Below are 50,827 nucleotides of genomic sequence, written 5' to 3'. Positions count from 1 at the left end.
TTTTACAATAGTGTTATAATAGATAAAAAAATAAACATATAGTATTCGTATATGCTTGAAGATATGGTTCAAGTGTCTCTACTAGGAAACCGTAAATGTCCTAACTACGAAGATTTAATTATTGCCATGTATTTAACTTTGGCTTTATTGCGTAGATTTGAGGGATAATCTTTTTAAGGAATACTATAAAATAATCAAAGTAATAAAGGGGATAATTATATGGAAAAGTTAAAAGAAAAGATAATAAATGAAGGAAGAGTTAGAGAAGGGAATATACTTAAAGTTGACTGTTTTCTAAATCATCAAATGGATATAAAGTTTTTAAATGAAGTTGGACAAGAATTTAGAGAAAGATTTAATGGGCAAAAGATAGATAAAATTCTTACAATTGAAGCTTCTGGAATTGGAATAGCTGCTATAGCATCTCAATATTTTGACTTTGCACCGGTAGTTTTTGCAAAGAAAACTGAAAGTTTAAACTTAGATAAAGAAGTATATGAATCGGAGGTTCATTCATTTACTAAAAAAAGAACTTACAAAGTTAGAGTAGGTAAACAATTTTTAAGTGAAGGTGAGAATGTACTAATAATAGATGACTTTTTAGCAATGGGTTGTGCAGCTAAGGGAATGATTGATATAGTTAAGCAATCAGGTGCAAATTTAGTTGGAATTGGAATAGTTATTGAAAAAGGTTTCCAAGAAGGAAGAAGTGTTTTAGAAGGCATGGGAGCTAGAGTTGAATCTTTAGCTATAATTGATAGGTTTGAAGATAATAAAGTAGTATTTAAGTAATAGAAAATTGATAATTAAGAATAGATGATTATTTATAAGACTTAGCTTAAGCTATGTCTTATTTTTAAGTGAAGGAACTATTAGAAATATAGTGCCTATAATAATGAGTAAGATAGGGGCTAAAAATAGGACTCAATTAAGTAGCATAATTAATGAGTATGATTAAAAGATATAAAATAAGGAATCTCAAACAAATATTTGAGATTCCCCAATAATTCTTTAATTACTTATTAAGATAGTATTCCATAACATTTCTAACTTTAGGAACAGTTACATGACTATGTCCCCTATCTTTAACATCTTCTATAATCATGGCTAATGAAATCTTAGCTGTATCTGGATCAACAGATACAAACCATCCATTTTCAGTTCCATTAACATCATCTTGAGATTTTTTTATTTCAGCAGTACCTGTTTTACCAGCTACCCTATGTCCTGGAACAACACCATCAGAGATGGTAGCACCAGAATCATTAATTAATGCGGTGAAGGAATTTATTAATGCTGGTAAATCATCTTTTAATATAGCGCTTTGCTTCCAAATATTTGATTCAGAGTTTTCACTTATTACTAATCTAGGCTGCATTATATCTCCATTATTGGCTAGGGCACTATAAGATAAAGCCACATTTAAAGGAGTTACCATTATTTCTCCTTGTCCATATCCTGTATCTGCTAATAGTATTTCTCTACCTAAATCACCATCATTAGAAATTTGTGACTCTTCCATAGGATATTCAAATTTTAGTTCTTCTCCAATACCAAATTTTTTAATTCCTTGAATAAATTTATTATTCCCCAATTCTAGAGCGACTTGACCAAAATAAATATTATCTGAATGATTAACAGCATCCTTTAGATTTACAGGACTGACAGGGTCAGTTACTCGAGTGATTTTAAAATCTCCCCAAGAGCTATCTTTCTGCCAAGATAGTCCTTTAATATCTCTTGTAGCGTTCGAATCAATAATTTTATTTTCTAACCCAATTGAAGACGTTAAAAGTTTCATAGTTGATCCAGGAGAATATGTTTTATTAAACCTATTTATTTCATCAGCATTATTTGTTTCTTCCCATTTTGACTTTTGAGTTTTAGTTACATAGGTTGTAAATACATTTGAATCAAAGGAAGGGGCACTTACCATAGCTAATACTTCTCCAGTTTTAGGGTTAACAGCTGTAGCAGCTCCTTTTTCTCCATTCATTTCACTGTATATTTTACTTTGAAGTGCTGAATCTATAGAGAGTTTAATATCATTTCCATCTTCTCCATCTTTTTTAGCAATAGTTATTTTTTCTTCGCCTCGTTCTATATAAATTTCAGCAGAATCTTTTCCCCTTAGAGTGTCTTCGTATACTTGCTCTAATCCAGCTTTACCTATAAGGCTTGTATCATTATATCCATTGTCTTTGTTATTTTCTAATTCTTCAGCAGTTATACTTCCAATATAGCCAATTAATCGTCCAAAGGCTTCACCACCAGTATATATTCTTCCGGCTTTTTCTTTTATAAGAATTCCGTCCTCAGCTCTACCTCTAAGCGAATTTAACTTCGAATCTGTTGGTAATATATCTACTAATGGAATAAAGTGTTCAGGATTTGTATTTGCATCAAGTTTGGTTTTTATGTTTTCTTCACTAATATCTAAAGTAGTGGCTATTTCAGCTATTTTAGCATCAATATTTGATAAATTAAATTTTGCTGGATAAATTCCTACAGTGTTTAAAATACCATCATTAGCTAATAAATTAGCATCTTTATCTAATATACTACCTCTCTTTGATGGAATTACATTAACTCTTACTTTATCGTCTTTAGTCATTTGAGGGAAGATTAAGCTTTCATCCCATTTAATCTTAAATTCTTTATCTTCTTTTATAATATTTAATTTATAATCTGAAATATTAACATCACCAGCAATTGTATTCATACTTAGCTTAAAAGGAATCGTAATAGTATCATCTTCTTTTACTTTATCGCCATTAATTTCTATTAATAGATTATTAGCTTCTATAGCAGAAAAGATATTAGTATATCTTGTTGTAAAATCTTCTTCTGAAATAATTGCCTTTGAATCATTAGTTAACATTTGATACATGCCAGTATAATCATTTTGTGTCCACTTTTGGGAAAATGTTTCAAAAGCTTTTTCAGCCTTATTTAATTTAGAACAACCACTAATTAATAGCATAAATGATAATAATAAAGATATTAAAATTAATTTTTTATTTTTCATTTTAAATTATCTAACCTCCTAAAGTTATTATATATTTAATAATTCGAATAACCAAAACTAATAAGGCTTGGTTAAAAAATTCAATTTTAATTGTGTAGAAGAGCCTTATATAAATTATATCATTAATTAATTGTTTACATATTATAAATGATATAAAATTTTTAAAATTCAAAAATAAGTTTAAAAAACAAAAAAGCGCCGAAGCGCTTTATAAATAAATGGGGGATGGGACCTGTATTAAACAGGTTTTGTATCTACATTAGTATTATTTACAAAAATAAAGTTTTTATACAATAAATTAAAACAATTCTTAAAATAAAAAAATTTTTCAAACAAATAATAATTATTATCCATTGAATAGATTTTATAATAGTGTTATTATGATAAAAAGATATTTTAGATGAGGTGATTAAATGAAAGTATCATATAGAAGTTTTACTTGTTCACAAGGAGACATTAAAGTAATTTATTTATTTGAAGATAATCTTACTTTTTCAAAGGAAGAAGTAAATAAGCATATTGTTTTAGCTAATGGCAGAAATTTATTTAATGGAAAAAAAGGTGATTTATATACATTCACATTAGATGTAAATGAAACAATTCAAACTATTATATTGTTAGGTTTAGGTAAAGAAGAAGATTTAACAGTTGATACAATTAGAAAGGTAACTGCTAAAGCAATAAGAAAAGCAAATGAATTAAAAGTTAGTACAGTGTTCTTGAGATTACCAAAAACAGAAGTGCTACAAATAGAAGAAATGGTAAAAAATGCGACAATAGCAGCACAATTAGCTGGATATAAATTTGATAGATATAAAACAAATTCAAAGGAAGAAAATGATTTAACAGTTTCAATCGCAAGATGTGGACTAAAGGAAGCAACTCCAGAAATAGTATCAGCTATAGAAGAAGGAAATGAAGTTGCAAAGGGAATAATATTAGCAAGGGATTTAGTTAACGAACCTGCAAATGTTCTTTATCCAGAAACTTTAGCAGAAGAAGCAGTTAAAGCTGGAAAACAAAATGGATTTGAAGTAGAAGTTCATGGTGTTGAAAAGATAAAAGAACTAAAAATGGAAGCTTTTTATAGTGTAGCAAAGGCTTCAGAAAAAGAACCTAAACTTATAGTGATGAGATATTTCGGTAATCCAGAACAAAAAGGAGAAATATTAGGTCTTGTAGGAAAAGGCTTAACATATGATTCAGGTGGATATTCAATTAAGCCTACATCAGGAATGGTTGATATGAAATCAGATATGGGTGGAGCAGCTTCAGTTATAGGAGCAATGTCTATAATTGCTAATAGACAATTAAAAGTTAATGTTGTAGCAGTTGTGGCAGCTTGTGAAAATATGATTTCTGGAGGAGCTTATAAGCCAGGTGATATAATAGGAAGTATGGCAGGTAAGACTATAGAAATAAGAAACACAGATGCTGAAGGAAGATTAACTTTAGTGGATGCAGTTAATTATGTTATAGAAAAGGAAAATGCCAATGAAGTTATTGATTTAGCAACTTTAACAGGAGCAGCTTTAGTAGCTCTTGGAGATACAACAACAGCAGTTGTTACAAATAATGATAAGTTCTATGGAGAGCTTAAAGAAGCCTCAGCTTATACTGGAGAAAAGTTCTGGCAATTACCATCATTTGATGAATATAAGGAAATGGTAAAATCAGAAATAGCTGATTTAAATAATAGTCCAGGAAGAAATGCAGGGACTATTACAGCAGGATTATTTATAGGAGAGTTTGTTCAAAATAAACCATGGTTACATTTAGATATAGCTGGAACAGCTTGGGCAGACAAGAAAACTGATTTAACTGTTAAAGGTGGAACAGGTGCTCCGGTTCATACATTATATGAATTAGTTAAGAGAAGAAGTAAATAAAAAATTATTTTAGTTAATAAGAAGAGGGTATGTATATATTATTATGCATACCCTCAAAATTTATAAGATTATTAATATAGTGTGTTTACAATTACTATTATATCAATAAATATCTATAATAAATATACAGTTATTTATATAAGTGTTATAATTATGAATAAATATAATAAGGGAAGTGAGCAGTTTATAAAAGTATTAGGTTATTTTTATAAAATTATTTGAAGTTCAAAATTACAAAATATAAAGGGAGGAAATGAAATGATAACAAGAGAAGAAGCATGGAAATTGCTTACAGAATATAATAAGGAAGAATTCCATATCCAGCATGCTTTAACAGTTGAAGGTGCTATGAGATATTTTGCAATAAAGTTAGGATATGAAGAAGAATCTGATTTTTGGGCTAATGTAGGATTACTGCATGATTTAGATTTCGAAATGTATCCAGAAGAACATTGCAGTAAAACACAAGAAATTATGAGAGAGTGTGGAATTGATGAAAGATTAATTAGAGCTGTAGCCAGCCATGGATATGGTCTTTGTTCAAAGCCACAACCTAAACCTGAACATCAAATGGAAAAAGTTTTATTTGCAGTTGATGAACTTACAGGATTAATTGGTGCTGCTGCAAGAATGAGACCATCTAAAAGTGTTATGGATATGGAAATTTCAAGTATTAAAAAGAAGTTTAAGGACAAAAAGTTTGCAGCTGGATGTTCTCGTGATGTAATTAAGCAAGGGGCAGAGAGTTTAGGATGGGAGCTTGATAAGTTATTTGAAGAAACGATACTAGCTATGCGTTCTTGTGAAGAAGATATTAATAATAAAATGGTAGTATATAAAGAATCTAAGTAATGACTAATAGTCTATATAATGACATATATTATTAAGGCAAATAAGACCAAAATTATTACTGAAACTTACTCTAACTAAATTAGATTTAAAATAAATTTATTAATATGAAAATACTTATTTAACACTAAAGCATAAATTAATACTAAGCCTATTTAGAAAGAGAGTACTAAGCCATGAAAAGTGAAAGTGATACTAGAAGTTTAATTAAAGATGTATATAATCATGAATATACAGTAAATGATTTAGTTAATAAGGGATTAATACATGATAATGATAATTGGAAAGAGCTAAGAAAAGAAAGAATTAATGAGATAAAAAATATTTATAAAAAAGATGAACTAGCATTATTTTTAGGTGCTGGTATATCAAAAGATGCAGGCATAGGTGATTGGAATGATTTAATGTCTGACTTATTGATACTTATGATAATGAAGGAGTTAGAGCAAAAAAATATTAAAATAACTTCTCAGGAGGCAGACTTTATAATCAAGCAAATTAAAGAGGTAAATAATAAATCACCATTGCTTCAATCAGCATTTATAAAAGCTACATTGGGAGATTCTTTTGAAGAAAGTTTAGCTAACTTATTATATAAAAATATAAGCGGAGATAATGGAAACTCAAAATTATTAGATAGCATTTCAAAATTATGTTTAAAAAGAAGGGCTGGGGTAGGAGTTAAAGCTATTGTCACATATAATTTTGATGATTTATTAGAAGACAATTTTGATAAATATAACATTCAGTATCATTCCCTATATAGTGAACTGGATTATACGACCTCAGATAAATTAGGGATTTATCATGTGCATGGTTTTTTGCCACGTCACCCAAGTCAATATGAAAAGCTATATGAGAGCTTATTAGTATTCTCAGAAGATAGATATCATAGTTTATATAATGATCCTTATTCATGGACCAATATAACACAACTAAATTTTCTTAGAGAAAACACTACATTAATGATAGGATTATCATTAACAGATCCTAATTTAAGAAGAATTTTATCCATAGCTAATAGAAAGAATAAGATGAAAAAACATTATGCAATCATGAGAAGAAAAAACTTTAAATATGATTCAAATGATATAAATATAAATAATGATATCTTAAAAAAAGTAAATATTATAAATAATGATTTACACGAAAAATCCTTTGAACAGTTAGGAATAAATATTATATGGGTAGAGGATTATAATGATATTTCTAATATAATAGAAGATATTATAGCTAAATAAAAACAAAATAATAAAATAAAAGTTTAACAACAACCCTTTCAAACAATTTACTAAAAATACAATTTATGGTAAAATTATTTTTAATAAATAAATTGTTCGAGATTTTTAAGGAGATGTTGATGTATATACTAATTTGGGCACTTGTATATACGGAGTCAGTAGTGCAACCGACCTTGATTAAATTAAGGTCGGTTTTTTTATTTTAAAAAATAATTATGGAAGGGGTCTTTTATGAACAGAGAAAAACAGAAAGCTAAGCCAAGGAAAAAATTATTTAATTTTATAGCATTTATTGCTATGCTATTTCAATTCTTCTCGATCATTCCTACATTATCCGCGAATGCTACAGATATTACAGGGAAATTTAATTTTATAACTGAAGTAAGTTTAACAGATGAAAATGGAAAGCCAATAAATGATTCATCAAATCCTATAAGTAAAAATGCAGAGGTTAAATTGACCTATAAGTTTGCTATACCAAATGAAGAAGTAGTAAAAAAGGGTGATACCTATGTGATGCAAATACCTAAGGAAATCCAAATAATAGGTACACTAAATTTCCCTATCAATCTTGAAAATGGAGAAACTATTGCAAATATTGTAATAAATACTGACGGAGCAGTTGTTATTACATTTAATGAATTTGCCGAAAATAATTCTAATATATCAGGGTATTTTTATATAGATACTCAATTTAATATTGATGCAATTGGAAATAATAATCCAATACCTATTAAATTTGAAGTTGGAGGAAATTCAGAGCCTATAATAATTAACGTAGATTTTGAACAACCTGAAATTCCTAATGCTTCTATCAAAAAGGAAGGGTCATATGATGCTTCAAGAAATGAAATAACTTGGAAGGTAATAGTTAATCCAGAAAATGTTAAAGTATATGCTGCTCAAGTCATTGATGATATACAAAAAGGTCAAGAATTCGTACCTAATTCAGTTAAAATAAATGGAGCTACCCCTCAAGAGGCAAATTACAATTATGATTTAAGTAGCAAAAAATTAACTTATAATTTTCCAAATGTTATAGAAACAACTCAAATAATTACCTTTAAGACGAAAGTAACAGATTCAAAACTTTCTGAAGATGAAGGAGCCACAATATATCAATATAACACAGCAATTTTTAAGCATGATGGAACTTCTGTAAACTCTAACGAAGCATCAGTTGGAATAAAAACTGATTTTGTCAGAAAAGATGGGAAGTATGATGCATTAACAAAAAGAATTAATTGGAGTATTTATGTAAACAATAATTCTCAAAATATACCAAATGCTGTAACTGTAGATGATATACCTGCCGGATTAACATTTGTGCCAGGAAGTGTTAAGGTAGATGGAATTGAAACAAATAGTAATTATAGTATAGACGGGCAAAAGTTTATATACACTTTCCCATGGGCTATCAATGAGCCACATAAAATAGAATTTTCTACAGAAGTAACAGATGAAGCAGCTTATAACTCTAACACAGGAAAAACTTATAACAATAAAGTAACCTTAACTGGAAGCGGTGTTCCAAGTAATGCATCAGATACTAAGGGGGTAGGAGTACCGAGTAGCATCATTAATAAACAAGGTATAGGATACAATGCAGCTACAGGCGAAATTACATGGAAAATTACTATAAATACTAATAAGATATTAATAAAAAATGCTATTATTAGCGATGAAATAAGAGTTGGTCAAGAATATGTAGAAGGATCAGCATCTATAGATAAAAGCACTCCAGGAGGAAGTTTTAATTATTTGAAGGCAGAGAGTGGAGACAAACAGAAAACAGGAACATTAACTTATAGTTTTAATAGTGATATTAATGAGCCCTATGTAATAACATTTAGGACGAGAGTAACAGATAGTAATGTGTATGCAGGAAATAAAGATCAGAATTATTATAATGAAGCTAAATTAACAGGAGATAATATTATAACTTCAAAATCCCAAGGAACTCAAAGGTCCAAAGTGAAGTGATAAATAAGACTAGTCAAGATTATAATTATATTACAAGAGAAGTTACATGGAAGATTGTTGTTAATAAAAATAAGATCAAACTTCCTAATGCTAAAGTTTTAGATACTATAAATAAAGGGCAAGAGTTTGTTGTAGATTCTGTTATGCTTAATGGTAGTATTGCAGATAAATTAAATTATACCTATGATGAAAGTACTAGAACATTAACTTATAATTTTCCAAGTGAAATAAATAATGAGCAAGTAATAACTTTTAAAACTAAAATTACAGATACTTCTATATTTAATAATAATGGAGAAAAGGAAATAAGAAATACTGCAAAGCTAATAACAGATTTGGTGCCTAGTGGAGTAGAAAGTACGGGAATAGGAAAAATAAAGAATACTTTAATTGATAAAAAAGCTGACTATACTAGAGGAAATTCTTATATTGATTGGAATGTAATATTTAACTCTAATAAGGTTCCTATCACAGATATTGTTCTTACAGATAATCTTCAAGAGGGACTTGAATTAGATACTACTTCTGTAAAATTGTATAAGCAAGTTTTAAAACAAGATGGAAAGCTAGAAAGAGGAGAGGAAATCAGTTTAGGAAAAGATAATGTAAAGTATAATGTTTCCACAAGAGAATTTAACTTTATATTGCCAGGTAAGATAGAAGACGCTTATATATTAACTTTTAGAACTAATGTAGTAGATAAAAAGAAAACTCCATTTACTAACTCTATATCTTTCAAAGGAACTGGATTAATTGAATCATCAAGTTCAGGAAATGTTGATGTTATATTTCAAGGCGCCGGTGGTGGTGGTATTGGTGAAACTGGGAGTATTAAAGTTATAAAGGTAAATAGTAATAATGAAAATATAAGATTACAAGGTGCAGTATTTGAATTACTTGATAGATATCAAAATGTAATAAGAACTTCACAACCAACAGAAGGTAATGGAGAAATAGTATTTGATAAATTAAAATTTGACATAGATTATTATGTTAGGGAAAAGCAAGCACCTACAGGATATATTTTAGGAAATGAAGTATATAGGTTCCAGATTAAAAATAGTGAAGATAAAAAGAATATATCCTATAATTATAAAAATAGAATTATTACAGGTGAAATTGAATTCTTTAAGTTTGGAGAAAATGGTAAAACCATTAAAGATGCTGAGTTTACGCTTTACAGTAAGTCAGATACTGATTACCAAAATCCATTGATGGTAGCTATAAGTAATGAAGCGGGAAAAGTGGAGTTTAAAAATGTTGAGTATGGCGACTATATTATTAAAGAAACAAAGGCACCAGAGGGATATGTTATTTCAAATAAAACATTAAATGCTAGTATAACTGAAGATGGAAAGGTGATTAAAGCAAATCCAGAAAGTATATCCAATACGAAGATAAGAGGAAATATAGAATTTACGAAGCTAGGAGAAGGCAATGAAGTATTGCAAGGAGCAACATTTACACTTTATAAAGCAACAGATATAAGATATGAAAATCCTATAGCAGTAATTATAAGTGATGAAAGTGGAAGTGTGGAATTCAATAATATAGAATATGGTAAATATGCAATAAAAGAGACAAAAGCACCAGAAGGATATGTTCTTTCAGAAGAAATATTAAGGGCTGAAATAAAAGAAAATGGAACAACTATAAAAGCAAATCCAGAAAGCATTTCTAATACAAAAATAAGAGGAAATATAGAATTTACAAAGCTAGGAGAAAGTAAGGAAGCATTACAAGGAGCAGAGTTTACACTTTATAATGAAGTTGATGAAGATTATAAAAATCCAATATCAGTAGTTGAAAGTGATGAAAGTGGAAAAGTAGAGTTTAAAAATATAGAGTATGGTAGGTATGTAATAAAAGAAACAAGGGCATCAGAGGGATATATTCTTTCAGAAGAAAAATTAACTGCTGAAATAAAAGAAAATGGAATAATCATAAAAGCAAATCCAGAAAGCATTTCTAATACAAAAATAAGAGGAAATATAGAATTCACAAAATTAGGAGAAAACAAAGAAATATTACAAGGGGCTGAGTTCACACTTTACAAATCAACAGATACAAATTATGAAAAGCCTATAGCAGTAAGTATAAGTAGTAAAGATGGGAAAGTAGAATTTAAGAATATAGAATATGGAAGATATATAATAAAAGAAACAAAAGCACCAGAAGGATATGTTCTTTCAGAAGAAGAATTAAAGGCGGAAATAAAAGAAAATGAAGTAACTGTAAAGGCAAATCCAGAAAGTATATCTAATAATAAAATAAGAGGTTCTGTTAAAATAATCAAATTAGATGATAATAAAAAGGTCCTTAAGGATTCAGAATTCACATTATATGATATGGAAGGCAAAGAAATTGATAAATTATCATCAGGAGAAGATGGGGTTGTTTTATTTGAAAATCTTATTTATGGTAAATATATAATAAAAGAAACAAAAGCACCAGAGGATATATAGCTTCAAAAGGCGTAATAAATGTATTTATAGATAAAAATCAGAAAGTGTATGACTATGAAGTAATAAATAATAAGATTAAAGGAGTAGTTATAATAACTAAAACTGATATGAAGGGAAAACTTCTTAAAGGAGCAGAATTCACTTTATATGATAGAGAGGGTAATGTGATTTCTAAAGAAGTTTCTAAAGAAGATGGGCTTGTAACATTTAGTAATATAGATTACGGTGAGTATATTATTAAAGAAACAAAGGCTCCTAAGGGATATATTTTAGGTAATAAACAATTAGAAATTAAAGTGAAATCTCCAGAGACACAAAACTTTACAGTTAAAAATGAATCAGAAAAAATTATAGACAAGGTATTAAATGTTTTACCTAACACAGGAAATAAATTTGATCCAAGGGCTATAATTATAGTTGGAGTAATAACAGCATTAGGAGGAGTTTACCTATTCTTAAGAAGAAGTAAGATAAGTTAATCTATATACTTGTCTAATTAAGTTTAATAACAAAGTTTATATTGTTTAACAAAAATAGCGTCAGATGTTCTGGGGCTATTTTTATTAATATATTAATTTTGGCTTAATACTTATAATGATTTATGCATAGATTATAATTGAGCGATATAAAAGGGGAAAAGGATGAGTAGTAAAGGAGAGTGTTTTATTAAAAAAGATAAATTAAGTACAGCAAGAAGACTTCAAGAAGATATATCACAAATGATTAAAAAACAAGAAAGTAAAAAAATAAATGCTATGTGGCTTGAAGTAACTGGATGTTCTGGTAATATAATATCCCTATTAAATAGTGAAAATCCAGGGTTGTATGATATTTTAACTAGTATAGTAAATTTTACTTTTAACAATACACTTATGGGTAATGAAGGAGATGCTGCTTTTGAGAAGTTTTTAGAGACACTTGATACAGAATTCATATTACTAGTAGATGGAGCTGTCTCAACAAAAGAAAAAGGAGCTTATAATATTATTGCAAATTATAATGGGAAGGCTATTACAGCTTTAGAAGCTATAGAATTAGCTGGTGCAAAAGCAAAGTATGTTGTAGCAGTAGGAACATGTGCTTCTCATGGAGGAATTTCAGCAGCAAAGCCAAATCCTTCAGAAAGCAAAAGTGTACAAGAAGTTTTAAATCGTCAGGTGATTAAGTTGCCAGGATGTCCATGTCATCCTGATTGGGTAGTGGGGACTTTAGCTCATTTAGTTGGATATGGTGTCCCAGAGTTAGATAGTGAGGGAAGACCACTTCTTTTTTATAGTTTTACAATTCATAATACTTGTACAAGAAGAGGCTTTTTTGAAGAAGGTATTTTTGCAAAAAACTTTGGGGAAGAGGGTTGTATGATTAAACTTGGTTGCAGAGGACCAAGCACAAAAACTGATTGCCCAAGGAGAAAATGGAATGGCTATATTAATTGGCCTATTGGTGATAATACTAATTGTATAGGTTGTGCAAAATCAACTTTTCCAGATGGAAATGAGCCTTTTGTAAAATATTAAGGAGGAGTTATGATAAAAAGAATTACTATAGACCCAGTTACAAGAATAAGTGGTTTCTTAGATGTTAAAGCAGAAGTAGAAAAAGATACAATTGTACAGGCAACTGCTAGTGGCTTACTTTTTAGAGGATTTGAGGAAATGTTAAAGGGAAGACCAGCACTAGATTGTATATATTTTACAGAAAGAATTTGTGGAATATGTTCAGCGGCTCATTCTATGGCATCTACTTTAGCTTTAGAAGATGCATTAAAGGTTCAAGTTACCTTAAATGATAGCTATATAAGAGACATTATGCATGGTTTTGAATTTATTCAAAATCATTTAAGACATTTCTACCTACTTTCTATTCCTAGCTATGCAAAAATTTATAGCGTAAAATTAGCTGAAAATAGCCAATACAACGATTATAGACTTCCAAGCAAAATTAACAATATTATAGGAGAACATTATGTTAAAAGTATTGAATTAAGTAGATTAGCACATGAAGGTTTGGCAATATTGGGGGGAAAGGCACCGCATAATCATGGGATTTTTGTTGGAGGAGTTACGGTAGATATAGATGCGTACAAAATAGAGAAAGTTAAAAGTATTATAAGAAAAATTACTGATTTTGTATCAAATGAAATGATAGAAGATGTAGAGGTTATAGCTAAATATTATCCGGATTATTTTAAAAAGGGAATATCATATCCTAATTTTATGAGCTTTGGGGTTTTTGATAAGTATGAAGATCCAGAAATAACGTATGTCAAATCAGGAGTAATAGAAAATAATGTTAGGTACGCCTTTGAACCTAATAAAATTACTGAACAAGTTCATTATTCTTGGTACAAGAAAGAACAAGGTTTAGAAGAAGTAGATTTGACTAAGAGTAATGCTTATACCTTTATAAAGGCGCCACGATACAATGGATTGCCCATGGAAGTTGGACCATTAGCACGATTGATTATTAGTGGAGAATACACAAATGGACATTCTTGTATGGATAGGAATATAGCAAGGGTTTTAGAGACCAAAAAAATACTTAATATATTAGAGAACTTAGTAAAAAGAGTGGAATTAAAGTCTAATAATCAAAAGGTTTATTTAATTCCTGATAAGGCTTATGGGGTAGGACTTATAGATACCACTAGGGGAGCTCTAGGACATTGGATAGAAATAGAAAATAAAGTAATTAAGCATTATAATATCATAACACCAACAGTATGGAATCTTTCTCCTAAGGATGAGTTAAACAATCCAGGGTCAGTAGAAAAATCATTAATTGGCTCTAAAATAAATAATATTAGTGAGCCGGTAGAAATCGGAAGAATTGTAAGGTCTTTTGATCCCTGTGTATCTTGTGCAACTCATTTAATTGGAAGTAATGGAGATACTAATATAGTTGAGGTCCTAGTATGAGTTTCAAGCTTATTGCAATAGGAAATATTCTTATGAAAGATGATGCAATAGGAATTAAAGTGGCAGAGCAAATAGAAGATGAACTCTCAAGTATTGGAGTTGGGATTATATATGGAGAAACAAACCTTCAACATATTATGGGAAATATAAAAAAAGAAGATTATATAATAATTCTAGATGCAGCCTACTATGGAAAAAATATAGGGGAAATAACAACTGTATCAATAGATAAATTTATTTCTAATAAGGTTGAGTCCTCTCAGCATAACTATAATTTTCTGGATTTAGTAAAACTTTATTATCCTAATATTAAAGGGGTAATTTATGGTATTGAGGTTAATAAAGTTGAATTTGGAATTGGACTAGATTGTATTTTGCAGAAAAAGCTAAAATTAATTTCTCAAAATATTTTAAATGAAATAAAAAAAATCGTAAACTAGAGGGATACTCAAATATGGAAAATACTTTTTTATTAAATAAGACTTCAAAATACTATTATTTAAAGTATTATAAAACTCTTCAATATGAAATAAAAATAGAGGGAATAGTGCAGGGTGTTGGATTTAGGCCTTTTGTATATAAAAATGCCACTATTTACAATATTTCAGGATATGTTAAGAATGTAGGGGGAGCTGTGGAAATTTATTGCCAAGGAACAAGAGATAATTTGAAAAGATTTATACTAAGTATTTTAAATAATCCTCCTCCTATTGCTAAAATTGAAAAATTTCAATGTAAATTTATAAAAGGAGAATCTTCACATAGAAAGAATCTTTATAAAGATATTTTTCAGATTAAAGAAAGTGTCAATGAAAAAAATTTGTTAAAGTTTATTTCGCCAGATGTAGCAATTTGCGAAAAATGTTTAGAGGAGATACAAAAAAGTGAAACTAATAGATATAAATATGTATTTACAAATTGTACTAATTGCGGGCCGAGATATTCTATAATTAAGGGTTTACCTTATGATAGAAACTATACAACTATGGAAAAATTCATAATGTGTAAAGATTGTAATGATGAATACAATAATCCATTAAGTAGAAGATTTCATACTGAGCCAAATTGTTGCAAAAAATGTGGGCCAAGTATTTCTTTAGTAGACAATGAAGGGAAAATAATTGAATGTAAGAATGTAATTGATGAAGCTAAAGAGTTGCTTAAGGCAGGAAAAATACTAGCAGTTAAAGGTATTGGAGGATTTCACTTAGTTTGTGATGCTAAAAATGAAGCTGTTATTAAACTTCTTAGAAATAAAAAGCAAAGACCACATAAACCATTAGCAATAATGGCAAAGGATATTAATGCTGTAAAAGAGGTTTGTCAATTATCAGCTAAAGAAGAAGAAACATTGAAAAGTAATAAAAGACCTATTGTAATTTTGAAAAAGAAACCCTCCTTTTTATTATCAAAAGCTATATCACCAAAACAAAACTCATTAGGAGTTATGCTGCCATATACAGGGTTACATCATCTACTATTAGATGAAGAATTACGTTTTTTAGTTATGACTAGTGGAAACATAAGTAATATGCTAATGGAATATGAAAATAATGAGGCATTAAATAATTTGAATAGAGTAGCTGATTATTTTTTAATGCATGATAGAGATATTTATATTGAAGAAGATGACTCTGTTGTGAAAGTCATAAATAATGATGAAAAAGTTATAAGGATAGGGAGGGGATACGCACCATATATATCAAAGGTTAATGAAAAATATGAAATTATAGCAGTTGGTGGTGAACAGAAAAATACAGTTTGTGTTTCAAAAAATGGCTATTCTTATTTAAGTCAATACTTAGGGAATTTGGAGGATTTTAATTGTTACAATAATTTTAAGTATGTAATTAATCACTTTGTTAATTTACTTGATGTCAAAAAATATATATTAGTGCATGATATGCACCCTTCATATACAAGTACTAATTATGTAAAAAGTCAAAAAATAAATAAAATACAAGTTCAACATCATCATGCACATATGGTAAGCTGTATGGCAGAAAACTCAATATATGAAAATACAATTGGAGTTATTTTTGATGGAACTGGCTTTGGATTAGATGGAGCGGTATGGGGTGGAGAATTTCTTGTTGGAAATAGAAAGTCGTTTAGAAGAGTTGGTCAATTACAATATGTAAATATCCAAGGAGGATATAAGGCAATAAAAGAACCGTGGAGATGTGCAGTAAGCTATCTGAATTCTTTGGATTATAATCCTCTAGAAATAATTAATTATATAGATAAAGAAGAAGCTGAAGCTGTTATACAAGCTTTGAAATCAGGAATAAATTGTTTTTTATCTTCTAGCATTGGAAGACTATTTGACTGTATATCCTCCCTTATAGGGGTAAGAAATTATATATCCTACGATGGACAAGCCGCTATAGAATTAGAAAATATCATTAATGAGAATATAAATGAATGCTATTTATATGATATCAGAGAAAATGAGAAAGTTCTTCAGATAGAATATAAAAGAATAATAGAAGGTGTACTAAAGGATATAAAAGATGGAGAATCTCATTCAAATATATCCGCTAAATTTCATAACTCATTAATCTATGCAACTTGTGACTTACTTTATATTTTAAGGGAAAAGGAGAATATTAATAAAGTTGTTCTTAGTGGTGGAGTGTTTGAAAATGAATATTTATTAAAAAATATATATAAAAAACTAACTGCGAAGGGATTCGAAGTTTTTTATAATAAGAAAGTTCCTACAAATGATGGAGGATTATCTTTTGGACAACTTTATATAGCTAGTGCTTTATTAAAGGAAAATTAATTATATTTATGATAATGAAGGGAATTGAGAAGGATGTGTCTTGCAATACCAGGTCAAATTGTAGAAATAAGTGAAGCTACTGCAAAAGTAAACATTATGGGAATGAAAAGTGAAGTAAATATTCAAATTATTGAAGAAGCCCAAATAGGTGATTATGTTTTAATACATGCTGGATGTGCTATTCAAAAGATTGATATAGAGTATTTTGAAGAATTAAATGATCTTCTTAAATTATTATCTAAAGTAGAGGTAAATAATGAACAAGAAATTTTTAATTAAAAGGTTTTTAAAGGAAATTAATAATTATCCTAATGGTAAATTTAATATTATGGAGGTTTGTGGAACTCATACTCAAGCTATATCAAAATTTGGAATCAGGGAATTAGTTGAGCCTAAGATAAATTTAATATCAGGACCCGGTTGTCCAGTTTGTGTTACTTCTGAGGAATATATAGATGCAGCTATAGAAATCCTTAAAGATGATAAAGTAGTTTTAGCTACCTTTGGAGACATGATGAAAGTTAAAGGAAGTAAGGAAAATTTAATTGAACAAAGAGAAAAAGGAAAGAATATTAGGATAATATATTCGCCTTTAGATTCAATAAATCTGGCAGAAGAAAATAAAGATAAAGAAGTAGTTTTTTTAGCAGTTGGGTTTGAAACTACTGCACCAATAATTGCTTTAACTATTAAAACAGCTAAAGAAAGAAATATAAGAAATATTTCCTTTTTTATAGGAATAAAAAGAATGGAACCAATATTACATCATATCTTAAGTGATGATAAATTAAACATACAGGGACTTATTTGCCCGGGCCACGTAGCATCAGTAATGGGAGCAGATTATTTTAAGTTTATTGTAGAAGAATATAATATTCCGGCAGTAGTAACAGGATTTAATGAGTTAGATATTATTGGTGCTATATATTTTTTAACCCAAGAGCAAAGTAAAAATAAGAAAACATTTAAAAACTTATATAAAAGTTGTGTAACTTCAAAAGGAAATTTAAAAGGAAACCAAATAATAAGGGAAGTATTTTCTTATTGTGATTCTGAATGGAGGGGAATAGGCAATATTGGCTCTTCAGGTTTTTTATTAAAGGAAGATTATAAATATTATGATGCAATAAAGAAATTTAAAATAAGTTTAAGAAAAGGTAATAGCAAAAATTGCGTTTGTAGTGAAATTTTATTAGGAAAAAAGAGACCTATTAATTGCGAATTTTTCGGAAGGCTTTGTACTCCAGAAAATCCAGTTGGGCCCTGTATGGTTTCTAATGAAGGAGCATGCTCAATTTTCTACAAATATAATGGGAGAATAATAAATGGATAATGTAATAAAGCTTAGTCATGGAGATGGAGGAAAGCATACTGAAGAATTAATCAAAAACATTTTTTATAAATATTTTAATAATGATTTGTTAGTAAAGGGCCAAGATGCAACAATATTTCAAGCTGCTAATAATAAGCTAGCATTTACAACAGATTCTTTTGTAGTGAAACCAGTATTTTTTTCTGGTGGAAACATAGGAAAACTTGCGGTTTGTGGAACAATTAATGATTTAATTGTATCAGGGGCAAGCCCCCTTTATTTAAGTGCTGGGTTTATAATTGAAGAAGGATTTTCATTGGAAAACCTAAATAAAATTGTGAAGTCTATGAGTGAAACTTGCTTAGAGTCAGGAGTAAGTATTATAACAGGAGATACAAAGGTAGTAGAAAAGGGAAAAGTAGATGGAATCTTTATTAATACTAGTGGAATAGGGATTGTTTTAGAAAGATATAAGCAAAAGCCAATTAAAGAAGGGGATAAAATTATAGTAACAGGAAATATAGGAGATCATGGTACAACAATTGCAATAGAAAGATATGATATCAAAGTGAAAGATAAGATAAAAAGTGATTGTGCCTCTCTATACCCTTTTACAGAAATAATTAAAGATAACTATGATTCAATAAAAATAATGAGAGATCCAACTAGAGGGGGGTTAGCAACTGTATTGCATGAGTTTTCTAATCTTTGTGAACTTGGAATACATTTAATGGAGGAAGATATTCCAATCGATAGAGGTGTTATAGCTGTAAATGAACTTTTAGGATTTGATCCCTTATATATGGCATGTGAAGGAAGAATGGTAATAGTTGTAGAAGCATCAGAAGCAGAAAATATATTGAAGAAAATTCAAGAATTTAATGGGGGAAAAAATGCAAAAATTATAGGTGAATTCATTAAAGAATCACGAAATACTATTTTTATAGAAAATTATTTTGGAGGTAAAAGAATATTGCCACCCTTAGAAGGAAATATGTTACCTAGGATATGTTAGAATAATATAATAAAGTCTAAAAATTAGAAATTTAACTTTAAGCTTTACTTGTTGATTTACAAGGAAACTTATGAAATAATAAAGAGTTGCGATTATGAAGTAAATATATATTAAAACTTTGACAATGAATATTTTATTTGCCAAAGTTTTTTTATTGTCTAAAATATTAGTAACAAACTGTGGTGCTAAGAATAGTATATAGATATATATCTATAATAAATAATTAAAAACATTATAATTAAAGATGTATATTGACATTATATAGATGGTTATCTATATTGTATACAAGGAATAATTTATTCTGGGAGGATAAATATGAAAAATAATTATGAGGAAAATGCAAAAGTTTTAAAAGCATTAAGTGACCCTAATAGACTGAAAATAATAGATATCTTATCTTGTGGTGAAAAGTGTGCCTGTGATTTGCTAGAAAGTTTTAATTTTACTCAGCCAACATTATCTCATCACATGAAGGTTTTAATGGAATGTGGTTTAGTTTTATCAAGAAAAGAAGGGAATTGGAGCTATTATAAATTACATACAACTAATGCTAACAGATTAATTTTAAACTTAATGAATATTATCACTGACACGGAAGAGTGTATTTGTAAGCAAAAAGAATGTGTATGTAAAAATAATTAAAAATTTAAAGGAGTGTATTTATTATGAAAAAAATGATTATTTTTGATCCTGCAATGTGCTGTTCAACAGGGGTTTGTGGTCCATCTGTAAATCCAGAACTTTTAAGGGTTTCAACAGTAATAAATAATTTAAGGAATAAGGGAATATTAGTTGAAAGATATAATTTAACAAGCAATCCACAAATATTTGTTGATAACAAAACAATAAATGAAATATTAATGAAGCAAGGTGTTGATGTATTACCAGCAACAATGGTTGATGGGAAAATTGTAAAAGTAGGTAACTACCCTACTAATGATGAGTTTTGTAATTTACTAGAAATTTCTCCTGATTTATTAAAAGCTGAAGAAAAAAAATCAAATAGTTGTTGTTGTAAGGGTGGTTGTTGTTAATTAAGGGGGAGTGATAGAAAATGTATAAAACATTTGATATAAAAGAAATAAACCTAACTAAATATTTATTTTTCACAGGTAAAGGAGGAGTGGGTAAGACTTCAACAGCTTGTGCAACAGCAGTGTCTTTGGCAGATGAAGGAAAGAAGATAATGCTTATCAGTACAGACCCTGCTTCTAATCTTCAAGACGTTTTTAATACTGAATTAGATAATAAAGGTGTTCAAATAAAAGATGTGTCTAATTTGGTAGTGGCTAATTTTGACCCAGAACAAGCAGCAGCAGAATATAAAGAAAGTGTTATATCACCATATAGAGGGAAATTACCAGAAAATGTATTAAATAATATGGAAGAACAACTTTCAGGCTCATGTACTGTTGAGATTGCGGCCTTTAATGAGTTTTCATCTTTTATTACTGATGAAAAAGCAGCTAATGACTTTGATCATATAATTTTTGATACTGCACCAACTGGACATACATTAAGAATGCTTCAATTACCATCAGCATGGAGTAATTTTATAAGTGAAAATACTCATGGGGCATCATGTTTAGGACAGTTATCGGGACTTGAAAGTAAAAAGGAAGTTTACAAAAATGCAGTTTCTAATTTGGCAGATAAGACAAAGACTACTCTTATTCTTGTATCTAGACCAGAAGAGTCTCCATTAAAAGAAGCTGAAAGAGCATCAAATGAACTTAAGGAAATCGGTGTAGCAAATCAAATTTTGGTTGTAAATGGAGTACTAGAAAAGTATGATGATGATTTATCAACTGCATTATATAATAAACAACAAAAAGCCTTAAATGATATCCCAGTAGGATTAAAAGGGATTGAAAGGTACAAAATACCCTTAAGACCTTATAATATTACAGGGCTTGAAAATGTTAGAGCGTTATTAAAAGAGAGTAATATAAAAGTAAGTACAGATAAAATAAATACAACAACAATTCCTAAGTTAAATAATGTTATAGAAGACATATTTAATAGTAATAAGAAAGTTATATTCACAATGGGAAAAGGAGGAGTTGGAAAGACAACTATTGCAGCAGCTATTGCAATAGGACTCGCTAAGAAGGGTAAGAAAGTTCATTTAACTACTACAGATCCGGCAGCTCATTTAAAGTTTGTGGTTGATGAAAGCTATGGAATAACTTTAAGTAGCATTGATGAAAAGAAAGAACTAGAGAAGTATAAAGAAGAAGTTTTAAGTAAGGCAAGAGAAACAATGAGTGATGCTGATATTGAATATGTTGAAGAAGATTTGAGATCACCTTGTACTCAAGAAATTGCAGTATTTAGAGCTTTTGCAGAAATAGTTGGAAAATCAGAAAATGAGGTTGTAGTTATTGATACTGCACCAACTGGACATACGTTATTACTTTTAGATTCAACTCAAAGCTATCATAGAGAGATCCAGAGATCAGAAGGTGATATACCTGAATCAGTTAAAAAGCTTTTACCAAAACTAAGAAACGAAAATGAAACAGAAGTTATTATTGTTACTCTAGGAGAAACTACTCCTGTTTTTGAAGCAATTAGATTGCAAAAAGATTTAAATAGAGCAGGGATAAATAGTAAGTGGTGGGTAATAAATTCAAGCCTTTATGCAACTGAAACCACTAATGAAATATTAAGAGCAAAGGCAAGTAATGAAATTAAATGGATAAATAAGGTTGATAAAATATCAAAGGGAAATTTTTCAGTGATTGAATGGAAACCTAAAGAATTAAAAGGTAAAAATTTATTAGAAATAATTAAATAAAAGGAGAAACTAAAAATGAAAAAGAAGGTAGCATTTATATGTGTTCATAATTCTTGTAGATCACAAATGGCGGAGGCATTAGGAAAATTATATGGAAGTGAAGTTTTTGAAAGTTATTCAGCTGGAACTGAAACTAAACCACAAATAAATCAAGATGCAGTAAGAATAACTAAGCAATTATATAATATTGATATGAATGAAACTCAAAAATCTAAATTACTTACAGATATACCAGATGTTGATATTGCTATAAAAATGGGGTGCAATGTTGTGTGTCCTGTTATATCAGCTAGTCATGTTGAGGACTGGGGCTTAGAAGATCCTACTGGTAAAAGTGATGAGGAGTTCATTAAAGTTGCAAAAGTGATAGAAGAAAAAATAAAAGATTTAGCAAAAAGAATTAAGAATAACGAGATATAGGAGGGAATTATGGGGGAAGAAAGTAAAGGAAAGGGATTAGGAGTCTTTGAACGATATTTAACAATATGGGTTGCTGCTTGTATTGTGATAGGAATATCCATTGGTCAATTGCTTCCTATTATACCTGAAACATTAAATAAGTTTGAATATTATAATGTATCAATACCTGTAGCTATCTTAATATGGCTTATGATATATCCAATGATGTTAAAAATAGATTTTACAAGTATTTTAAATGCTACTAAAAAGCCAAAAGGACTTATTGTAACTTGCACAACTAATTGGCTAATAAAGCCATTTACTATGTATGCAATAGCAGCATTTTTCTTATTTGTAGTCTTTAAAGGGATTATTTCACCAGATTTAGCTAAAGAATATTTAGCGGGGGCAGTTTTGTTAGGGGCAGCACCTTGCACAGCTATGGTATTCGTATGGAGTCACTTAACAAAAGGAGATCCAGCATATACTTTAGTTCAAGTAGCAGTAAATGATTTAATTATTTTAATTGCATTTACACCTATAGTAGCGTTTTTACTAGGAGTTAGTGATGTATCTATACCATTTGGAACTTTAATATTATCAACTATATTATTTGTTGTAGTTCCTTTAGCATTAGGATATATTACAAGAACCTTAGTAATAAAAAATAAAGGTAAAGAGTATTTTGAAAATATATTTTTAAAAAAGTTTGATAATATAACAATAATAGGACTACTTTTAACATTAATAATATTATTTTCATTTCAAGGAGATACTATAATAAACAATCCAACTCACATATTGCTGATTGCAATACCACTTACAATTCAAACATTTTTTATATTTGGGTTCGCATATATTTGGGCAAAGCTTTGGAAGTTGCCACATAATATTGCAGCACCAGCAGGGATGATAGGAGCAAGTAACTTCTTTGAACTTGCTGTAGCAGTAGCTATTTCTCTTTTTGGACTACAATCAGGAGCAGCACTTGCAACAGTAGTAGGAGTTTTAGTTGAAGTTCCAGTAATGCTTACACTAGTTAAGATTGCAAATAAAACAACAGGATGGTTTACCTTAGAAAAATAATTTAAATTTTATTATTATATTTTTATTAAAAATCAGTATCAAGGAGGGTTATCTCATATGAAATGGGAATATAAGGTCGTTGAAATTAATTCTATAAAAAACTTAGGAGATCCAGATAAGCTGCAAGAGGAACTTAATAATTATGGTAGTGAGGGATGGGAGCTCATAGGTGACTTAACTAAGCCTCATGAGGGAGTAGGGTGGAATCCAAAACCAGATGATGGCTCAGTAATATTCAAAAGAGAATTAAAATAGGCATAAAAATATTAGATTGAAATTAAAATATAATAAATAAAATTAATCCCCCATAGGCAATAAGTAATTGCTATGGGGGATTTTATTAGAATTCAGATTGTCCTGTAGTTCTTGGGAATGGAATTACGTCTCTGATATTTGGCATACCTGTAATATACATAATAAGTCTTTCAAAACCTAATCCAAATCCTGCATGCTTAGTTTCTCCATATTTTCTAAGCTCTAAATACCACCAGTAATCTTCTTCTTTAAGGCCAAGTTCAGCCATTCTCTTAGTTAGGATATCTAATCTTTCTTCTCTTTGGCTTCCACCTATAAGTTCTCCTATACCTGGAACTAAAAGATCTGTTGCAGCAACTGTTTTTCCATCATCATTTAATCTCATATAAAATGCTTTTATATCTTTTGGATAATCTGTTACAAACACAGGTCTCTTGAAATGTTCTTCTGTTAAATATCTTTCATGCTCTGTTTGTAGGTCAATTCCCCATTCAACTGGATATTCAAACTTTTTATTAGCTTTCTTTAATATTTCAACAGCTTCAGTATAAGTTACTTTTCCAAAGTCAGAAGTCATAACGTGAGTTAATCTATCTAAGATTCCTTTATCAACAAATTGATTAAAGAAGGCCATTTCTTCTGGACACTCTGCTAAAACATATTCTAAAACATATTTAAGCATATCTTCAGCTAATTCCATATCATCTTGTAAATCTGCAAATGCTATTTCAGGTTCTATCATCCAGAACTCTGCAGCATGTCTTGCTGTATTTGAGTTTTCGGCTCTAAAAGTAGGACCAAAAGTGTAAATATTTCTAAATGCTAAAGCATAACATTCACCATTTAATTGTCCTGATACTGTTAGGTTACTTTCTTTACCAAAGAAATCTTGACTAAAGTCAATAGTACCCTCTTCAGTTTTTGGAACATTGTGTAAGTCTAATGTAGTAACTTTAAACATTTCTCCAGCACCTTCAGCATCACTTCCAGTTATTAGAGGTGTATGAGTATAAACAAATCCTCTTTCTTGGAAGAACTTGTGAATAGCGAAAGCTGCCACTGAACGTACTCTAAATACAGCTGAAAAGGCATTACTTCTTGGTCTTAAGTGAGCTATTGTTCTTAAATACTCATAAGAATGTCTTTTCTTTTGTAGTGGATAATCAGAGTTTGACATACCTTCTACTATTACTTCTTTTGCTTGAATTTCAAAGGGTTGCTTAGCTTCAGGTGTAGCAACTAAAGTACCTATAACTGATATTGAAGAGCTTATAGGTAGCTTTGAGATTTCTGTAAAGTTTGAAAGTTCATTTGAAAATACAACTTGAATATTTTTAAAGAAACTACCATCATTAACTTCTATAAATCCAAAAGCATTAGATGCTCTTAATGTTCTTATCCATCCAGAAATTTTTATTTCTTTGCTTAAATATTCTTCTTGATTTCTGTAAAGTGATTTTATTAAAACTACTTTATCCATTTGTAATCCTCCTAAAAATTATTTTATAAAATAAAAAAACCTTTCAATCCCTAAAAAGGGACGAAAGGATAAATTTCGCGGTACCACCCAAATTGCTATAAATAGCCACTCAATTGACACTATAATGTCATTCAAATTATAACGGTTTGAATCCGTCTAAGTCTACTTAAGTGAAACTAAAGGTTTGAATTTTGTTAATCTAGATTACACCTTTAACATAATGAAAAGGTAATAATTTTCCACTTGTTCGGTTAGAAACTCAGAGATGTTCTTCACTAAAGGCTTCGTATAAGGCTTACACCATTCCTTACTCGCTAAAACTACTTCCATATAGTTACTCTTCTCATCACAGTAATAAAAAATATAATGTTTATTACGATTTTACACCAATTCACTAACATTTGCAACTTTAAATCATAATATAATTTTAGGAACATTTTATGGAGGATATTATGGATAATAAGGAGTTTTTAGAAAAGAAATTTATTGAATTAAATGAGTTGAAAAGCATGTTAGTAACATATCCAGAAGATTATAAGGAAAATATATTACATGTTATGGAAAGAGTTTGTAATCAAATTAATTCTTATCTTAATGATATAGGCTTTCATAATAAAAAAAGAGATAATGAATTACTTCAACTTACCTTAGAAGAGTTAAGTGAATATAATGGAGAAAGTGGAAGACCTTCTTATATTGCTGTAAATGGAACTATTTATGATATTATAGATGTAGATAACTGGAGTGAGGAAAACTTTTGTGGAATGAAACCAGGAACAGATCAAACTAAAACATTTGAAAATTGTAGCAAAGAACAACTAGAAGCTTTGGAAAAGTTACGAGTAGTAGGACATTTAAATTACACAAAAAAATGTACATGGGAATAATAAAAAATTGCTACGGTTAAATCGTAGCAATTTTTTATTATTCGTTTCCGCTTTCATAAGATGAAATTAATTGATTTGGAAAGTGAAGCATTTGAGTATCTTTAACAATTCTCTTAAATTCATATTCCAACTCTCTAAATTTTACGTCTATTTTTTTATTATCATCAATATTAATTATGCAATAAGTAGCATTTGGACGACCTATTTTAGGCTTTCCTACACTTCCTACATTAATAAACATTTTATTGTTAAATTTTTTATATGAAGGAATATGAGTATGTGCACAAACTAAAATATCTTCTTCTAAATTATTCATTACTTCTTCTGTATTTTCTTTATCTTCAAATAAATACTCACTTATAGAATTAGGACTACCGTGTGTAAATTTAAGCTTTACTCCATTAATATCATAGTTTAAAAATAGAGGAAGCTGTGATAAATAGTATTTATTTGAAGCCCTAACTTCATCACAAGCCCAAGGAAGTGCAAAGGAGTTAATTGACGTATCTCTTATAAATGTAAAACCTCCATCTACAACAGAAGCATCATAATTTCCTTTAATACAAGGAATTTCTCTTCTTTTGATTAAAGCCACAACTTCATTAGGATGAGGTCCATAACCAACTAAATCACCAAGACAAATTGTTAAGTCAATTTTTTGATCATCTATATCTTCTAATACCTTCATTAAGGCATATATATTTCCATGAATATCTGAGATAGCAGCTATTTTCATAAGTATTCCTCCATAAGTTCAAAATAAAGTTAAAGTATAGATTTTAATAAATATATTATATCACTTTAAATATTTAGTATAAATAAAATTAATAATATTATAAATAGATATTATTTAATTGTTGATGTATATTATATTTATATATAAGTTGTTATGAGGAGGAAAATAAATGAAGTTAAATAGGCTGCAAAATATATTAAAATCAATGGAGGGCAAAAACTTAAGTCAAATGTTAATATCATCACCTCCAGCTATCTTTTATTTAACGGGAAAGTGGTTTTCACCAGGAGAAAGAATGATTGCTTTATACTTAAATATAAATGGTAATCACAAATTTATAGTTAATAAATTATTTCCTATATATGAGGATTTAGGCGTAGATTTAATATGGTATTCGGATACAGAAGATCCAATAAACATATTATCAACAATTGTTGATAAAAATGATGTTCTAGGTGTGGATAAAAATTGGCCCGCACATTTCTTAATAAAACTTATGAATAATAATGGAGCGAAAGCTTTTGTTAATGCATCTCCTATAATTGATAGGTTAAGAATGATAAAAGATGAAGAAGAAATAGCTTTAATGAAAAAATCTTCAGAGATTAATGATAATGTTATGCTAGAGCTTTTAAATAATTTACAAGAAGGGAAAGCAGAAAAGTACTATGCTAGCCTTTTAACTGAAATTTACGAGAAGTATGATGTAAATAAATTTTCTTTTTCACCAATAATTGCAGTAAGTCCTAATGGAGCAGACCCACATCACCATTCTGGAAATGATATTATAAGAAAAGGTCATAGTATAGTTATAGATATTGGTGGAGTGTATAATTCTTATTGTTCTGATATGACAAGAACAGTATTTTTTAGAGAAAGCCCAAATGAAAGGCATGAAAAAATATATAATGTCGTAAAGGAAGCAAATTTAAATGCTATAAGTAAAGTAAAAGAAGGCATGAAATTTTCAGATATAGATAAAGCAGCAAGAGATTATATAATAGATGCTGGTTATGGTGAATATTTTACTCATAGAACAGGTCATAGTATAGGGATAGAAGATCATGATTTTGGAGATGTCAGTTCATCTAACCATGAAGAAATTAAGGCTGGCATGATATTTTCTATTGAACCTGGAATTTATTTAAAAGATGATTTTGGAGTAAGAATTGAAGACTTAGTCTTAGTTACTAAGGATGGGTGTGAAGTTTTAAATAAAGTAAGCAAGGAGATAACTGTAATTAAGTAATAAATTGCGAAGCATTTATTTAGTTCACGGTGCACAATTCACAATTCACAGTTTTTGGAATAAAGTAACAGAAAACAAGATCAATTATAGTCTGCTACATTTAACTAAGTTTTTAATATACCTCACCAATTATTTTTTACCAATAACTTAATTTGTTATTAATTTAAATTCTTAATATAAGTTGGCGAAGGTAAATAGAATATGTGAAATAAGCATATAGCGAGAAATTAGAAGTACTTGGTGAAGGAAGAACTACTACGCCTTAGTGTTGTTGGTTTGTCTGAGCGCAGCGAGTTTAACCAAAACTCTTGCATAGTAGTTCTCCGAACCTAGTACTTCTTTTCGTAGTTATTTAGCTTATGAAACATATCTATTTATCGTAGCCTTTATATTTGAATTTTATTACAAATGTGAACTGTGCCTTGTGAACTGTGAAATGATTAAATTTCTTTAATTATTTCGTTCATAAGTTTAGTAAATGTTTCTTTTACTTTAGCTGAAGTTTCCATAACCTCTTCATGATTTAATGGTTGATCTAGTATACCAGCTGCCATGTTAGTTAAGCATGATATTCCAAGAACCTTCATTCCACAATGAGCAGCAACGATTACTTCAGGAACAGTTGACATACCAACAGCATCTGCTCCAAAAACTCTAGACATTCTAATTTCAGCTGGTGTTTCATAAGTTGGACCACTAAACATCATATAAACTCCAGTTTTAATATCGATGTTTAATTTATTTGCAATTTCTTTAGCCTTCTCAACTAAATCCTTTGAATAAGCACTTGAAAGATCAGGGAATCTTGGGCCAAATTCATCTAGGTTTTTACCTATTAAAGGATTATCTCCAGAAAAGTTAATTTGATCTGTTATAATCATTAAGTCTCCAGGCTTAAAGCTTTCATTAACAGCTCCACAAGCATTTGTAACAATAAGCTTTTCAACTCCAATTGATTTCATTACTCTAACTGGGAAAGTTACCTCATTGAAAGCATAGCCTTCATAGTAATGGAATCTTCCTTGCATAGCAACAACGCACTTGCCGTTTAACATACCAACAACTAGTCTTCCAGCATGACCTTCAACTGTTGATACTGGAAAGTGTGGAAGGTCTTCATAAGGATAAAATTCAGGATTTTCTATAGAATCGGCTAATGATCCTAATCCAGATCCTAAAATTAAACCGATTTCAGGTTTGTATTTAGATTTTTTCATTATAAAGTCTGCAGCGTTTTTAATCTTATTTGATAAATCCATAAAATCACCTCTACTCTAATATTTGCTTTTTATAAAAATTATAAAACCAAAAAATTTATATAATAAAATTTAATAGTTCCTGTAAATTATAAGATAAACTTATTTAAAAATAAATATAAAAAGAGAATAATATCAATATTCTTAGTATATTAGTCAAAAGATGGCAAAGAAAAGCAAAAGAAAAACCATAAGGAGTTAATATTTATGTAAATATTAACTCCTTATAGTATTTACTAAGAAAAAATAATATAAGTTTTATTATTGTTTTAAAATTATATCAGCAACTTTTACTACATCTCCAGCTCCTATAGTTAGAACAATATCATCATTTGAGATCTTATCTTTTAAATAATTTGCAACCTCATCATGGCTATGAAAATTGGTACATTTAATACCTTTAGATCTTATTGCATCTCCAAGATCATTTGAGCTTACAAGTCCTGTATCTTTTTCTCTTGCTGCGTATATATCCATAAGAATTAACTCGTCAGCATGAGAGAAGCATTCTGTAAATTCATTAAATAAAGTTTTAGTTCTTGTGTAGGTATGTGGCTGAAATACAGCATAAATATTTTTATGAGGAATTATATTAGCCGTATCTAATGTAGCTTTTATTTCAACAGGATGATGAGCATAATCATCAATTATTGTTGCTCCATTGAATTCACCTTTATATTCAAATCTTTTGTGGGCTCCCTTACATTCAGCTAGTCCTTCAATTATTGAGGAATAAGGTATATTAAAGATTAAACCAACACAAATAGTTGATAAAGCATTTAATATATTGTGTTTACCAGTAGTGTTTAAAGTTACATTAAATAGCTTGTTATTATCTTTAAGTACAGTAAATGTAGCGCATCCTTTGTTATCAAAGGAAATATTAGTTGCTCTTACATCACCTTTATTTATACCATAACTAATTGTATTACATTTAGCTTTACTCAATATCTCATTTACATTTTCATCTTCACAATATCCAATTAGATATCCATCAGTAGGTATTATGTTGGAAAATTTTTCGAAAGTCTCCTTTATATGATTTAAATCTCTATAGTAATCTAGATGATCTGCATCTATATTTAAAATAACACCTATATAAGGATAAAATTTTAAAAATGATTCTTTATACTCACAAGCTTCAGTTAAAAAGTATTCACTATTTCCTATCTTGAAGTTACCATCTATTACATCTAATTCACCACCTACTAATATTGTAGGATCTAGATTTGCTTTTAAAGTTACATGAGAAAGCATTGATGTGCAAGTAGTTTTCCCATGAGTACCAGATATAGCAACATTATACTTATGACCTTTCATTATTAATCCTAAGAATTCAGCTCTATCCATAAGTTCTATTTGTTTATTTTTAGCCTCTACTATTTCAGGATTATCACATGGTATAGCAGCTGTATAAACTACTAAGTCAACATCTTTTAAGTTGTTTTTATCATGACCTATGTAAATTTCAGCGCCTTCAGATTTTAATTTATCAGTAATTTCAGATTCCTTAAAATCAGAACCGGATACCTTAAACCCCTTTGTTAATAAAACTGCAGCAAGCCCGCTCATACTAATACCGCCAATACCTATAAAATGAACTTTTTTATTTATATCTTTATTAAGATCAAAAGACAAAAAAATCAACCCCTTTTTTTATTAAGAATTATTTTATAAAATTACTGCAAATAGTTTTCACTTTATAATTATATACAAATTTAAGAAAATGAACACATAAAAAAGCTGTAAATTCAAGAAATTACTAAAATTTTATTGAAAAATCAATAATTATAAGTAAATTAAAAATATAAGTGATTAAAATCTATTGATATTGAGAAAAATATAGAATAAAATATGAATATTAGAGGGCTAAAATTAACGAATAATTCGGAAAATAATAAAATGTAGGTGATATATATTGGAAAAATTAAGTAGAAATAGTAGGGTAGTAGCTATTACAAAGATTCTAACTGAAAATCCTAATAAGGTTATAGGTTTAAATAGATTTTCAGATCTGTTAAATGCAGCAAAATCAACTATAAGTGAAGATATAGTAATAGTAAGAGAAATTTTAGAAAAATTGGAAATGGGAAAAGTTGAAACTATAGCAGGGGCGGCAGGAGGAATAAAGTATATTCCAGGTATAGAAAATGAAAGCAGAAGAAAATTTGCAGAAGATATTTGTGAAATGTTGAAGGATGAAAGTAGAATAGTTCCTGGCAATTTCATATATATGACGGATTTAATGTATAATCCTCAGATTATAAGCAAAGCTGGAGTTATTTTATCTTCAGTATTTTATAATAAAGAAGTGGATTATGTTGTAACTGTGGAAACTAAGGGAATACCACTTGCATATGAAGTTGCAAGAAATTTAGGAATTCCATTAGTTATAATAAGAAGAGATAATAAGGTAACAGAAGGATCTACTGTTACAATAAACTATGTATCTGGTACTAGCGGCAGAATTCAACAAATGTCACTTTCAAAGAAATCAATGAAAGCGAAAAGTAAGTGCATATTCATAGATGACTTTTTAAGAGGTGGAGGAACTGCACAAGGTATAAAGGATTTATTAAAGGAATTTGAAAGTGAATTAGTAGGAATAGGGGTATTAGTAGATAATATAGGAGTTACACAAAAAAGAGTTGATGATTATATATCTATAGTAGATTTAAGACATTTAGGCGAATCTAAGGACCTAGAAGTTAGACCTTCCAATTTAATAAAATAGGCAAAAAATTCACAAATAGTAAATTGTAAATGATAACTTTTAAAAAAATATAGAAAATTTAAAAAAATTTATAATAAAAAAGAGGATTTCTACGATTTTTATAGAATTCTATATCTATCATAGCAACGGAGGTGTAGTGCAATGACAATAACCGATGTAAGGATTAGAAAAATAGCTTCCGATGGAAAAATGAAGGCTATAGTTTCTGTTACATTTGACAACGAATTTGTAGTTCATGACATCAAGGTAATCGAAGGACAAAATGGATTATTTATAGCTATGCCAAGTAGAAAGACACCAGATGGGGAGTTTAAGGATATAGCACATCCTATTAACACAGACACTAGAGAGAAGATTCAGACATCAATACTTGAAGCTTATGAAAAAGCAAAGCTTGAGGATGAATCAGAGGCAATAGTTGGTTAATTTGTATTGTTTAAAAATAAAAGGGATAACCCTTTTATTTTTTTTGCAATTTTTTAATATAACTCTGAGAATAATGCTCAAATATTAAGATTATATGTATATATATAAGAGATTTAAGGTTGAAATACTTATTCCAATACAATATAATAGAATGAGATGTTTACGAACATTTTTTAAATTAATTATAAATTTGTCCTTAATATTTCAAATAAAGAGGTGTTTTTATGTATAAGTGTGCATTAATTTTGGCTGCTGGGCAAGGAACAAGAATAAAATCAGACTTACCAAAAGTTTTACATAAAATTTGTGGCAAGGAAATGGTGAATCATGTAATAGATACTATGAGAAAAGCTGATATAGAAGATATAAATGTAATAGTAGGAAAAGGGGCAGAATTAGTAAAAGAAAAAACTGCTTCAAGAAATATTAGCTATTCAGTACAAGAGGAGCAATTAGGAACAGGCCATGCTGTAAAATGTGCTATAGATTTTCTTAAAGGGAAAAAAGGTGTTGTGGGAGTTTTTTGTGGTGATGCACCATTAATTAAAGCGGAAACAGTTAATAATTTATTTAAATCACATATAGAAAACAATAATAGTGCAACTTTATTAAGTTCAATACTAGAAGATCCAACTGGATACGGAAGAGTAGTAAGAAAAGATAATGAAGTTTTAAAAATTGTTGAGCATAAAGATTGTGATGAAAAAGAGTTAAAGATAAAAGAAATGAATGCTGCAATATATTGCTTTGATATAGAAGAATTAGTAAATTCATTAGATAAATTATCTAACAATAATAATCAAGGCGAATATTATCTAACAGATGTTATTGGAATACTAAAAGAAGAAGGAAAAAGCGTAGGAGCAGTTGTAATAGATTATGATGAAACAATAGGTGTTAATTCAAGAGTACAGCTAGCAGAAGCAGAAGAAATATTAAGAAAAAGAATTAATTTAAAGCATATGATAAATGGAGTAACGTTAATAGATCCTAATTCTACATACATAGGAGATGATGTAGAAATAGGTAGAGATACAATAATATATCCAGGAAACGTTATAGAGGGAAATACTAAAATTGGAGAAGGAGTTATATTATACCCAAATTCAAGAATATCAAATAGTATAATTTCTAATAATGTAGAAGTTCAGTCTTCTGTTATAATAGATAGTAAAATTGGAGAAAAAACTACAGTTGGTCCTTTTGCATATATACGACCAGAATCAATAATTGGAAACAATGCAAGAATAGGAGATTTTGTAGAAATTAAAAAATCTACTATAGGGAACAATACAAAGGTATCACATTTAACTTATATAGGAGATGCTTCTGTTGGTGAAAATTGTAATTTTGGATGTGGAACAGTTGTAGTTAATTATGATGGAAGTAAGAAGCATAAAACTATAATTGGAAATAATAGTTTTATAGGTTGCAATACAAATTTAGTGTCACCAGTTAAAGTAGAAGATAACACGTATATAGCTGCAGGCTCAACAATAGTTAATGACGTGAAAGAAGGAGAACTAGCAGTAGCTAGGGCAAAACAAAGAAACATAGAAGGTTGGGTAGCTAAAAAAGGTCTTACTAACAAATAGTTATTTAGATAAACAAAAGTGCCAAAAATTTTAAGGAGGTCTTCACATAATGATAACCCATGGAAAAAATATAAAGATATTTACTGGAAACTCACATCCAGAATTAGCCAAAGAAATAGCTGATATTTTAGGATTACCACTAGGTAAAGCTAAAGTTTCAACCTTTAGCGATGGAGAGATATCAGTTGATATAGCGGAAACTGTAAGAGGAACAGATGTGTTCTTAGTTCAATCAACTAGTTCACCAGTTAACAATAATTTAATGGAACTTTTAATAATGATAGATGCATTTAAGAGAGCTTCAGCAGGTAGAATTACAGTAGTTATGCCTTACTATGGTTATGCTAGACAAGATAGAAAAGCTAAATCAAGAGATCCAATTACAGCAAAGCTAGTAGCTGATCTTTTAACTGCAGCAGGAGCTCATAGAGTTTTAACAATGGATTTACACGCATCTCAAATTCAAGGATATTTTAATATACCAGTTGATCATTTATTAGGATCACCAATATTAGCTAAGTATTTCGTTGAAAAAGGCTTTGATGAAGATGAAGATGTAGTAGTTGTTTCCCCAGACTTAGGAAGCGTTACTAGAGCTAGAAAATTTGCTGATAGATTACATGCACCAATAGCAATTATAGATAAGAGAAGACCAAAAGCAAATGTATCAGAAATAATGAATATTATAGGTGATATAAAAGGCAAAAGATGTATACTTATAGACGATATGATTGATACAGCAGGCACTATTGCAAATGCTGCAAATGCATTAAAGGACTTAGGTGCTAAAAATGTTTATGCATGTTGTACCCATGGAGTTTTATCAGGACCAGCTTTTGAAAGAATAACTAATTCAGCAATCGAAGAATTAGTTATGTTAAATACTATAAAGCTGCCAGAAAGAGATGGATTAGTTAAATTTAAGGCATTATCAGTAGCTCCACTATTTGCAGAAGCAATAAAGAGAATATATGATGATGAACCAATAAGTAAATTATTTGAAGTTTAATACATAATAGGATAATAAGCCCCTAAGAAGCACAAACTTTTTAGGGGCTTATTAAATTAATAATTTGTAACAAATGTAAATTATTATTTATAATTAGCTAAGAAGTATTAATATAACGATTAAATCAATTATAATAAGAATAAGGAAGGTGTTATTATGGATAATAGATTAGGTAAGGTATTAGTAGTAGATGATGATGAAAATATATGCGAAGTTATAAATATGTACTTACTAAGTGCAGGGTATGAAACAAGAAAATGTCATAATGGAAGAGAAGCCTATGGAATGTTTGAGGACTTTAAACCAGATTTGGTTCTTTTAGATATAATGTTACCAGGAATGGATGGAGTAGAAGTATTAAAGCTAATTAGAAAAAATAGCGAGATTCCTATAATTATGTTAACAGCAAAGGGAGATACATTTGATAAAGTTCTAACTTTGGAATTAGGAGCAGATGATTATGTTGTAAAACCTTTTGAACCAAAGGAGTTATTAGCAAGAGTAAAAGCTGTTATGAGAAGATATAATTATGATGAAAAGGATAGTGAAGTAATTAATTATTCAGATCTTACTATAGATGCTAGTTCATATAATGTTACTTATAAAGGAATGGAGATAAAAATGCCTCCAAAAGAATTCGAATTACTTCATTACCTGGCAAGTAATAAAAATAAGGTCTTTACAAGAGAACAATTACTTTGTGAAGTGTGGGGATATGATTATCCAGGAGATTCAAGAACCGTGGATGTTCATATTAAAAGATTAAGAGAAAAGATTAGTGGTGGAGAAAACTGGCAGATAGAAACAGTTTGGGGAGTTGGATATAAATTTGAGGTGAAGTAATGAAGGGAAAAAGTGTTATATATAGACTTTTAGTTGCTTTTTCATCAATAACATCAATAATATTGATATTAGTAGGAATGATTTTGACAGCATGGATTAACAAAGAATATTCATCTCAAAGAATTGAACGTATAGATAGTTATATGGCAATGATTCAAGAACTTACATCTGAATTTTTAAATGGTAATGGTGAAACAGGATATGATGATTTAAAAAAATGATGAATATAGTTAAAACTTCTGTCAATAAAGACTCTATAATTTTAGACAATCAAGGATATGTTTATGCTGTATCGGATGATAAATTTAATTATTTAATGTATAGTAAATTAAGCATATCAGATTCAGATATAGATTTATTAAAGCAAGGGAAAATTATAGAAAGAAAATTTGTTGATAATTATAATGGTACATATAGATGCTACTATAAGCCTTTGGTAAATGGAGGAAGTTTCAGTGGAGCTGTAGCTCTTATTGAAAGTACTAATGGTATTACTTTGTGGAGAAATATATATGGTGTTATATGGATATCGGTAATAGGTGCTGTTGTTTTATCTAGTATAATAGCTTACTACCTAGCTAGAAGAATATTACTAACACCTTTATTAGAAATTACTAATGCAGCCAAAAGGTTAGCTAAAGGAGAAGTTGAAAAAAGAATTTATATAAATTCTCAAGATGAAATAGGCGAATTAGCGGATTCTATAAATGCAATGGCTGAATCTTTAGAAAAAGTGGATAATATAAGACGTGAATTTATATCAGATGTCTCTCATGAGTTAAGATCCCCTATAACCTCTATTAAAGGATTTATAACTGGAATAATAGATGGGGTTATTCCAAAGGATAAGGAAAGTTATTATTTAAATATAGTAAATGATGAAATATGTAGGTTATCCAGATTAGTAAATGATCTTTTAGATATATCTTCTATGGAATCAGGGAAGTTTAAGCTAAATATTATTAATATGGATATAAATGAAATTATAACATTATGTATATTAAATTTAGAAGGAAAAATAAAAGAAAAGAAAATAAATGTTGAAATTATATTTAGTAATAGTCATGAGTATTGTAATGGTGATAGAGATAGAATAATACAAGTTGTTACCAATTTGCTTGAAAATGCTATAAAGTATGGACATGAAGGTGGAAAGATATTAGTAGAAACATATACTAGAGGAGAATTTGTGTATGTAAGTATATTTAATAATGGACCGAATATATCCAGGGAAGATATAAATAAGATATGGGAGAGATTTTATAAGATGGATAAGTCCAGGACTAATAAAATAAGTACAGGACTTGGATTACCTATTGTTAGGCTAATATTATCTCAACATAATCAAGATATTTGGGTGAAGAATATTGATGGAAAAGGCGTTAAATTTACATTTACTCTATCTAGATAGAATGTATAATTATATATTACTTAGGAAGGAGTGGATTCTATGGATAAAAAAATAAAAGATGAATTTGAAAATGAAGAAAAATTTATGTGCGAATACCTTCCTTCAATACAATTTAAAAGAAGAAAAATTAAATCTAATATTAAATTAATTAGTAAGATAATTAGTTTATTAATGGTGGCAGGGATATCAGGAGCGGTATTTTCTAATTTAGCCATACAAAATAAGTACAAAAACTTAATTGACAAGTTTGATGAAAGGATAGAAAAAAGTGCCATTATTTTAAATTATTCTAAAATAATAGAAAAAGTAAAGCAATCTTTAGTAACTATAAGTGATAATGAAGAAAATTTAAGCAAGAACAAGTATTTTGAAAATAATGTTACTGGTATAATAGTAGAAAGTAATGGCAAAATACTAACAAATTATTCGAAAATAGAAAATTTAAAAGATATATATGTTAAGTTACCCATGGTTGGAGTTAAGCCTGTTAAAGCAAAGTTAATTGTAGGAAACGAAGATATGGATATGGCAATTATACAAGTTGAATATAATGAAGAATTAAAGCCAATTAAGCTTGCTGAAAAGTCAGATATAGTAGAGGGAATAGAAGTCGCCCTAATAAGTAATTCTACAGGTGACGAATATATTGATAGTATAATACCAGGAATTATAACTTCTACCAATAGAATTTTAAACTCTAACCATCATGAATATAAGATATTGGAAACTAATATACCTATAACTCCTATAAATACAGGCGGAGTTATAAGTAATTCTAATGGAGAGCTTGTAGGATTATCTAGTTATAAAGTAACAAAGAATATAAATCAAAATGGATTATATTATGCAAATAATTTAAACTCAATAGAAGAAATCATAAATTCTACAAATGAAATAGGAGAAAAACTTGGTATTTTAGAAGGTGGATTCCTAAAATCAAATGTTGTTGGATTTTATGTAGCTGAAATTAAACAAGATAGTAATGGGTATGAATCTGGGCTAAGGCCAACTGATATAATAATGAGTATTGATGGTAACCCGATAAATAGTATGAGCCAGTTGACGGAAGTATTAAAAGCAAAGAAAACTGGGGATACTTTAAAGTGTAAGGTTATGAGATCTGGAAAAGTTGAAGATTTAGAAATAAAACTATATATCAATAAATAAATATTTCAGTATTTGCAGCCTATTAAGAGGCTGCATTTTTATTTTAAAGTACTTTTATTATCGCAAAAAACTAGTATAATAATAAATATGCTAATAGCTATTAGGAGGTTGCATAATATGTTTTTAATTGTTGGATTAGGAAATCCAGGAAAAGAATATAATGGTACTAGACATAATATAGGATTTGATGCTATAGACTATCTTTCAGATAAGTATAATATAGATGTTAATAGGATAAAATTTAAAGGTATATATGGAGAGGGTTTTATAAATAATAATAAGGTTATTTTGTTAAAACCAACTACTTATATGAATTTAAGTGGAGAAAGTATAAGAGAGGTAGTAAACTTTTATAAATTAAAAAATGAAGAAGTTATAGTAATATATGATGATGTTAGTTTAGAAATTGGAAAGCTTAGAATTAGAGAAAAGGGAAGTGCTGGTGGGCATAATGGAATTAAAAGTATAATAGCTAATATAAACACAGAGGTTTTTCCAAGAATTAAGATAGGTGTAGGACAACCTAAAGGAGATTTGGTTTCACATGTATTAGGTAGATTTACAAAGAAGGAGTCGGAAGACTTATTGGAAGTTATAGAAGCTTCTGCAAATGCAGTAGAGATAATGATAAAAGAAGGAACAAAAGAAGCGATGAATAAATTTAATGGGTTTAAATTATCCCAAAAAGAATAAATAAGGACGGTGCATATAATGAGATTAAAGGGGGTACTACAACCTTTAAGAGAAAGCTCTACTTTTAACGAAATAATATCTAGTATAAATAATAAAAAATATCCAATTAATATAAATGGGTTATCAGATTCAGGAAAAAGCTATAGTATTTTTGGGATTTATGAAAATATAAATTCACCAATGATAATATTAACGCATAGTGATATGGAAGCTAAAAATATATATGAAGATTTAAGTTTTTATACAAATGATGTTTATTATTTTCCGGCAAAAGAAGTAGTATTTTATAATATAGATGCTATTTCAGGAGATTTAAGGTGGGCTAGGCTAAAGGTAATTAAAAAATATTAGATAATAATAAAAAAATTATAGTGACTTCGATAGATTCACTAACATCTGTGTACACGCCAAAAGAGTTATTTTTAAAATATACTTTTAAGCTAAATATAGATGATGAAGTTGATTTTAAAGACTTATCTAAGAAATTATTAGAAAGTGGTTATGAGAGAGTAGAGTCAGTAGAAGGAAAAGGAGAATTTTCTTTAAGAGGAGGAATATTAGACGTATTTCCACCAACTACTACATATCCTTATAGAATAGAATTATTTGGAGACTCTATAGATTCAATAAGAACATTTAATACTGAATCACAAAGAAGTATTGAAAAGGTTGACAGTGTAGAGATATTTCCAGCTAAGGAAGTCATTCTAAGTGAAGAGGCTTTAGGAAGAGGAAAAGAGAATATACTTAATGAATTAGAGGATATAAAAGCTAAGGCTAAAAAGGATGAAGAAAGAGTTCAGAAATTAGAAAACATGGTGAGATCTAATATAGAATCCTTAACAGAAACCCTAACATTTGAAACATTAGATAGCTATTTACCTTATTTCTACCATAAGTCAGATAGCTTTTTTGACTATGTAAAAAATTATGCATATATAATTGATGATGTTAAAAAATGTGAAGGAAAGTTAGAAAGTTGTTATTTTGAATTTAGTGAAAATTATGAAGCTTTCTTACAGAGAGGTGGAATTTTACCTAAACAAAGTGAGCTTTTATTAGAAAAAGAAGATTTAATAGAGCTTTTAGAACTTCAAAAAGTAATAACTTTAGATATATTTGGAGTTAGTAGTAATATATTAAGACCTATATACAGTTATTCTCTAAAAGAAGTAACTCTTAATAGTTATCAGGGGCAATTAGATTTATTAATAGAAGATATTAAAGAAAAGAAATTAAAGGGATATAAAACTTTAATATTATCAGGAACAAGAGCAAGAGGAGAAAGACTTGTAAATACATTAAGAGATAGGGAAATAGAAAGTTCTTATAGAGAAGATATAACTTCTATAGAATTTGGAGAAGTGGTAATTACCTTTGGTAATTTATTAAAAGGTTTTGAATACCCAGATTTAAAAATATGTGTGATTTCAGATAAAGATGTATTTGGAGAAGCTAAAAGAAAAATAACTAAAAAGGCGAATAAAAGAAAAGGTATAGCAAAAATAAAAAGTTTTGCAGAACTTAAGCTTGGGGATTATGTTGTTCATGCTAATCATGGGGTTGGTGTATATAAAGGAATAAAGCAAATTGAAGTTGGAGGGCATACAAGAGATTACTTAGATATTGTTTATGATAAAGGTGATAAACTATATGTACCTGTAGACCAATTAGATTTAGTTCAAAAATATATAGGTAGTGAAGGAAAAACACCTAAAATAAATAAGCTTGGAAGTAATGATTGGAGTAAAGCAAAGGCTAAAGTCAAAAAATCTATAAATGAGATAGCAGAAGATTTGGTTAAGCTGTATGCTGCAAGAGCTACATTAAGAGGATATAAGTTTAAAAAGGATACCGAATGGCAAAGACAGTTTGAAGATGAATTTCCTTTTGAAGAAACACCAGATCAGTTAACATCGTTAGAAGAGATAAAAAAGGACATGGAAACTGATAAGCCTATGGATAGACTTCTATGTGGTGATGTTGGTTATGGTAAAACAGAAGTGGCTGTTAGAGCCGCATTTAAGGCTGTTATGGATGGTAAGCAAGTTGCATTTTTAGTACCTACCACAATATTAGCAGAACAGCATTATAAAAATATGACAAAGAGATTTTCTGATTTTCCTGTAAAGATAGACATGATAAGTAGATTTAGAAGTGCAAAGGAACAAAAAAATACCCTTCAAGCTGTTAAAGAGGGAAATGTTGATATATTAATAGGAACTCATAGATTGGTATCTAAGGATATTATTTTTAAAGATCTGGGACTTTTAATAATAGATGAAGAGCAAAGATTTGGAGTTGCTCAAAAGGAAAAAATAAAAGGGTTAAAGAAGAATGTAGACGTATTAACTTTAAGTGCGACCCCTATACCAAGAACTCTTCATATGTCATTAACTGGTGCAAGAGATATATCTGTAATAGAGACACCGCCAGAGGAAAGATATCCTATTCAAACATATGTTGTTGAACAAAACGATCAGCTTGTAAGAGATGCTATATTAAGAGAGGTAAATAGAGATGGTCAAGTTTACTATGTATATAATAGAGTTGAGAGTATAGAAGGAATGGCTAAATATATAAGAGACCTAGTTCCTGAGTGCAATGTTGGGATTATACATGGACAAATGACAGAACGCCAGCTTGAAAAAGAAATGGTAAGCTTTATGAATAAGGACTATGATATATTAGTTTGCACTACTATTATAGAGACTGGAATAGATATACCAAATGTTAATACAATGATAGTTCATGATTCGGATAAAATGGGTTTATCTCAACTTTACCAATTAAGGGGTAGAGTTGGAAGATCCAATAGAATAGCATATGCATACTTTATGTACACTAAAGACAAGATACTAACTGAAGTAGCAGAAAAAAGGTTAAAAGCTCTTAAAGATTTTACAGAACTCGGCTCAGGCTTTAAAATAGCAATGAGAGATCTAGAAATAAGAGGGGCCGGAAATATGATGGGTTCAGCTCAACATGGTCATATGGCGGTGATAGGATATGATTTATATTGTAGAATGTTAGAAGATACAATAAAGATTATAAAAGGTGAGATAGAAAAAGAACCTATTGAGACTACTGTAGATATAAAGGTAGATGCTTATATACCAGGAACTTATATAGAAGATGAAATTCAAAAAATTGAAATATATAAGAAGATTGCAGCTATAGATGGATTAGAGGATTATATGGATATAAAATCTGAACTTGAAGATAGATATTCAGAAATTCCAGAGGCAGTATATAATCTGATGGATATAGCTTATATAAAGAGTAAAGCAAAGCTACTTTCAATAGAGGAAATAAAAGAAACACCAAAAGAAGTAAGATTCATATTTGCAGATGGAGTTAAGGATTTAAATAACATATATAGGTATTTACTAGAGAATTATAAAGAAAAGGTATTCCTAATGTTTGGAGAAAAGCCTTATTTCGCAGTAAGATTTTCAGAAATTAAAAAAGAAAACTTGTTAGGTTTTTATAAAGAAATGTTAGAAAATTTAATAAAAAATATGTAAATATAATTTAAAAAATTGAATAACTGACACAATATTGATATACTAATTATGTATAATGGGATTGAAACAAATTAAAAAGAAATGAGGGAACATCATTGATTAAAATTAAGAGAATTATAGCTGCAGGAGCTTTAAGTATATTTGCTTTTTCAGCAGTTGGATGTGAAATGATACAAAGGACACCGGAGTCAATAAAAAATACTGTAGTAGCAAAGGTTGGAGATGTAAAGATAACTAAAGGAGATGTAGATGAAATCGCAGATCCATATTTAAAACAATACTATGGGGAAGATTATGCGAGTAACACTCAACTTTCAGATGCCATAAAAGAAATGAGAACTCAAGCCTTAAACTTACTAGTTGAAGAAAAAATAATATTAAAAAAGGCGGAAGAGTTAGGAGTAACTCCAACTCAAGAAGAAATTGATGAAGAAGTTCAAAAATATATAGATAGTATGAAGACAAATTATGGTGGAGATGAAGGCTTTAATTCTGCCCTTGAAAGTGCTGGTATGACATTAGATGAGTTTAAGACTAATGTTACTTCAAGTATGAAAAGTCAATTAGCAACAACTAAAGTAACTGAAGAGATATTTAAAGATGTAAGTATAACAGATGAAGAAATAGGTACTTACTATGAAGAAAATAAAGAAGGATTTAGTGAAGCAAATGTTTCTCATATTTTAATTAGTGATGAAACAAAGGCAAAGGAAGTAAGAGAAAGAGCTGTAAATGGAGAAGACTTTGCAACATTAGCTAAGGAACTTTCAGAAGATACAGGAACTAAGGAAGCTGGTGGAAGTTTAGGAGTTGTTAAATACAATTCAACTCAATATGTACAAGAATTTATGGATGGTTTAAAAGCTCTTAAGGAAGGTGAAATTTCAGAACCTGTAAAGAGCCAATTTGGATATCATATAATAAAGGCAACTGATGTAAAGAATAAAACATTAGAAGAATCAAAGGATACCATAAAAACTACTTTAGAAAACGAAAAGAAAAATGAAGTTTATAAAAATTCTATTGAGCAATGGAAAAAAGATTATAAAGTAAAAACATACGAAGACAAACTTTAAGCAATTAGTAAATTACAGTTTATAATTAAAAATTGCGGAACAAATTTAGCCAAGGCTGAGTTTATAATTAAATAAATGTATTATGGTGAAGTGGATCCATTTGAGATCTACTTCACTTATTTTTTTCTTCTAAGAAATTCCGAGGCAGGAGGAATTTCTACCTTAATTGTCAATTGTTAATGGTTAATGGTTAATTGTCAATGTTTTTTCTTATTTTAATAAATTTTGGTTATAAGTGTATAAAATTTCTAAGAAGTCAAATAATAATATTGCAACTAATTATTATTAATTAAAGGAGGTAGCTCATAATAATGAAGGCGACAGGAATTGTTAGACGTATTGATGACTTAGGTAGAGTAGTTATACCAAAGGAAATAAGAAGAACTTTAAGAATTAGAGAAGGTGATCCTTTAGAGATTTTCACTGATAGAGAAGGTGGGGTTATTTTAAAAAAATACTCACCAATTGGAGAACTTACAGATTTCTCTAAGGAGTATGCAGAAAGCTTACAACAAGCAATTGGACATATTGTTTTAATAGCTGATAAAGATGCATTTATATCAGTAAGTGGAGCATCTAAAAGAGATTACATGGAAAGAAAGGTTAGTGTAGAGTTAGAAAGAATAATGGAAGAAAGAAGAGCTGTGCTTATAACAGACCAAAACAAGACTATTCCATTACATAATGATGAAGAAGTTGGTAAATATACTAGCCAAGTAATTTCACCTATAATTGCTGAAGGAGATGCAATTGGAGCGGTAATAATACTATCCAAGGAATCAGAAGGAAAATTAGGAGAATTAGAGTTAAAATTATCTGAAACAGCTTCATCTTTCTTAGGTAAACAAATGGAACAATAAAATTAATAAATAATTAAATATAAAGTTATCAATAAAATAAAGTAATAATACCTCTAAACTTACAATACAAATTTACTAGAACTAATTTGAAGTTTGGAGGTATTTTATGAAGAAACAGTCATTGCTTAAAGCAAGCTTAGTTCTTGGGATAGCAGGAATATTAGCAAGGTTTTTGGGGTTATTTTTTAGATGGCCATTAATAATGTTAATAGGAGACGAAGGGGTTGGTTATTATCAAATGTCGTATCCGTTGTACATGTTTTTCGTTGCTATGGCATCAGGAGTTCCTGTAGCTATTTCAAAGATGATATCTGAAAGAAGAGTGAAGGGGGATATACAAGGGGTATTTGAAATTGTAAAAGAGTCAACAATACTAATGATGTTTTTAGGAATTGGTACAACCCTTATATTATTCATTTTTGCTAAACCTATTATTAAATTTGTTCAGTGGGATATGAAATCATATTACGCTTTACTTGGGATATCCTTTGCACCATTTGTAATATCTATAATGACAATATATAGAGGTTTTTTTCAAGGATTACAAAATATGACTCCATCGGGAATGTCTCAAATACTTGAGCAGATAGGCAGAGTAATAATAGGAGTTGGACTTGCTATACTACTTTTACCAAAGGGAATAGAATATGCAGCAGGGGGAGCAGCTTTTGGTGCTGCGGCTGGAGGTACAATAGGAGCAACATATCTTTACGAAAAGTATAAAAAAGTAAAGAAGCAGATGTGGAATAAAAAAATAAAAAGTAATCCGGAAATTTTGACATCTATATTAAAAATAGCTTTACCTATTTCAATAGGAACAACGGTTGGAACTATAATGAGCTTAATTGATTCTATACTGGTTCCTCAAAAATTATTACAGGCAGGATTAACATCAGAAGGAGCTACGATTTTGTATGCCCAGCTAACTGGAAAGGCAAATGTAATTACAAATATACCATTAACTTTATCTATGGCATTAGGAACCTCACTAATTCCTATAATAGCAGAAAATTATGTTATGAATAGAAAAAGAGATTTAGAATCTAAGGTGCAATTATCATTAAAATTGTCTATGTTAATAGCAATGCCATGTACCCTAGGATTATTTTTTCTTGCGGGACCAATAATGAAGCTTATATTTCCTGGGAAATATGACGGCATAGAAATAATGAGATATATGTCTTTAGCTGTTCCATTTATAATTATAACTCAGACTACAACTTCTATTATGCAGGGGATAGGTCACTATATAAGACCTATAATAAATTTATTTATAGGATGTATAGTAAAGGTTATATTAACATTTATTTTAGTTTCTATGCCTAATATAAATATATATGGTGCTGTAATTGCTAGTATATCAGCATATTTCATAGCAACCATATTAAATATAATTTCTCTAAAGCGTAGGTTACATTTAAAATTAGATATATTTCAAGGTTTTATTAAGCCTATAGTTGCCTCATTAGTTATGATAACAGGGGTAGTAGCAGCATATTTATTTTTATTTAATAAAACTAGTAGCAATGGTTCTTCTTGCTTAGCAGCTATATTTTTGGGTATTATTATATATATAGCATTAATACTATTACTAAAAGTATTTAGCATAGATGAAATAAAAAGTAAAATTATAAAAAATTAATTAGTAAGGAGAGAACCTAATGATAAAAATAATAGGTTTAGGACCAGGTGCACCAGAAGCTTTAACTATAGGAGCCGTTAAAGCTTTAGAAGAAGGAAAGAATATTTATTTTAGAACAGAAAAACATCCAACAGTTAATTATCTAAAGGGAAAAATAAAAGATTTTAAAACCTATGATAATTATTATGAAACATCAGATAGTTTTGATGAAGTCTATAATAATATTGCAAGAGATATAATAGATAAGTACTCTAATGAAAATGAATTAATATATGCGGTTCCTGGACATCCGTTAGTGGCAGAAAAATCAGTTTTTAATCTTATAGAGCTATGTGATGAAAAAGGAATAAAATATGAAATAGTTCCAGCAGTAAGCTTTATAGATGCTATGATGGATGTATTAAAGATAGACCCAATAGAAGGATTAAAAGTGATAGATGCTTTTGATATGAAAAATCAAGTCCTAGATAAGAGAATAGGGACTATAATAACTCAAGTATATAACCAATTAATAGCATCAGAAGTTAAACTAAAATTATTAGATTATTATAATGATGAAACAGAAATATATTATGTTAGAGCAGCAGGAATAGTTTCAGAAGAGTCTATAAGAAAAATACCTATATATGAGCTGGATATGCAAGAAGATATAGATTATTTAACATCATTATATATACCAAGGGATATTAATAATAAGAAGGATTTCAATGATTTAATTGAAATAATAGATAGACTAAGAGGGGAAGATGGATGCCCTTGGGACATGGAACAAACTCATGATAGTATAAAAATGAGCTTTTAGAGGAAGCATATGAGGTTGTAGATAGTATAAATAATGATGATATAGATGGAATGATAGAGGAGCTTGGAGATGTGTTATTACATGTTGTATTCCATGCATCAATAGGAAAAGATGATGGATATTTTAATATTAGTGATGTAATTCAAGCTATATGCAATAAGATGATCTATAGGCATCCACATGTTTTTGGAAAAGATAAGGTTTTAAACAGTGGAGAAGTTCTTGATAATTGGGAAGAAATTAAAAAGGAAGAAAAGAATTTTGAAACTATAACAGATGAGATGAAGGCAATAGCTAATGCATTACCTTCTTTAGTTAGAGCGCATAAGGTTCAAAAAAAGGCTGCAAAGGTAGGTTTTGACTGGGATGATGTAGAAGATGCAGCTTTAAAGATTAATGAAGAATTAAAAGAGGTATTAGATGTATATAAATCCAATAATAAGGAAAAAATAAAAGATGAGGTAGGAGACTTAATATTTGCATGTGTTAATGTAGCCAGAAAATTAAATATTAATGAAGAAGAAGCAGTAAATTCAACAATACAAAAATTTATAAGAAGATTTTCTTTTATAGAGCAGGCAGCTTTAAAATCTAAGAAAAATTTAAGTGATATGACATTGGAAGAAATGGATGCTTTATGGAACGAAGCAAAAAAAAATAAATAATTTCACGAAAATAAGAAGGATTTATAAGATGTTTGGAGAATAATATATAATGGTTTATGCTATACTATAAATAACTTATTGTAATAAATAGCTTTTATAACAAAAAATTCATATTATTATAGACTAGTAATAAAAGACGATATATAATAAGAGAATGTAGTTATAGTACATATTAACAGAAATAGTTAACTACTAAAATATATAACGGGTTATTTAAGGAGGATGTAATTGTGAATAAAGCAGAATTAATCACTAGCATGTCAGAAAAAAGTAAATTAACTAAGAAGGATGCCGAGTTAGCTTTAAAAGCATTTATAGAAAGCGTTGAAGAAGCATTAGAAAAAGGCGAAAAAGTTCAATTAGTTGGATTTGGAACTTTCGAAACAAGAGAAAGAGCTGCAAGAGAAGGCAGAAATCCAAGAACTAAAGAAACTATAAATATTCCAGCTTCAACAGTTCCAGTATTTAAAGCTGGTAAAGAATTCAAAGAAAAAGTTAATAAGTAGGATATTAGGAACCCGAGTTTTCTCGGGTTCTTTTAATAATGTAAATTAGTAATAAAAAGGAGAATAATTATGAGATTAGATAAATATCTTAAAGTTTCAAGAATAATAAAAAGAAGAACGGTAGCGAAAGAGGTTTGTGAAGGTGGAAGAGTATCTATTAATGAAAAGGTAGCAAAGCCATCAACAGTTGTAAAAGAGGGAGACATAATAGAAATACAGTTTGCAAACAGAGCATTAAAGGCTAGAATAACGAATATATTAGAACATGTAAAGAAAGAAAATGCAAAAGAAATGTATGAGATCCTAGAAGGAGAAGAAGATAAAGAATAAAAATAAAATCTCATTCATATATTTTTATAAAGAATATGTGGAGGAGATAAAATGGAAAAGAAAATTGAAAATAAGTTAGAAGAACCAAGAAGTAGTATAACTTTAGAGAATAGAAAGAAAATGACTCTTACAGGAGTAGAAGAAGTTATAAGTTTCGATGATGAAAAGATCTTATTAAATACAAAGTTAGGCTTTTTAACCATTAAGGGATCAGAATTAAAAATGAATAAATTAGATGTACAAAATGGTGATGTTATAATTGTGGGGAATATATCATCTATAGTTTATAGTAGTAAAGAAGTAAAAAAAGAAAAAGAAAGTATAATTTCTAGATTATTTAAATAGGTGGATATATGCCGTTATCAATAGATGTACAATTTGACATAGTTATGTACTCTATTCTATCAGGAGTACTAATAGGAATTATGTTTGATTTATATAACATAATAAGAGGAGTGAAAATACCTAAGATAATAATTATTCTAGAAGATATATTATTTTGGGTATTAACTGCTATTATAGTATTTACTTTTTTACTATACACTAATTATGCTTTTTTAGGCCCATATGTTTATATTTTTATGATTATAACCTTGATGATTTATTTAAAGTTAATAAGCCCTACAGTTTTAAAATTAGAGAGATATATAATAGACAAATTTAGTAAAGTTATAAGAGTACTTTTTAAAAATTTAATTTATCCTGTAAAAATAATATACTACAGTATTTGTGGAAAAAAATAATGAAAAGGAAGAACATAAAAAAATAGCTTGAATAAAATATATATAGTGTTTAAAATATAGTATATAATATATTTTAAAGAGGGTGAGAGCAATTAAAAGGCAAGTAACTCTTAAAAGATTAGTTATAATTTTTATTTTTGCAGTTTTTATATTTAATTATATTAAACAGGAAATTACAATGAAAAAAATTCAAGAAGATATTATTACTAGCCAAAATCAATTAGAAGAGCTTAAAAATAAAAATAGTAAATTAGAAGCAGACTTAAAAAAGGTTCCTTCTGATGAATATATAGAAAAGCTTGCAAGGGAAAAGCTAGGAATGATAAAAGAAGGAGAAAAAGTTGTAAATCCTAAACCGCAAAATTAAAGAATATGTTTTAAAACTATAAAAAAAGGTTATTATTATAATAACATATATTATTTAATTTTTAAGGAGGAATCTTTGTAACATGACCTTGATGGCAGGAAACATATTAGAAGGTACAGTGGTTAATATAACTAGTTTTGGGGCCTTTGTAGAAATAGAAGGTAAAACAGGATTAGTTCACATTTCAGAAGTAGCAGATTCATTTGTTAAGGATATTAGACAACACCTTAATGAACAAGATAAGGTAAGAGTAAAGGTAATATCAATTGACGATAACGGAAAAATAAGCTTATCAATTAAGCAAGCAAATGTTCAAAAGAAATCAGTTAAACCTATGGAGATAGACTGGTCTTCAGAAACTAAAAAAGGTGGTCCAAATTCAGGAAATTTTGAAGATATAATGTCAAGATTTTTAAAGGATAGCGAAGAAAGAATGCAAGATGTTAAAAAGAATCAAGACTTTAAATCTAAAAATGGAAGAAGAAGTTTTTAATAAGATAATTAATAACATCATATAAATTTAATATATAAATCTATAAAGACTATCACCAAATTTAAATTGTTTAGTGATAGTTTTCTTTTTCGCTTTTTACTAGGTTGCGTAACAAAATATAAAAAATGAAAAAAGGGTGTTGACACTATGTGAAACATAATATATAATTAATTTTGTCGTTAAGAGGCGAAGAAAAAATATGCTGAAGTGGCGGAACTGGCAGACGCACAGGACTTAAAATCCTGCGGTGGTTAAACACCGTACCGGTTCGATTCCGGTCTTCAGCACCAAGCTAAATTCAA

45 protein-coding genes, 1 tRNA gene, 2 pseudogenes, 2 riboswitches and 1 other annotated feature are annotated in these 50,827 nt (G+C 28.9%); of the genes and pseudogenes, 43 read left to right on the top strand and 5 right to left on the bottom strand.

Annotated features, from left to right (window positions below):
- Nucleotides 1–25 precede the first annotated feature (25 nt).
- Nucleotides 26–127, top strand: a riboswitch (purine riboswitch).
- A gap of 92 nt (nt 128–219) precedes the next feature.
- Complete coding sequence (locus tag A500_RS07020) at nt 220–792, top strand: xanthine phosphoribosyltransferase (protein WP_016206888.1); 573 nt, start codon at nt 220–222, stop codon at nt 790–792.
- Between the two features lie 223 nt (nt 793–1,015).
- Here A500_RS07020 and A500_RS07015 read toward each other — a convergent pair whose 3' ends face one another.
- The gene (locus tag A500_RS07015; RefSeq protein WP_016206887.1) at nt 1,016–3,028 is read right to left on the bottom strand and encodes a penicillin-binding transpeptidase domain-containing protein; all 2,013 of its coding nucleotides are present in this window, start codon (nt 3,026–3,028) and stop codon (nt 1,016–1,018) included.
- Nucleotides 3,029–3,441: 413 nt separating this feature from the next.
- Here A500_RS07015 and A500_RS07010 point away from each other — a divergent pair, with 413 nt between their 5' ends.
- The 19 genes from A500_RS07010 (at nt 3,442) to A500_RS06920 (ending at nt 24,028) form a co-directional block, all read left to right on the top strand.
- The gene (locus A500_RS07010; RefSeq protein ID WP_016206886.1) at nt 3,442–4,917 is read left to right on the top strand and encodes a leucyl aminopeptidase; all 1,476 of its coding nucleotides are present in this window, start codon (nt 3,442–3,444) and stop codon (nt 4,915–4,917) included.
- Between the two features lie 258 nt (nt 4,918–5,175).
- On the top strand, nt 5,176–5,769 hold the full coding sequence (locus A500_RS07005) for an HDIG domain-containing protein (protein WP_016206885.1): 594 nt from the start codon (nt 5,176–5,178) through the stop codon (nt 5,767–5,769).
- A gap of 173 nt (nt 5,770–5,942) precedes the next feature.
- Nucleotides 5,943–7,007, top strand: a complete 1,065-nt coding sequence (locus A500_RS07000) for an SIR2 family protein (RefSeq protein ID WP_016206884.1) — start codon at nt 5,943–5,945, stop codon at nt 7,005–7,007.
- A 100-nt stretch (nt 7,008–7,107) separates the two neighbouring features.
- Nucleotides 7,108–7,189: riboswitch (cyclic di-GMP riboswitch) on the top strand.
- A 49-nt stretch (nt 7,190–7,238) separates the two neighbouring features.
- The gene (locus A500_RS06995; protein WP_040436621.1) at nt 7,239–8,990 is read left to right on the top strand and encodes a collagen binding domain-containing protein; all 1,752 of its coding nucleotides are present in this window, start codon (nt 7,239–7,241) and stop codon (nt 8,988–8,990) included.
- On the top strand, nt 8,987–11,455 hold the full coding sequence (locus A500_RS06990; RefSeq protein ID WP_040436619.1) for a SpaA isopeptide-forming pilin-related protein: 2,469 nt from the start codon (nt 8,987–8,989) through the stop codon (nt 11,453–11,455). Before A500_RS06995 ends, A500_RS06990 begins: the two co-directional genes overlap by 4 nt.
- 44 nt (nt 11,456–11,499) lie before the next feature.
- Nucleotides 11,500–11,934: a prealbumin-like fold domain-containing protein gene (locus A500_RS06985; protein ID WP_016206883.1), complete on the top strand. Its 435-nt coding sequence runs from the start codon at nt 11,500–11,502 to the stop codon at nt 11,932–11,934.
- Between the two features lie 240 nt (nt 11,935–12,174).
- Nucleotides 12,175–12,972, top strand: coding sequence for a hydrogenase small subunit (locus A500_RS06980; protein WP_479723486.1), 798 nt, complete (start codon nt 12,175–12,177; stop codon nt 12,970–12,972).
- A 9-nt stretch (nt 12,973–12,981) separates the two neighbouring features.
- Nucleotides 12,982–14,373 carry a nickel-dependent hydrogenase large subunit gene (locus A500_RS06975; RefSeq protein WP_016206881.1) on the top strand — a complete coding sequence of 464 codons (1,392 nt, stop codon included), beginning with the start codon at nt 12,982–12,984 and terminating at the stop codon, nt 14,371–14,373.
- Nucleotides 14,370–14,813, top strand: a complete 444-nt coding sequence (locus tag A500_RS06970) for a hydrogenase maturation protease (protein ID WP_016206880.1) — start codon at nt 14,370–14,372, stop codon at nt 14,811–14,813. The genes A500_RS06975 and A500_RS06970 overlap by 4 nt, the downstream gene beginning before the upstream one ends.
- A gap of 14 nt (nt 14,814–14,827) precedes the next feature.
- A complete protein-coding gene (gene hypF / locus A500_RS06965) occupies nt 14,828–17,161 on the top strand; it encodes a carbamoyltransferase HypF (protein WP_016206879.1) in 2,334 nt (777 codons plus the stop codon).
- 33 nt (nt 17,162–17,194) lie between these two features.
- Nucleotides 17,195–17,440 (top strand): HypC/HybG/HupF family hydrogenase formation chaperone, encoded by a 246-nt coding sequence (locus A500_RS06960; RefSeq protein WP_016206878.1) that lies wholly within the window; start codon nt 17,195–17,197, stop codon nt 17,438–17,440.
- A complete protein-coding gene (gene hypD, locus A500_RS06955; RefSeq protein ID WP_016206877.1) occupies nt 17,418–18,494 on the top strand; it encodes a hydrogenase formation protein HypD in 1,077 nt (358 codons plus the stop codon). The genes A500_RS06960 and hypD overlap by 23 nt, the downstream gene beginning before the upstream one ends.
- On the top strand, nt 18,487–19,488 hold the full coding sequence (gene hypE / locus A500_RS06950; protein ID WP_016206876.1) for a hydrogenase expression/formation protein HypE: 1,002 nt from the start codon (nt 18,487–18,489) through the stop codon (nt 19,486–19,488). Before hypD ends, hypE begins: the two co-directional genes overlap by 8 nt.
- A gap of 315 nt (nt 19,489–19,803) precedes the next feature.
- A complete protein-coding gene (locus A500_RS06945) occupies nt 19,804–20,130 on the top strand; it encodes an ArsR/SmtB family transcription factor (protein WP_016206875.1) in 327 nt (108 codons plus the stop codon).
- Between the two features lie 23 nt (nt 20,131–20,153).
- Entirely contained in the window at nt 20,154–20,522 is a 369-nt protein-coding gene (gene arsD / locus A500_RS06940) for an arsenite efflux transporter metallochaperone ArsD (RefSeq protein ID WP_016206874.1), read from the top strand.
- A gap of 20 nt (nt 20,523–20,542) precedes the next feature.
- A complete protein-coding gene (gene arsA / locus A500_RS06935) occupies nt 20,543–22,288 on the top strand; it encodes an arsenical pump-driving ATPase (RefSeq protein ID WP_016206873.1) in 1,746 nt (581 codons plus the stop codon).
- Between the two features lie 15 nt (nt 22,289–22,303).
- Nucleotides 22,304–22,708: an arsenate reductase ArsC gene (locus A500_RS06930; protein ID WP_016206872.1), complete on the top strand. Its 405-nt coding sequence runs from the start codon at nt 22,304–22,306 to the stop codon at nt 22,706–22,708.
- A 9-nt stretch (nt 22,709–22,717) separates the two neighbouring features.
- Entirely contained in the window at nt 22,718–23,773 is a 1,056-nt protein-coding gene (gene arsB / locus A500_RS06925) for an ACR3 family arsenite efflux transporter (protein ID WP_016206871.1), read from the top strand.
- 57 nt (nt 23,774–23,830) lie between these two features.
- Nucleotides 23,831–24,028, top strand: a complete 198-nt coding sequence (locus tag A500_RS06920; RefSeq protein WP_016206870.1) for a DUF4177 domain-containing protein — start codon at nt 23,831–23,833, stop codon at nt 24,026–24,028.
- Between the two features lie 85 nt (nt 24,029–24,113).
- On the opposite strand, the gene asnS is transcribed toward A500_RS06920, so the two are convergent.
- Entirely contained in the window at nt 24,114–25,508 is a 1,395-nt protein-coding gene (gene asnS, locus A500_RS06915) for an asparagine--tRNA ligase (RefSeq protein WP_016206869.1), read from the bottom strand.
- A 53-nt stretch (nt 25,509–25,561) separates the two neighbouring features.
- Nucleotides 25,562–25,867 (bottom strand) — a binding site (T-box leader).
- Nucleotides 25,868–25,960: 93 nt separating this feature from the next.
- Here asnS and A500_RS06910 point away from each other — a divergent pair.
- Nucleotides 25,961–26,395 carry a cytochrome b5-like heme/steroid binding domain-containing protein gene (locus tag A500_RS06910; protein ID WP_016206868.1) on the top strand — a complete coding sequence of 145 codons (435 nt, stop codon included), beginning with the start codon at nt 25,961–25,963 and terminating at the stop codon, nt 26,393–26,395.
- A 37-nt stretch (nt 26,396–26,432) separates the two neighbouring features.
- Here the strand turns inward: A500_RS06910 and A500_RS06905 are convergent, their stop codons facing one another.
- Nucleotides 26,433–27,131 carry a metallophosphoesterase family protein gene (locus A500_RS06905; protein WP_016206867.1) on the bottom strand — a complete coding sequence of 233 codons (699 nt, stop codon included), beginning with the start codon at nt 27,129–27,131 and terminating at the stop codon, nt 26,433–26,435.
- A gap of 169 nt (nt 27,132–27,300) precedes the next feature.
- Here A500_RS06905 and A500_RS06900 point away from each other — a divergent pair, with 169 nt between their 5' ends.
- Entirely contained in the window at nt 27,301–28,380 is a 1,080-nt protein-coding gene (locus A500_RS06900) for a M24 family metallopeptidase (protein WP_016206866.1), read from the top strand.
- Nucleotides 28,381–28,820: 440 nt separating this feature from the next.
- On the opposite strand, the gene A500_RS06895 is transcribed toward A500_RS06900, so the two are convergent.
- Together A500_RS06895 and murC are read right to left on the bottom strand one after the other, a co-directional pair.
- The gene (locus tag A500_RS06895) at nt 28,821–29,639 is read right to left on the bottom strand and encodes a purine-nucleoside phosphorylase (protein WP_016206865.1); all 819 of its coding nucleotides are present in this window, start codon (nt 29,637–29,639) and stop codon (nt 28,821–28,823) included.
- Nucleotides 29,640–29,897: 258 nt separating this feature from the next.
- Entirely contained in the window at nt 29,898–31,274 is a 1,377-nt protein-coding gene (gene murC / locus A500_RS06890) for a UDP-N-acetylmuramate--L-alanine ligase (protein WP_016206864.1), read from the bottom strand.
- 280 nt (nt 31,275–31,554) lie between these two features.
- On the opposite strand from murC, the gene purR reads away from it, so the two are divergent.
- From purR to A500_RS06785, 21 genes and pseudogenes are all read left to right on the top strand, one after another.
- Nucleotides 31,555–32,370 (top strand): pur operon repressor, encoded by an 816-nt coding sequence (purR, locus tag A500_RS06885; protein WP_016206863.1) that lies wholly within the window; start codon nt 31,555–31,557, stop codon nt 32,368–32,370.
- A 141-nt stretch (nt 32,371–32,511) separates the two neighbouring features.
- Nucleotides 32,512–32,796: a septation regulator SpoVG gene (gene spoVG / locus A500_RS06880; RefSeq protein WP_016206862.1), complete on the top strand. Its 285-nt coding sequence runs from the start codon at nt 32,512–32,514 to the stop codon at nt 32,794–32,796.
- A 224-nt stretch (nt 32,797–33,020) separates the two neighbouring features.
- Nucleotides 33,021–34,391 carry a bifunctional UDP-N-acetylglucosamine diphosphorylase/glucosamine-1-phosphate N-acetyltransferase GlmU gene (gene glmU, locus A500_RS06875; RefSeq protein ID WP_016206861.1) on the top strand — a complete coding sequence of 457 codons (1,371 nt, stop codon included), beginning with the start codon at nt 33,021–33,023 and terminating at the stop codon, nt 34,389–34,391.
- 49 nt (nt 34,392–34,440) lie between these two features.
- Complete coding sequence (locus tag A500_RS06870) at nt 34,441–35,400, top strand: ribose-phosphate diphosphokinase (RefSeq protein ID WP_016206860.1); 960 nt, start codon at nt 34,441–34,443, stop codon at nt 35,398–35,400.
- A gap of 156 nt (nt 35,401–35,556) precedes the next feature.
- A complete protein-coding gene (locus A500_RS06865; RefSeq protein ID WP_016206859.1) occupies nt 35,557–36,243 on the top strand; it encodes a response regulator transcription factor in 687 nt (228 codons plus the stop codon).
- The gene (locus tag A500_RS21160) at nt 36,243–36,464 is read left to right on the top strand and encodes a hypothetical protein (protein ID WP_016206858.1); all 222 of its coding nucleotides are present in this window, start codon (nt 36,243–36,245) and stop codon (nt 36,462–36,464) included. Before A500_RS06865 ends, A500_RS21160 begins: the two co-directional genes overlap by 1 nt.
- Nucleotides 36,461–37,654 carry a sensor histidine kinase gene (locus A500_RS06855; protein ID WP_016206857.1) on the top strand — a complete coding sequence of 398 codons (1,194 nt, stop codon included), beginning with the start codon at nt 36,461–36,463 and terminating at the stop codon, nt 37,652–37,654. The genes A500_RS21160 and A500_RS06855 overlap by 4 nt, the downstream gene beginning before the upstream one ends.
- Before the next feature lie 39 nt (nt 37,655–37,693).
- The gene (locus A500_RS06850) at nt 37,694–38,821 is read left to right on the top strand and encodes a S1C family serine protease (protein ID WP_016206856.1); all 1,128 of its coding nucleotides are present in this window, start codon (nt 37,694–37,696) and stop codon (nt 38,819–38,821) included.
- Nucleotides 38,822–38,938: 117 nt separating this feature from the next.
- Nucleotides 38,939–39,514 (top strand): aminoacyl-tRNA hydrolase, encoded by a 576-nt coding sequence (pth, locus tag A500_RS06845; protein ID WP_016206855.1) that lies wholly within the window; start codon nt 38,939–38,941, stop codon nt 39,512–39,514.
- Nucleotides 39,515–39,532: 18 nt separating this feature from the next.
- Nucleotides 39,533–43,041: pseudogene (gene mfd / locus A500_RS06840) on the top strand (transcription-repair coupling factor).
- A gap of 95 nt (nt 43,042–43,136) precedes the next feature.
- Complete coding sequence (locus A500_RS06835; protein WP_016206854.1) at nt 43,137–44,117, top strand: peptidylprolyl isomerase; 981 nt, start codon at nt 43,137–43,139, stop codon at nt 44,115–44,117.
- Nucleotides 44,118–44,428: 311 nt separating this feature from the next.
- Nucleotides 44,429–44,977, top strand: coding sequence for a stage V sporulation protein T (spoVT, locus tag A500_RS06830; protein ID WP_016206853.1), 549 nt, complete (start codon nt 44,429–44,431; stop codon nt 44,975–44,977).
- Between the two features lie 106 nt (nt 44,978–45,083).
- A complete protein-coding gene (locus A500_RS06825; RefSeq protein WP_016206852.1) occupies nt 45,084–46,619 on the top strand; it encodes a putative polysaccharide biosynthesis protein in 1,536 nt (511 codons plus the stop codon).
- 19 nt (nt 46,620–46,638) lie between these two features.
- A pseudogene (gene yabN / locus A500_RS06820) lies at nt 46,639–48,086 on the top strand (bifunctional methyltransferase/pyrophosphohydrolase YabN).
- 230 nt (nt 48,087–48,316) lie between these two features.
- Nucleotides 48,317–48,592, top strand: coding sequence for an HU family DNA-binding protein (locus A500_RS06815; protein WP_016206851.1), 276 nt, complete (start codon nt 48,317–48,319; stop codon nt 48,590–48,592).
- Between the two features lie 69 nt (nt 48,593–48,661).
- Nucleotides 48,662–48,922, top strand: a complete 261-nt coding sequence (locus A500_RS06810; RefSeq protein ID WP_016206850.1) for an RNA-binding S4 domain-containing protein — start codon at nt 48,662–48,664, stop codon at nt 48,920–48,922.
- A gap of 51 nt (nt 48,923–48,973) precedes the next feature.
- Nucleotides 48,974–49,267 carry a sporulation protein YabP gene (gene yabP / locus A500_RS06805; protein WP_016206849.1) on the top strand — a complete coding sequence of 98 codons (294 nt, stop codon included), beginning with the start codon at nt 48,974–48,976 and terminating at the stop codon, nt 49,265–49,267.
- An 8-nt stretch (nt 49,268–49,275) separates the two neighbouring features.
- Nucleotides 49,276–49,665: a spore cortex biosynthesis protein YabQ gene (yabQ, locus tag A500_RS06800; protein ID WP_016206848.1), complete on the top strand. Its 390-nt coding sequence runs from the start codon at nt 49,276–49,278 to the stop codon at nt 49,663–49,665.
- Nucleotides 49,666–49,747: 82 nt separating this feature from the next.
- Complete coding sequence (locus A500_RS06795; protein ID WP_016206847.1) at nt 49,748–50,032, top strand: FtsB family cell division protein; 285 nt, start codon at nt 49,748–49,750, stop codon at nt 50,030–50,032.
- Between the two features lie 82 nt (nt 50,033–50,114).
- Nucleotides 50,115–50,525 carry a S1 domain-containing RNA-binding protein gene (locus A500_RS06790; RefSeq protein WP_016206846.1) on the top strand — a complete coding sequence of 137 codons (411 nt, stop codon included), beginning with the start codon at nt 50,115–50,117 and terminating at the stop codon, nt 50,523–50,525.
- Between the two features lie 201 nt (nt 50,526–50,726).
- Nucleotides 50,727–50,815, top strand: a tRNA-Leu gene (locus A500_RS06785).
- Nucleotides 50,816–50,827 lie beyond the last annotated feature (12 nt).

It is taken from the genome of Clostridium sartagoforme AAU1, from assembly GCF_000401215.1.
Classification (GTDB): domain Bacteria; phylum Bacillota; class Clostridia; order Clostridiales; family Clostridiaceae; genus Clostridium; species Clostridium sartagoforme.
Note: the sequence above shows the minus strand (reverse complement) of the source record. Positions and strands in the feature narration are given on the sequence as shown.

Bases quoted from the DNA above. Each gene is read 5' to 3' on its own strand.
- A500_RS06870 (WP_016206860.1), top strand. From the start codon at position 34,441: ATGATAACCCATGGAAAAAATATAAAGATATTTACTGGAAACTCACAT.
- glmU (WP_016206861.1), top strand. From the start codon at position 33,021: ATGTATAAGTGTGCATTAATTTTGGCTGCTGGGCAAGGAACAAGAATA.
- A500_RS07010 (WP_016206886.1), top strand. From the start codon at position 3,442: ATGAAAGTATCATATAGAAGTTTTACTTGTTCACAAGGAGACATTAAA.
- A500_RS06970 (WP_016206880.1), top strand. From the start codon at position 14,370: ATGAGTTTCAAGCTTATTGCAATAGGAAATATTCTTATGAAAGATGAT.
- spoVT (WP_016206853.1), top strand. From the start codon at position 44,429: ATGAAGGCGACAGGAATTGTTAGACGTATTGATGACTTAGGTAGAGTA.
- A500_RS06850 (WP_016206856.1), top strand. From the start codon at position 37,694: ATGGATAAAAAAATAAAAGATGAATTTGAAAATGAAGAAAAATTTATG.
- A500_RS21160 (WP_016206858.1), top strand. From the start codon at position 36,243: ATGAAGGGAAAAAGTGTTATATATAGACTTTTAGTTGCTTTTTCATCA.
- A500_RS06995 (WP_040436621.1), top strand. From the start codon at position 7,239: ATGAACAGAGAAAAACAGAAAGCTAAGCCAAGGAAAAAATTATTTAAT.
- yabP (WP_016206849.1), top strand. From the start codon at position 48,974: ATGGAAAAGAAAATTGAAAATAAGTTAGAAGAACCAAGAAGTAGTATA.
- arsB (WP_016206871.1), top strand. From the start codon at position 22,718: ATGGGGGAAGAAAGTAAAGGAAAGGGATTAGGAGTCTTTGAACGATAT.
- A500_RS06790 (WP_016206846.1), top strand. From the start codon at position 50,115: ATGACCTTGATGGCAGGAAACATATTAGAAGGTACAGTGGTTAATATA.
- A500_RS06975 (WP_016206881.1), top strand. From the start codon at position 12,982: ATGATAAAAAGAATTACTATAGACCCAGTTACAAGAATAAGTGGTTTC.
- hypD (WP_016206877.1), top strand. From the start codon at position 17,418: ATGAACAAGAAATTTTTAATTAAAAGGTTTTTAAAGGAAATTAATAAT.
- spoVG (WP_016206862.1), top strand. From the start codon at position 32,512: ATGACAATAACCGATGTAAGGATTAGAAAAATAGCTTCCGATGGAAAA.
- A500_RS07020 (WP_016206888.1), top strand. From the start codon at position 220: ATGGAAAAGTTAAAAGAAAAGATAATAAATGAAGGAAGAGTTAGAGAA.
- hypF (WP_016206879.1), top strand. From the start codon at position 14,828: ATGGAAAATACTTTTTTATTAAATAAGACTTCAAAATACTATTATTTA.
- A500_RS06930 (WP_016206872.1), top strand. From the start codon at position 22,304: ATGAAAAAGAAGGTAGCATTTATATGTGTTCATAATTCTTGTAGATCA.
- hypE (WP_016206876.1), top strand. From the start codon at position 18,487: ATGGATAATGTAATAAAGCTTAGTCATGGAGATGGAGGAAAGCATACT.
- A500_RS06855 (WP_016206857.1), top strand. From the start codon at position 36,461: ATGATGAATATAGTTAAAACTTCTGTCAATAAAGACTCTATAATTTTA.
- A500_RS06905 (WP_016206867.1), bottom strand. From the start codon at position 27,131: ATGAAAATAGCTGCTATCTCAGATATTCATGGAAATATATATGCCTTA.
- arsD (WP_016206874.1), top strand. From the start codon at position 20,154: ATGAAAAAAATGATTATTTTTGATCCTGCAATGTGCTGTTCAACAGGG.
- arsA (WP_016206873.1), top strand. From the start codon at position 20,543: ATGTATAAAACATTTGATATAAAAGAAATAAACCTAACTAAATATTTA.
- pth (WP_016206855.1), top strand. From the start codon at position 38,939: ATGTTTTTAATTGTTGGATTAGGAAATCCAGGAAAAGAATATAATGGT.
- A500_RS06960 (WP_016206878.1), top strand. From the start codon at position 17,195: ATGTGTCTTGCAATACCAGGTCAAATTGTAGAAATAAGTGAAGCTACT.
- A500_RS06865 (WP_016206859.1), top strand. From the start codon at position 35,557: ATGGATAATAGATTAGGTAAGGTATTAGTAGTAGATGATGATGAAAAT.
- A500_RS07015 (WP_016206887.1), bottom strand. From the start codon at position 3,028: ATGAAAAATAAAAAATTAATTTTAATATCTTTATTATTATCATTTATG.
- yabQ (WP_016206848.1), top strand. From the start codon at position 49,276: ATGCCGTTATCAATAGATGTACAATTTGACATAGTTATGTACTCTATT.
- A500_RS06895 (WP_016206865.1), bottom strand. From the start codon at position 29,639: ATGGATTTATCAAATAAGATTAAAAACGCTGCAGACTTTATAATGAAA.
- A500_RS06920 (WP_016206870.1), top strand. From the start codon at position 23,831: ATGAAATGGGAATATAAGGTCGTTGAAATTAATTCTATAAAAAACTTA.
- A500_RS06980 (WP_479723486.1), top strand. From the start codon at position 12,175: ATGATTAAAAAACAAGAAAGTAAAAAAATAAATGCTATGTGGCTTGAA.
- A500_RS06945 (WP_016206875.1), top strand. From the start codon at position 19,804: ATGAAAAATAATTATGAGGAAAATGCAAAAGTTTTAAAAGCATTAAGT.
- A500_RS06825 (WP_016206852.1), top strand. From the start codon at position 45,084: ATGAAGAAACAGTCATTGCTTAAAGCAAGCTTAGTTCTTGGGATAGCA.
- A500_RS06900 (WP_016206866.1), top strand. From the start codon at position 27,301: ATGAAGTTAAATAGGCTGCAAAATATATTAAAATCAATGGAGGGCAAA.
- A500_RS07005 (WP_016206885.1), top strand. From the start codon at position 5,176: ATGATAACAAGAGAAGAAGCATGGAAATTGCTTACAGAATATAATAAG.
- A500_RS07000 (WP_016206884.1), top strand. From the start codon at position 5,943: ATGAAAAGTGAAAGTGATACTAGAAGTTTAATTAAAGATGTATATAAT.
- asnS (WP_016206869.1), bottom strand. From the start codon at position 25,508: ATGGATAAAGTAGTTTTAATAAAATCACTTTACAGAAATCAAGAAGAA.
- A500_RS06910 (WP_016206868.1), top strand. From the start codon at position 25,961: ATGGATAATAAGGAGTTTTTAGAAAAGAAATTTATTGAATTAAATGAG.
- A500_RS06810 (WP_016206850.1), top strand. From the start codon at position 48,662: ATGAGATTAGATAAATATCTTAAAGTTTCAAGAATAATAAAAAGAAGA.